The organism is Arthrobacter oryzae (assembly GCF_030718995.1).
GTDB classification, from domain to species: Bacteria; Actinomycetota; Actinomycetes; order Actinomycetales; family Micrococcaceae; genus Arthrobacter; species Arthrobacter oryzae_C.
The window spans coordinates 4,323,018-4,379,592 of sequence record NZ_CP132204.1; the positions used below are offsets into that span (position 1 = coordinate 4,323,018).

The 56,575-nt window shown below is 65.8% G+C and carries 51 protein-coding genes, 2 tRNA genes and 1 riboswitch (2 of these 54 only partly in view); of the genes, 10 read left to right on the plus strand and 43 right to left on the minus strand.

Annotated elements, in window-relative coordinates; genetic code table 11:
• Nucleotides 1-530, minus strand: partial view of an amino acid ABC transporter substrate-binding protein gene (locus Q8Z05_RS19880; protein ID WP_305941259.1) — the 5' portion only. Its footprint begins 292 nt before the window's first position; only the first 530 of its 822 coding nucleotides appear in the window; the start codon lies at nt 528-530; the stop codon falls past the left edge of the window.
• Nucleotides 531-793: 263 nt separating this feature from the next.
• Between Q8Z05_RS19880 and Q8Z05_RS19885 the strand changes: the two genes are divergently transcribed.
• The 5 genes from Q8Z05_RS19885 to Q8Z05_RS19905 all read left to right on the plus strand — a co-directional run bounded on the left by Q8Z05_RS19885 (nt 794) and on the right by Q8Z05_RS19905 (nt 4,075).
• Nucleotides 794-1,090: a hypothetical protein gene (locus Q8Z05_RS19885; protein WP_305941260.1), complete on the plus strand. Its 297-nt coding sequence runs from the start codon at nt 794-796 to the stop codon at nt 1,088-1,090.
• Nucleotides 1,091-1,144: 54 nt separating this feature from the next.
• On the plus strand, nt 1,145-1,291 hold the full coding sequence (locus Q8Z05_RS19890; RefSeq protein WP_305941261.1) for a VOC family protein: 147 nt from the start codon (nt 1,145-1,147) through the stop codon (nt 1,289-1,291).
• Between the two features lie 111 nt (nt 1,292-1,402).
• Nucleotides 1,403-1,801: a nuclear transport factor 2 family protein gene (locus tag Q8Z05_RS19895; protein WP_305941262.1), complete on the plus strand. Its 399-nt coding sequence runs from the start codon at nt 1,403-1,405 to the stop codon at nt 1,799-1,801.
• Nucleotides 1,802-1,906: 105 nt separating this feature from the next.
• Complete coding sequence (locus tag Q8Z05_RS19900; RefSeq protein ID WP_305941263.1) at nt 1,907-2,386, plus strand: DUF2087 domain-containing protein; 480 nt, start codon at nt 1,907-1,909, stop codon at nt 2,384-2,386.
• Nucleotides 2,387-2,464: 78 nt separating this feature from the next.
• Nucleotides 2,465-4,075 (plus strand): HNH endonuclease signature motif containing protein, encoded by a 1,611-nt coding sequence (locus Q8Z05_RS19905; protein ID WP_305941264.1) that lies wholly within the window; start codon nt 2,465-2,467, stop codon nt 4,073-4,075.
• Nucleotides 4,076-4,252: 177 nt separating this feature from the next.
• Here the strand turns inward: Q8Z05_RS19905 and nrdF are convergent, their stop codons facing one another.
• The 8 genes from nrdF to Q8Z05_RS19945 all read right to left on the minus strand — a co-directional run bounded on the left by nrdF (nt 4,253) and on the right by Q8Z05_RS19945 (nt 13,500).
• Nucleotides 4,253-5,227 carry a class 1b ribonucleoside-diphosphate reductase subunit beta gene (gene nrdF, locus Q8Z05_RS19910; RefSeq protein ID WP_305941265.1) on the minus strand — a complete coding sequence of 325 codons (975 nt, stop codon included), beginning with the start codon at nt 5,225-5,227 and terminating at the stop codon, nt 4,253-4,255.
• A 91-nt stretch (nt 5,228-5,318) separates the two neighbouring features.
• Nucleotides 5,319-7,475: a class 1b ribonucleoside-diphosphate reductase subunit alpha gene (gene nrdE / locus Q8Z05_RS19915; RefSeq protein WP_305943641.1), complete on the minus strand. Its 2,157-nt coding sequence runs from the start codon at nt 7,473-7,475 to the stop codon at nt 5,319-5,321.
• A 2-nt stretch (nt 7,476-7,477) separates the two neighbouring features.
• Entirely contained in the window at nt 7,478-7,906 is a 429-nt protein-coding gene (gene nrdI / locus Q8Z05_RS19920) for a class Ib ribonucleoside-diphosphate reductase assembly flavoprotein NrdI (protein ID WP_305943642.1), read from the minus strand.
• 111 nt (nt 7,907-8,017) lie between these two features.
• Nucleotides 8,018-8,263 (minus strand): glutaredoxin-like protein NrdH, encoded by a 246-nt coding sequence (nrdH, locus tag Q8Z05_RS19925; RefSeq protein WP_011692201.1) that lies wholly within the window; start codon nt 8,261-8,263, stop codon nt 8,018-8,020.
• Nucleotides 8,264-8,700: 437 nt separating this feature from the next.
• Nucleotides 8,701-9,969, minus strand: a complete 1,269-nt coding sequence (locus Q8Z05_RS19930; RefSeq protein WP_305941266.1) for an SAM-dependent methyltransferase — start codon at nt 9,967-9,969, stop codon at nt 8,701-8,703.
• The gene (locus Q8Z05_RS19935; RefSeq protein ID WP_371745893.1) at nt 9,966-11,405 is read right to left on the minus strand and encodes a class I SAM-dependent methyltransferase; all 1,440 of its coding nucleotides are present in this window, start codon (nt 11,403-11,405) and stop codon (nt 9,966-9,968) included. The genes Q8Z05_RS19930 and Q8Z05_RS19935 overlap by 4 nt, the downstream gene beginning before the upstream one ends.
• A complete protein-coding gene (locus tag Q8Z05_RS19940) occupies nt 11,402-12,133 on the minus strand; it encodes a DUF1365 domain-containing protein (RefSeq protein WP_305941267.1) in 732 nt (243 codons plus the stop codon). The genes Q8Z05_RS19935 and Q8Z05_RS19940 overlap by 4 nt, the downstream gene beginning before the upstream one ends.
• Nucleotides 12,133-13,500: an NAD(P)/FAD-dependent oxidoreductase gene (locus Q8Z05_RS19945; RefSeq protein ID WP_305941268.1), complete on the minus strand. Its 1,368-nt coding sequence runs from the start codon at nt 13,498-13,500 to the stop codon at nt 12,133-12,135. Before Q8Z05_RS19945 ends, Q8Z05_RS19940 begins: the two co-directional genes overlap by 1 nt.
• Before the next feature lie 210 nt (nt 13,501-13,710).
• On the opposite strand from Q8Z05_RS19945, the gene Q8Z05_RS19950 reads away from it, so the two are divergent.
• Nucleotides 13,711-14,631 (plus strand): LysR family transcriptional regulator, encoded by a 921-nt coding sequence (locus Q8Z05_RS19950; RefSeq protein ID WP_305941269.1) that lies wholly within the window; start codon nt 13,711-13,713, stop codon nt 14,629-14,631.
• Here the strand turns inward: Q8Z05_RS19950 and Q8Z05_RS19955 are convergent.
• A complete protein-coding gene (locus Q8Z05_RS19955; RefSeq protein ID WP_305941270.1) occupies nt 14,628-16,064 on the minus strand; it encodes an aldehyde dehydrogenase family protein in 1,437 nt (478 codons plus the stop codon). The genes Q8Z05_RS19950 and Q8Z05_RS19955 overlap by 4 nt on opposite strands.
• A 100-nt stretch (nt 16,065-16,164) precedes the next feature.
• Between Q8Z05_RS19955 and Q8Z05_RS19960 the strand changes: the two genes are divergently transcribed.
• On the plus strand, nt 16,165-16,671 hold the full coding sequence (locus Q8Z05_RS19960; RefSeq protein WP_305941271.1) for a DUF2004 domain-containing protein: 507 nt from the start codon (nt 16,165-16,167) through the stop codon (nt 16,669-16,671).
• 128 nt (nt 16,672-16,799) lie between these two features.
• On the opposite strand, the gene metE is transcribed toward Q8Z05_RS19960, so the two are convergent.
• The 8 genes from metE to Q8Z05_RS20000 all read right to left on the minus strand — a co-directional run bounded on the left by metE (nt 16,800) and on the right by Q8Z05_RS20000 (nt 25,858).
• The gene (gene metE / locus Q8Z05_RS19965) at nt 16,800-19,145 is read right to left on the minus strand and encodes a 5-methyltetrahydropteroyltriglutamate--homocysteine S-methyltransferase (protein WP_305941272.1); all 2,346 of its coding nucleotides are present in this window, start codon (nt 19,143-19,145) and stop codon (nt 16,800-16,802) included.
• 137 nt (nt 19,146-19,282) lie between these two features.
• Nucleotides 19,283-20,254, minus strand: coding sequence for a methylenetetrahydrofolate reductase (locus tag Q8Z05_RS19970; RefSeq protein ID WP_305941273.1), 972 nt, complete (start codon nt 20,252-20,254; stop codon nt 19,283-19,285).
• A gap of 373 nt (nt 20,255-20,627) precedes the next feature.
• Entirely contained in the window at nt 20,628-21,419 is a 792-nt protein-coding gene (locus Q8Z05_RS19975) for a hypothetical protein (protein ID WP_305941274.1), read from the minus strand.
• Nucleotides 21,416-22,426 (minus strand): VWA domain-containing protein, encoded by a 1,011-nt coding sequence (locus Q8Z05_RS19980; RefSeq protein ID WP_305941275.1) that lies wholly within the window; start codon nt 22,424-22,426, stop codon nt 21,416-21,418. Before Q8Z05_RS19980 ends, Q8Z05_RS19975 begins: the two co-directional genes overlap by 4 nt.
• Nucleotides 22,423-23,436, minus strand: coding sequence for a vWA domain-containing protein (locus tag Q8Z05_RS19985; protein ID WP_305941276.1), 1,014 nt, complete (start codon nt 23,434-23,436; stop codon nt 22,423-22,425). The genes Q8Z05_RS19980 and Q8Z05_RS19985 overlap by 4 nt, the downstream gene beginning before the upstream one ends.
• Nucleotides 23,427-23,957, minus strand: coding sequence for a hypothetical protein (locus Q8Z05_RS19990; RefSeq protein ID WP_305941277.1), 531 nt, complete (start codon nt 23,955-23,957; stop codon nt 23,427-23,429). Before Q8Z05_RS19990 ends, Q8Z05_RS19985 begins: the two co-directional genes overlap by 10 nt.
• Nucleotides 23,947-24,840, minus strand: coding sequence for a DUF58 domain-containing protein (locus Q8Z05_RS19995; RefSeq protein WP_305941278.1), 894 nt, complete (start codon nt 24,838-24,840; stop codon nt 23,947-23,949). The genes Q8Z05_RS19990 and Q8Z05_RS19995 overlap by 11 nt, the downstream gene beginning before the upstream one ends.
• 10 nt (nt 24,841-24,850) lie before the next feature.
• Nucleotides 24,851-25,858: an AAA family ATPase gene (locus Q8Z05_RS20000; RefSeq protein ID WP_305941279.1), complete on the minus strand. Its 1,008-nt coding sequence runs from the start codon at nt 25,856-25,858 to the stop codon at nt 24,851-24,853.
• A gap of 162 nt (nt 25,859-26,020) precedes the next feature.
• Here Q8Z05_RS20000 and Q8Z05_RS20005 point away from each other — a divergent pair, with 162 nt between their 5' ends.
• Nucleotides 26,021-26,224, plus strand: coding sequence for a hypothetical protein (locus Q8Z05_RS20005; protein WP_305941280.1), 204 nt, complete (start codon nt 26,021-26,023; stop codon nt 26,222-26,224).
• 8 nt (nt 26,225-26,232) lie between these two features.
• Here the strand turns inward: Q8Z05_RS20005 and Q8Z05_RS20010 are convergent, their stop codons facing one another.
• The 20 genes from Q8Z05_RS20010 to Q8Z05_RS20105 all read right to left on the minus strand — a co-directional run bounded on the left by Q8Z05_RS20010 (nt 26,233) and on the right by Q8Z05_RS20105 (nt 47,287).
• Nucleotides 26,233-27,063: a carbohydrate ABC transporter permease gene (locus Q8Z05_RS20010; RefSeq protein ID WP_305941281.1), complete on the minus strand. Its 831-nt coding sequence runs from the start codon at nt 27,061-27,063 to the stop codon at nt 26,233-26,235.
• Nucleotides 27,060-27,941 carry a carbohydrate ABC transporter permease gene (locus Q8Z05_RS20015; RefSeq protein WP_305941282.1) on the minus strand — a complete coding sequence of 294 codons (882 nt, stop codon included), beginning with the start codon at nt 27,939-27,941 and terminating at the stop codon, nt 27,060-27,062. Before Q8Z05_RS20015 ends, Q8Z05_RS20010 begins: the two co-directional genes overlap by 4 nt.
• A 3-nt stretch (nt 27,942-27,944) precedes the next feature.
• A complete protein-coding gene (locus tag Q8Z05_RS20020) occupies nt 27,945-29,300 on the minus strand; it encodes an extracellular solute-binding protein (protein ID WP_305941283.1) in 1,356 nt (451 codons plus the stop codon).
• A gap of 116 nt (nt 29,301-29,416) precedes the next feature.
• Nucleotides 29,417-30,619, minus strand: coding sequence for an ROK family transcriptional regulator (locus tag Q8Z05_RS20025; RefSeq protein ID WP_305941284.1), 1,203 nt, complete (start codon nt 30,617-30,619; stop codon nt 29,417-29,419).
• A gap of 138 nt (nt 30,620-30,757) precedes the next feature.
• Nucleotides 30,758-31,906 carry a class I SAM-dependent methyltransferase gene (locus Q8Z05_RS20030; RefSeq protein WP_305941285.1) on the minus strand — a complete coding sequence of 383 codons (1,149 nt, stop codon included), beginning with the start codon at nt 31,904-31,906 and terminating at the stop codon, nt 30,758-30,760.
• A 119-nt stretch (nt 31,907-32,025) separates the two neighbouring features.
• Entirely contained in the window at nt 32,026-33,180 is a 1,155-nt protein-coding gene (locus tag Q8Z05_RS20035) for an NAD(P)-binding domain-containing protein (protein WP_305941286.1), read from the minus strand.
• On the minus strand, nt 33,181-33,531 hold the full coding sequence (locus Q8Z05_RS20040; RefSeq protein WP_305941287.1) for a zinc ribbon domain-containing protein YjdM: 351 nt from the start codon (nt 33,529-33,531) through the stop codon (nt 33,181-33,183). It abuts the gene before it with no gap.
• An 82-nt stretch (nt 33,532-33,613) separates the two neighbouring features.
• Nucleotides 33,614-33,686 (minus strand) — tRNA-Ala (locus Q8Z05_RS20045).
• A 206-nt stretch (nt 33,687-33,892) separates the two neighbouring features.
• A tRNA-Ala gene (locus Q8Z05_RS20050) sits at nt 33,893-33,965 on the minus strand.
• A gap of 138 nt (nt 33,966-34,103) precedes the next feature.
• Nucleotides 34,104-34,505 carry a ribosome silencing factor gene (gene rsfS / locus Q8Z05_RS20055; RefSeq protein ID WP_305941288.1) on the minus strand — a complete coding sequence of 134 codons (402 nt, stop codon included), beginning with the start codon at nt 34,503-34,505 and terminating at the stop codon, nt 34,104-34,106.
• 105 nt (nt 34,506-34,610) lie between these two features.
• On the minus strand, nt 34,611-35,903 hold the full coding sequence (locus tag Q8Z05_RS20060) for a hypothetical protein (protein ID WP_305941289.1): 1,293 nt from the start codon (nt 35,901-35,903) through the stop codon (nt 34,611-34,613).
• Between the two features lie 8 nt (nt 35,904-35,911).
• Nucleotides 35,912-36,529 (minus strand): nicotinate-nucleotide adenylyltransferase, encoded by a 618-nt coding sequence (gene nadD / locus Q8Z05_RS20065; RefSeq protein WP_305941290.1) that lies wholly within the window; start codon nt 36,527-36,529, stop codon nt 35,912-35,914.
• A gap of 55 nt (nt 36,530-36,584) precedes the next feature.
• Nucleotides 36,585-36,809 carry a hypothetical protein gene (locus tag Q8Z05_RS20070; RefSeq protein WP_305941291.1) on the minus strand — a complete coding sequence of 75 codons (225 nt, stop codon included), beginning with the start codon at nt 36,807-36,809 and terminating at the stop codon, nt 36,585-36,587.
• 80 nt (nt 36,810-36,889) lie between these two features.
• Nucleotides 36,890-38,239: a glutamate-5-semialdehyde dehydrogenase gene (locus Q8Z05_RS20075; RefSeq protein WP_305941292.1), complete on the minus strand. Its 1,350-nt coding sequence runs from the start codon at nt 38,237-38,239 to the stop codon at nt 36,890-36,892.
• Nucleotides 38,240-38,265: 26 nt separating this feature from the next.
• Entirely contained in the window at nt 38,266-39,363 is a 1,098-nt protein-coding gene (proB, locus tag Q8Z05_RS20080; protein WP_305943644.1) for a glutamate 5-kinase, read from the minus strand.
• Between the two features lie 64 nt (nt 39,364-39,427).
• A complete protein-coding gene (gene obgE, locus Q8Z05_RS20085) occupies nt 39,428-41,017 on the minus strand; it encodes a GTPase ObgE (RefSeq protein ID WP_305941293.1) in 1,590 nt (529 codons plus the stop codon).
• 116 nt (nt 41,018-41,133) lie between these two features.
• A complete protein-coding gene (gene rpmA, locus Q8Z05_RS20090; protein ID WP_009372867.1) occupies nt 41,134-41,397 on the minus strand; it encodes a 50S ribosomal protein L27 in 264 nt (87 codons plus the stop codon).
• 61 nt (nt 41,398-41,458) lie between these two features.
• Complete coding sequence (gene rplU, locus Q8Z05_RS20095) at nt 41,459-41,767, minus strand: 50S ribosomal protein L21 (protein WP_011692233.1); 309 nt, start codon at nt 41,765-41,767, stop codon at nt 41,459-41,461.
• Between the two features lie 321 nt (nt 41,768-42,088).
• Nucleotides 42,089-43,681 (minus strand): bifunctional hydroxymethylpyrimidine kinase/phosphomethylpyrimidine kinase, encoded by a 1,593-nt coding sequence (locus Q8Z05_RS20100; protein ID WP_305941294.1) that lies wholly within the window; start codon nt 43,679-43,681, stop codon nt 42,089-42,091.
• Nucleotides 43,664-43,761, minus strand: a riboswitch (TPP riboswitch). Its footprint overlaps the gene before it by 18 nt.
• Before the next feature lie 112 nt (nt 43,762-43,873).
• On the minus strand, nt 43,874-47,287 hold the full coding sequence (locus tag Q8Z05_RS20105; RefSeq protein WP_305941295.1) for a ribonuclease E/G: 3,414 nt from the start codon (nt 47,285-47,287) through the stop codon (nt 43,874-43,876).
• A gap of 470 nt (nt 47,288-47,757) precedes the next feature.
• Between Q8Z05_RS20105 and Q8Z05_RS20110 the strand changes: the two genes are divergently transcribed.
• Nucleotides 47,758-48,429 (plus strand): vitamin K epoxide reductase family protein, encoded by a 672-nt coding sequence (locus Q8Z05_RS20110; protein WP_371745894.1) that lies wholly within the window; start codon nt 47,758-47,760, stop codon nt 48,427-48,429.
• A 130-nt stretch (nt 48,430-48,559) separates the two neighbouring features.
• Here Q8Z05_RS20110 and ndk read toward each other — a convergent pair whose 3' ends face one another.
• From ndk to Q8Z05_RS20135, 5 genes are all read right to left on the minus strand, one after another.
• The gene (gene ndk / locus Q8Z05_RS20115) at nt 48,560-48,979 is read right to left on the minus strand and encodes a nucleoside-diphosphate kinase (protein ID WP_305941296.1); all 420 of its coding nucleotides are present in this window, start codon (nt 48,977-48,979) and stop codon (nt 48,560-48,562) included.
• 40 nt (nt 48,980-49,019) lie between these two features.
• Nucleotides 49,020-49,463: a DUF4233 domain-containing protein gene (locus Q8Z05_RS20120; protein WP_305941297.1), complete on the minus strand. Its 444-nt coding sequence runs from the start codon at nt 49,461-49,463 to the stop codon at nt 49,020-49,022.
• Between the two features lie 2 nt (nt 49,464-49,465).
• Entirely contained in the window at nt 49,466-50,824 is a 1,359-nt protein-coding gene (locus tag Q8Z05_RS20125; RefSeq protein ID WP_305941298.1) for a bifunctional folylpolyglutamate synthase/dihydrofolate synthase, read from the minus strand.
• A gap of 3 nt (nt 50,825-50,827) precedes the next feature.
• Nucleotides 50,828-54,199, minus strand: coding sequence for an isoleucine--tRNA ligase (gene ileS / locus Q8Z05_RS20130; protein ID WP_305941299.1), 3,372 nt, complete (start codon nt 54,197-54,199; stop codon nt 50,828-50,830).
• 335 nt (nt 54,200-54,534) lie between these two features.
• On the minus strand, nt 54,535-55,296 hold the full coding sequence (locus Q8Z05_RS20135) for an SDR family oxidoreductase (RefSeq protein ID WP_305941300.1): 762 nt from the start codon (nt 55,294-55,296) through the stop codon (nt 54,535-54,537).
• A gap of 105 nt (nt 55,297-55,401) precedes the next feature.
• Between Q8Z05_RS20135 and valS the strand changes: the two genes are divergently transcribed.
• Nucleotides 55,402-56,575 carry the beginning of a valine--tRNA ligase gene (gene valS, locus Q8Z05_RS20140; protein ID WP_305941301.1) on the plus strand. 1,448 nt of this gene lie beyond the right edge of the window, so the window shows 1,174 of its 2,622 coding nt (coding positions 1-1,174); its start codon is at nt 55,402-55,404; the stop codon falls past the right edge of the window.

Here is a 56,575-nt window from a genome sequence, read left to right on the forward strand (position 1 = left end):
GCTCCGCTCTCCTGCGCCAGCTTGTACCAGTTGCTGGTCAGGGACTGCGCGGTGGTCTTGCCCTTGAGGCCCTCGAAGGAGCTGACGCTGCTGTCGTCAGCCTTGGTGACGATGACGCCGGTGCTCACCGTGTACGGCTCGGAGAATTCGTACTTCGCCTTGCGTTCGTCGGTGATCGAGACCTGGTTGGCCACGACGTCGAACCTCTTGGCCTCCAGGCCGGCGAAGATGGCATCGAACTGGGTTTCCTGGAAGGAGGGTTTCACCCCGAGCTTCCCGGCGACGGCGGTGATGATCTCGACGTCGTATCCGGTCAGTTCGCCGCTGCCGTCGGCGTGGAAGGAGAAGGGTTTGTACGTGCCCTCCGTGCCGATCTTGAGCTCGCCTGCGCTCTTGACGTCGGCGAGGGAGGTGTCGGCTCCTCCGGCCGGCGCCGAACCGGACGGCGTGGTGGACCCGGACCCGCAGCCGGCCAGGGCGAGTGCTGCGGCGGCGATGAGGCCGAATGCGGAAAGACGTGTGCGCTTCATGTTGAACCTTCGTCCTCTAGGCGGAAGGGCTCGCCAGCTGCACCGCACGCCGGCAGTCCACTTCAGACGATAGCAAGTTCCGGCTTCGGGGAATACGGGGAGTGGATTCCTCCCGTCCCGGACATGCGCTGCCGCCAGTTGCCGAATTCATGAATTCCTTAACCTACTTTCCGGTAAGGGTTATGCCTGTACAGCGCAGCGGCTAGCCTGTCATAGACGCCGGGGGGAGGTTCCCGGCTGGAGGCTACAAAGGACCAGCGAAAATGCCAAGCACAGTGACCTTTTCGGTGACAACCATGCCCAGGAGCGGCTCAGAGGGCCGCTTCCGGGAAATCGTCCGGAACCTGCGGACGGACGAACTTGAGGACTGCTTCCTGACGGTCTTCCACGTCGGCGATTCATACGCCCTGCTCAGCGGTGAAGCCATCCACAGCGCGCACACCGCCACCAACGATGCCCTGCGTTCGTACCTCCTGGGCCGCCTCGCGGGCAACGGCGTCGGCCTGGACTTCGACGTGAGGATCGACCGGGACTCAGAAGCGGCCCGCTCCCGTTCGTGACCCGCACGGGACGCCTGGGGCCCGCGGCGCGGGGCATCCCGAAAGAGCTTTGGCGTGGAGCTGTCATTGACCCTGCTGGCCCTTGCCCACGCTGACCGCTGCGTTGAGGCCGGGGCCACGCTTGCGGGGGTGTTCGACGGCGAGGGCGGCTGGCACATCTCGATGCTCGACCCCGAGGGAACCGAGTTCTGCATCCAGTGACAACTCGTCTGCTGTCTCATCCCGAGGTGGATGCCGGGCGGTTCCTGGGCTGAGGTCATGGGACCGCCAATGGGCCCTGTGCAACGCACTGAGCTGGATCCATACTGAAGTATGAGCGAGGCCGATGACTTCATAGGCTGGATAAATTCTTCGCTGCGCCAGGCGGAAGTCGCGCTTCATGACGGCGACTCGGCGCCGCGCCGGGCGCTTTGGTCACGGCAGGAGCCTGTGAGCATCCTGGGCGCGTGGCGGAATGCGTTTGGGCAGCAGGAGGTGGACGACGCCTTCGCCATCCTTGAGAAGGCCTTCTCCAACTGCACGTCCTACACATTCGAACTCCAGGCCTACGACGTCGTCGGTGACATGGCCTATACCGCCGGCCTGGAGCATATCTCGACCTCCGTCGACGGTCAGCCGCGCAGTTACACCCTGCGCGTCACCCAGGTCTATCGCCGCGAAGACGGCGAGTGGAGGGTGGCGCATCGGCACGCCGACACCGTGGCCGAGTGACGCCGACGTGTCTCTTTGCTGCCTTGGACCGCTGCCTGCACACAGGGTGGGGAGAAGGCTGTGACCGGAGGAATGAGGTATAGCGGCCCGCACTGGCGGCGAGTTATGGCTGCCCTCGCCAGCAACGACACGCGGACCGCTTACGCCCGGATAGTGCTCGGTGCCCAACTCCCCGAAGCGGTCGCTGGCCTAAAGGACCACCGACGAAACCGTGCCGTCGACGCCCTACTGGAGTCCGGGCTCGTTGACCGGAACGCCGCCGGCGAACTGGTGGCGTCCGAGGCGGTCTTCCGTGACCTTCTCAGGCAGCAACCCCGGCGGCAGCCGCAGGAGGGCGTGGCCCGGTTCATGCGCTTGGGCAGGATCGAGAGGTATCCGGCCAACAAGACGGAGCGACGGGAGCTCCTGGCCTGGATCGTCAGTGATGCCATCAAAGCCGACGAGGACCTCACGGAAAAGCAGGTCAATGAACGGCTACTCAGCTATACCGACGACGTCGTGTTGCTTCGTCGCTACCTGGTCGACTTCGGCCTGCTGGAACGGACCCGCTCGGGGTCCTCCTATTCCCGGCCGAAAGAGATGTAGTGCCCCTTGCGGCCGGAGGAACCGCCGTTTCCAGCAACTGCATCAAAGAATGTCAGAGCCCCCTGAGATGCTGTGGGTATGGACAGCAGCACAGCTTGGAGTGCGGAGAGCAGGGAGGCCATGGCGGCCCTCTCCGAGTCCGCTGCCGTGCTGGCGGGGTTTCTTGGCGCCGGCCGGCACAAGGCTGAAGTGCCCGACGGCGGCCTGCCGCCGGTTGCCGATCCGCTGCGGGGTCTAGCGGATGACTGCCTGGACGCCCTGGCCGAATTGGCACGGCACGAAGCCCGGACCGCCGCCCTGAAGGTGAGGCTGACTGCCGAATTCGTGGAGGCCAACAGGTCGTTGGCATCACCGGCGGCATCCCCGCAGGACAGCACCGCCCAGGAAATGGCCACCGTTGCCGAGGTCGCCTGCGTCCTGACCGTCAGCGAACGCACCGCCGGTGCCCTCGTGTCCGATTCCCTGGCACTGACAACGAACCTGCCGCTGACGCTGGCGGCACTGCAGGCCGGGACCATCTCCTGGCAGCACGCCCGGATCGTGGTCGATGAAACCGTTGGCCTGGACCGGGCGGGGGCGGCTGCGCTGGAAGCGCACTTCCTGGACCCCGATGCCCCAAACCCTGCCCGCGGGTGCCCTGCCGGGGACCTCGTCCCGGGCCGCTTCCGTGCCAAAGCCCGCACCTGGCGGGAACGCCACCACCCGGTCAGCATCGAAACGCGTCACGCGAACCGCGCCAGGGACCGGCGGGTCGAGTTAACCCCGGACCGTGACGGCATGGCCTGGCTCTCCGCCTACCTCCCGGCCGACACCGCCGCGGGGATCTGGGAACGGGCCACCGCCGCTGCCCGGGCCCTTCAAAGCCCGGACGAAGCCCGGACCCTCACCCAGCTCCGCGCCGACATCGCCGCCACCTGGCTGCTCACCGACACCACCGGCGTCACAGGCACCTCCGGCAGGGCCGGCGGCGGAACAGGCTTAGGCGGGGTTGTGACCGGGGGTGTCCCGACCCCGAGGGCGCAGGTCCTGATCACCGTCCCGGTGCTGTCCCTCCTGGGTGCCACGGATGAACCAGCCATGCTGGACGGCTACGGGCCGATCCCAACATCCATGGCCCGCCGGCTGATCGCCGACGGCGCCGACTCCTTCTACCGCGTCCTGATTGACCCACGTGACGGGGCACCTTTGGAAATCGGACGGACAAGCTACCGCGTCACCAGGGCCCAGCGGCAATGGCTTCGACTCCGCGACGGGAAATGTCCCTTCCCCGGCTGCAACAACCACTCACTGGACAACGAAGCGGACCACCTCCTGGCCTGGGCAGACGGAGGCACCACCGGCATCACCAACCTAGGCCAACCCTGCCCCCGACACCACCGGCTGAAACACAGCTCCGCCTGGACACCAACCGGAGCCAGCAAGGACAACCCGCCAGGGTGGACCTCGCCGTCAAGCCGGCTCTACCCCAGCGAGCACCAGGACTGGGAACCGCCCCGCTGGCCACACGACGTTCTGGCCGCGGAAGAACCGTGCCCGGATTCCGAACCGGAACCGCCCCCGGACCCTTTCCCGGACTGGCACCTTTTCTTACCGGGGCATCGATTTCCCTCCGCGGACGTTGACGGCCCGCCCTGGCCGGCACCCCTGGACGACTTCCTCCCGGAAGCGTTCATGCTTCAAGGAGTCTGATCATTACACAGATGTTCAAAAAGGCTGGGCGCAGGGCAATCAGTATCGCCACCGCAGGGCGAATCGAACGCGGTCCGGGACCATCCCCAGCGCGATCCTGACACGAGAATTAATAAACTCAACCCTCCCGCGCGCGTGCGTGAGAGGGCTGAGTTGACGATGGATGGACTGAGAAGACTAGAAGTCCCAGTCCTCGTCCTCGGTGTTGACGGCCTTGCCGATCACATACGACGAACCCGACCCCGAGAAGAAGTCGTGGTTCTCATCAGCGTTCGGCGACAGGGCCGAGAGGATGGCCGGGTTCACGTCGGTGACGGAAGCCGGGAACATGGCCTCGTAGCCCAGGTTCATCAGCGCCTTGTTGGCGTTGTAGTGCAGGAACTTCTTGACGTCCTCGGCGAGGCCGACGGAGTCGTAGAGGTCATGCGTGTACTGGACTTCGTTCTCGTACAGCTCGAAGAGCAGTTCGAAGGTGTAGTCCTTGATCTCCTGGCGCTTCTCCTCGGAGACCTTCTCCAGGCCCTTCTGGAACTTGTAGCCGATGTAGTAGCCGTGCACGGCCTCATCGCGGATGATCAGGCGGATCAGGTCGGCCGTGTTCGTCAGCTTGGCCCGTGAGGACCAGTACATCGGCAGGTAGAAGCCCGAGTAGAACAGGAAGCTCTCCAGCAGCGTGGATGCCACCTTGCGCTTCAGCGGGTCGTCGCCCTGGTAGTAGTCCATGACGATCTGGGCCTTCTTCTGAAGGTTCTCGTTCTCGGTGGACCAGCGGAACGCCTCGTCGATCTCCTTGGTGGAGGCCAGCGTGGAGAAGATGGAGGAGTAGCTCTTGGCGTGCACGGACTCCATGAACGCAATGTTCGTATAGACGGCTTCCTCGTGCGGGGTGAGGGCGTCCGGAATCAGCGAGACGGCGCCAACGGTGCCCTGGATGGTGTCCAGCAGGGTCAGGCCCGTGAACACGCGCATGGTGAGCTGCTGCTCATCCGGCGTCAGCGTCGCCCACGACTGGACGTCGTTGGACAGCGGCACCTTCTCCGGCAGCCAGAAGTTGTTGACGAGGCGGTTCCAGACATCCACGTCCTTGTCGTCCTGGATGCGGTTCCAGTTGATGGCCTCGACGTGGCTAAGCAGCTTGACCTTTTCGGTCATGTCATCCCCTCAATGTTGGGTTGGTTCTTTAGTTAAAGCGTACGACGGCGGGCGGGCGCCCGCCGTCGTACTGTCACGTTTTAGTTGAAGATCAAAGCATGCAGCTGACGCAGCCCTCTACCTCGGTCCCTTCCAGCGCGAGCTGGCGGAGACGGATGTAGTAGATGGTCTTGATGCCCTTCTTCCAGGCGTAGATCTGGGCCTTGTTGATGTCGCGCGTGGTGGCGGTGTCCTTGAAGAACAGCGTCAGGGACAGGCCCTGGTCCACGTGCTGCGTGGCTGCGGCGTAGGTGTCGATGACCTTCTCGTAGCCGATCTCGTACGCGTCCTGGTAGTACTCCAGGTTGTCGTTCGTCAGGTACGGCGCCGGGTAGTACACGCGGCCCAGCTTGCCTTCCTTGCGGATCTCGATCTTCGACGCCACCGGGTGGATCGAGGAGGTGGAGTTGTTGATGTAGGAGATCGAGCCGGTCGGCGGGACGGCCTGCAGGTTCTGGTTGTAAATGCCGTGCTCCATGACGGAAGCTTTCAGCTCGCGCCAGTCATCCTGGGTGGGGATGTGGATGTTCTTGAACAGCTCCGCAACCTTCTCGGTCTGCGGCACCCACTCCTGCTCCGTGTACTTGTCGAAGAACTCACCCGAGGCGTACTTGGACTTTTCGAAGCCGCCGAACGTCTGGCCGGTCTGGATGGCCAGCTTGTTGGAGGCGCGGACGGCGTGGAACACCACCGAGTAGAAGTAGATGTTGGTGAAGTCCAGGCCCTCTTCGGAACCGTAGTGGACCCGCTCGCGGGCCAGGTAGCCGTGCAGGTTCATCTGGCCGAGGCCGATCGCGTGGCTCTGGTCGTTGCCGCGGGCGATGGACGGCACCGAGGTGATGTTGGACATGTCGGACACAGCCGACAGCGAGCGGATGGCCGTCTCGATGGTCAGGCCGAAGTCCGGCGAGTCCATGGTTTTCGCGATGTTCAGCGAGCCCAGGTTGCAGGAGATGTCCTTGCCGGTCTGGTCGTAGGACAGGTCATCGTGGTACGTGGTGGGCTGCGAAACCTGGAGGATCTCGGAGCACAGGTTGGACATGATGATCTTGCCGTCGATCGGGTTTTCCCGGTTCACGGTGTCCTCGAACATGATGTACGGGTAGCCGGATTCGAACTGGATCTCGGCGAGGGTCTGGAAGAACTCGCGCGCCTTGATCTTGGTCTTCTTGATCCGGGAATCGTCCACCATCTCGTAGTACTTCTCGGTGACCGAGACGTCGGAGAACGGCATGCCGTAGACGCGCTCGACGTCGTACGGGGAGAACAGGTACATGTCCTCGTCCCGCTTGGCCAGCTCGAAGGTGATGTCCGGGATGACGACGCCGAGCGAGAGGGTCTTGATGCGGATCTTCTCGTCCGCGTTCTCGCGCTTGGTGTCCAGGAACCGGTAGATGTCCGGGTGGTGGGCGTGCAGGTACACGGCACCGGCACCCTGGCGGGCACCGAGCTGGTTGGCGTAGGAGAAGCTGTCCTCGAGGAGCTTCATCACGGGGATGACGCCCGAGGACTGGTTCTCGATCTGCTTGATCGGGGCGCCGACTTCGCGGATGTTGGTCAGCGCGAATGCCACACCGCCGCCGCGCTTGGACAGCTGCAGGGCGGAGTTGATGGAACGGCCGATCGACTCCATGTTGTCTTCGATGCGGAGCAGGAAGCAGGAGACCAGCTCGCCGCGCTGCTTCTTGCCGGCGTTCAGGAACGTGGGCGTGGCCGGCTGGAAGCGGCCCTCGATGATCTCATCCACCATCTGCAGGGCCAGCTGCTCGTCGCCGCGGGCCAGGTGCAGGGCAACCATGCACACGCGGTCCTCGTAGCGCTCCAGGAACCGCTTGCCGTCGAACGTCTTCAGCGTGTAGGACGTGTAGAACTTGAAGGCGCCCAGGAAGGTCTCGAAGCGGAACTTCTTCTTGTACGCCCGGTTGAAGAGCTCGCGGATGAAGTTCATCGTGTACTGGTCGAGGGTCTCGCGCTCGTAGTACTGGTTCTTCACCAGGTAGTCGAGCTTCTCTTCCAGGTCGTGGAAGAACACGGTGTTGTTGTTTACGTGCTGCAGGAAGTACTGGTGCGCGGCCTCGCGGTCCGCTTCGAACTGGATTTCACCGTTCGGTCCGTACAGGTTCAGCATGGCGTTCAGCTCGTGGTAGCCCAGCCCCTTGTAGGCGGCGGGCAGTGCGGGCTTCTCTGCGGCCTTCTCGACGGCGGGCATGGTTACTTCTGTGTCTGCGACAGTAGTGTCCAAAACTTGTCCAATCCTTGATTTACCAGGCGGACGTCTTCAGGCGTCCCCATAAGTTCGAAGCGGTAGAGGTGGGGTATCTGGCATTTGAAGGCGATGATGTCACCCGCCATGCAGTAGTTGTCCCCGAAATTCGTGTTTCCTGCGCCGATCACCCCACGGATCAGGGCCCTGTTCTGCGGGTTGTTGAGGAACCGGATCACCTGTTTCGGCACTGATCCCTCGCCGCCGGTCCCCCCGTAGGTGGGAACCACCAGGACGAAGGGCTCTAAGGCCACGAGTTCAGGTTCACGCTGATGCAGGGGTATCCGGGAGGCATCCCGGCCCAGCTTCTCAACGAAGCGCCGGGTGTTCTCGGAGGCCGAGGAAAAATAGATGAGGTGGCTGGAGGTCCGGGTCATGGGCGTCGTGTTCGCAGCGTCTGCTGCGAGCGGCGCATCGGCAAGTGCCGGCGCTGCCATGGGAGTCACCTCATCTACGTAAAGTTCTTTGCCGGAAACGGCGGATGCAGCCTAGGCCACGGAAGCAGCGGCGCTCAGCGCCAGCTCTTCGATCTTGTCCGGGCGGAAGCCTGACCAGTGGTCCTGGTCCGTGACCACAACGGGAGCCTGCATGTAGCCGAGGGCCTTCAGTCGCTCAAGGGCGTCCGCGTCCTGGGAGATGTCGACGCTCTGGTAGGTGATGCCCTTCTTGTCCAGCGCGCGGTACGTTGCGTTGCACTGAACACAGGCCGGCTTCGTGTAAACCGTAACGGTCATGGTTCCTGTCCCCTTTTGTTGAAGTCACTGCTTTGAAGTCTCTGGTACATCGTTGCGGTAGACACTGCCCGGAACTGAAACCCCTCATCCGATACCGGTCCTGCGTCCCGCTCAATCTGTATGTCGATACTACATGTAGTGCACGGCCCCGATGAGGACCCCAACATGATGTATTACAAGTATGTCATTTAATGCACCGTTAATCCACAGGCGGGCAGGTGAAAAATGTCCGTGTTTCAGCTGTTTTCGAGGACGAAATCCACACCCTGTGGAGTAGTTAGCCACAATTAATCGCCCCGCGTGTCGCCCGGCAGACGGCGTGTCGCACCAACGCGGCAGGCGTGTCGGACGGCACACAAAAGGGCCCTGAACGAAGTTTCAGGGCCCCCGATGTGATGAACGGAACGTCGTGTCGAGGCGGAGTTGCGGTCTCCGGGTCAGCTGCGGGCAGGCGGCCTGCTGCAGAGGATCTGTTCCACGCCCATCCTGCCCTCGGCGAAGCTGCGCAGGGCACCAACGAGGTACAGCCTCCAGACCCGGGCTATCTCCTCCCCCATCATGTCGACGGCGGCTTCCTGGTTTTGCTCGAAGTTGGCGTACCAGGCTTCAAGGGTCCGCACGTAGTCCTTCCGCAACGCCTCCACACCCTCGACTTCCAACCCCGCGTCCTCCAGGAACCCCAGGGTCTCGCCGACCGGACGCATGTGCATGTCCGGGGCGATGAAGGATTCGATGAACGGCCCGCCGCCGGGGTGCTTTCCGCGCCGGGACATCTGCTGAACCAGCACCCGGCCGCCGGGAACCACATTGTTGAACAGCGCCGCGGCGTACACCGGGTAGTTTCGCTGGCCCACGTGTTCGCCCATTTCCAAGGAAGCAACGGCATCAAACGGGCCGTCCGGAATCTCGCGGTAGTCCTGGACCCGGACCTCCACTGTTCCCTGTGACCCGCGGCCGGCGAACCCGGTCTTCTCCAGGCCGCGATCTCGGATCCGGGCGTCGATGAACGCCTTCTGTTCCCTGGACAGGGTCACGCCCACGACGTCGGCGCCGTAGTGTTGCGCAGCATGCAAGCTCAGGGATCCCCACCCGCAGCCGACATCCAGCAGGCGCATCCCGGGTTTGAGGCCGATCTTCCGGCAGACGAGGTCCAGCTTGTCCCGCTGGGCGTCCTCGAGGCCGTAGGTCTCTGTGGAGTCAGTCCAGTACGCGCTGGAGTACGCCATCTGCGGATCCAGGATCAGGCCGTAGAACTCATTGCTGAGATCGTAGTGGTGGCTGATGGCGGCACGGTCACGCAGGAGGCTGTGCAGTTTTCCCTTGACCCGGGCCTGGCTGGCCGGCGGCTCCGGCGGAGTGCCGAGGCCACCGGCGGCCCTGGCAATCCTGCCCATGCCTGCCAGGACGGCGGGGGTGGGCCTGATGCCGGAAAGTTCGCGGTCCCGCACCACCTTCCAGAGGTGCTCGAGCGCTGCGTTGAGGTCGCCGTCGACGTCCAGTTCTCCGGTGACATAGGCCTGTGCTGCACCGAGCTCGCCCGGCGCCCACAACAGCCTCCGGATGGCGTCCGGGGAATTCAGCCGGACCACCGGTGCGCCGAAAGGGCCCGCCTCGCTGCCGTCCCACACCTTGAGCCGGACAGGTAGTTCCCCGCCGACCACGGGGTGCAGGACCTCGGCAATGGTGCTCGCGAGCGGCGGGGTCATACTGCGGCTCCGCCGGCCGCACGCTTGGCAGCCGCATGGTCCAGGACAATCTGCTGGACGTCAAGGTAGCCCGTCTCGAAGCCCGCCCTGGAGTAGCAGAGGTAGAACAGCCACATCCGCTGGAAGACCGCGTCGAAGCCCATGGCCGCAACCTCGTCGGCGCGCGACATGAAGCGCTCCTCCCAGAGGCGCAGTGTCTGCGCATAATGTTCGCCCATCGCGAGGCGTTCGCGGACCCGGAGACCGGTCTGCTTCTCGGTGATTTCCTCGATGGCCCGGACGGATGGAATGACGCCGCCGGGGAAGATGTACTTGTGCACCCAGGTGTAGCTGGTCCGGGTGGCGATCAGCCGGTCGTGGGCGATGGTGATGGCCTGGATGGCTACCTTGCCGCCGGGAGCCAGGACGCGCTCGATCGTCTGGAAATACGTGGCCCAGTATTCGTAACCGACGGCCTCGATCATTTCCACCGAGACGACGGCGTCGTACTCCCCTTCCACGGCCCGGTAGTCCTTGAGCTCAATGGTGACGGCGTCGGCGTAGCCGGCCTCGGCCACACGCTGGCGGGCCAGTTCCTGCTGTTCGCTGGACAGCGTGACCGAATAGACGGTGGCACCCCTGGCAGCGGCACGCAGGGCAAGTTCGCCCCAGCCGGTTCCGATTTCCAGCACGCGCGTTCCCTCGCTGACACCGGCCTTGTCCAGCAGACGGTCGATCTTTGCCTGCTGCGCGGCAGCGAATCCGTCCCAGGCAACGGTCCGCAGCGCCTCGCCCCTCTCCGGGAAAAGCGCACTGGAGTAGGTCATGGTGCTGTCCAGGAAGGAGGAAAAGAGCTCATTGGAGAGGTCGTAGTGCCGGGAGATGTTGGAACGCGTGTTCTGCTCGGTGTTGCGTTCCCTGCGCGGCTGGCGCGGGAGGTACAGGGCCCGCAGTTTCTGCAGCGGCTCGGGCACGAGGGTTCCCACCCTGGCCGCAAAGACTTCCATGACCGCGGTGAGGTCGTCCGCGTCCCAGTCTCCGGCCATGTAGGACTCGCCCAGGCCGATTAGTCCGCCGTCGCCGAGCCGGGAGGCGAAAGCCTCCGGCCGGTTCAGGGTCATGACCGGGTAGGGAGCCCCGGGTTCGGATGCCGGGCCGGCCGCTGCCTTTCCAAGGACGGTGCCGTCCGGGTAGCGGACTTCGAGGGGAAGCGTGCGGACGGCGGCCTTGAAGATTGCATCCGCAACCCGTCCCGCCACCCGGGCTTTGAGGCTGTCCGGCGTGGTGGCGATGCTGGGCCAGATGGCGGCGTCAATCACGGCAGGGGGCTGCGGAACGCTGTAGGGCACGGTGCTGCCGGCAACTGTGCTGCCGAGGCCGCGGCCGGTCCGGGCCGGGGCGGGACGCGGGTTCGCAGGCTGGCCCGCAGCGGATCCGGTTGCTTCGGTGATGGTCACTGTACTGCCTCCTGTGAGGGGTGGTGTGGTCTTTTGATGACGGGCAGCCTGCGTGCCCACAGCTTGATTCCCTGCCAGCGGATCTGAGCGGAGACACGCAGCGGCGCCAGCGGGACCGCGAGCGCGGCGGAGAGGACGGCCGGCAGGGACGCCTCGCGGCGTTCGCCGTCGACGGTTGCGATGAAGGGCTTCTGCCCTTCGCGCTCCAGCACGATCGATACCGCCAGCCGCTCCCCCGGTTCCGGGAGTTTCATCCGGTACTGGCCTTCGACGTCGTTGAACGGGGAAACGTAGAACGCTTTGGGAACACTGGCCCGGCCGGCGTGATCCGTTTCGAGTAGATAGCAGTGGCGTTCACCGTACGTGTTGTGAACTTCAGCGACGACGCAGCGCAGGTCCCCGTCGGCGCCATGGCACCAGAAGAGGGTGAGCGGGTTGAACACGTGGCCAAACACCCGGGCGCTGGCCAGCATGGTGATCCTGCCGCCGTCGAGCTCTATCCCGCGGGTCCGCAGGAACCGTTCCACGTTGCCGCGGAGCGTGCCTTCCGGGTCGCCGAGGTGGTCCGAGGCGCGAAAGTCCGCGAGCGGCCGGAGCGGCCAGGGCAGGGAAGGCAACCGGTCGACGTCGACGTACCAGCTGTAGCTGCGGTACGTGAACGCGTTGTGCAGCGGAGTACGCCGTACGTGTGCGATGGAGGTGCGGTAGATGGCAGCCCGGGTTTTCATCAGGCGCCCTCCGCGGCAACGCCTTGGAGGAGGGCACCGGCTGCTGCGCCCCGCTGCTCCCAGTCCCGGCCAAGCCGGGCGGCCGCTTTGACCCCGGAGAGTGCGCCGTCCTCGTGGAAGCCCCAGCCGTGGTAAGCGCCGGCAAAGGCGAGGCGCCCGTCCCCCAGGGCAAGGATCTGCTGCTGCGCCCGGAGCGAATCCGGCGTGTACTGCGGATGTTCGTAAACCATCCGGTCCAGCACGGTTCCATCGGAAATGAGTTCGGACTCCCCCAGGCTCACGATGTACCGTCCGCCGTCGGCAGGCTCGAGGCGCTGGAGCCTCGTCATGTCGTAGCTGACCAGCACTTTGTCCGGGCGTGCGTCGCAGGTCGGCAGCCGGTAGTTCCAGGACGCCTGGGCATTGGCGCTGCGCGGCAGGACAGCGTCGTCGCGGTGGAACAGTGTCTGGTTGACCGAGTAGGGCATCCCGCCGAGCGCCTCGCGTTCCTCCGGGGAGGCATCGGCGAGCAGGCGCAGCGCCTGCGCAGGGTGCGTGGCAATAACGACGGCGTCGAAGGCCTCCGTTCCGTGCGGTGTGGTCAGTTCCACGCCCTCCGCACGGCGGCGCACCGACGTGACCGGGCTGGACAGCCGGACGTCCGGCAGCGTCGCGGCAAGCTTGTCCACGTACGTGCGGGAACCGCCCTTGACCGTCCGCCATTGCGGCGATCCGGACACTCCAAGCAGGCCGTGGTGGGCCAGGAAGGTGAACAGGTAGCGGGCAGGGTAGGCCAGCGCCGTGGTGGGGTCGCAGGACCACACCGCGCTCACGACGGGGGTCATGAAGTGCGAGATGAAGTAGCCGCTGAATTTCTCACGGGCGAGGAACTCCCCCAGCGTCAGCTCCGGCTCCCCGCCGCCGGCAGCAGTCTTCGACGCCCCGGCCAGCAGGGCGCGGGCCCGGCGGTGGAAGCGCGTCACTTCCAGAAGCATCAGAAGGTACCGGCCGCGCAGCAGGGTGGAGGGCCGTGGAATGATGCCGCGCCCCCTGGCACGGGCACCGGCATATTCGAGGCCGCAGCCGTCGCAGCGGACCGACATGCTCATTTCGGAGTCCTGCGTCTCGACGCCCAGCTCCGCAAAGAGCCGCAGGAGCGTCGGGTAGGTGCGTTCGTTGTGCACGATGAAACCCGTGTCCACGCCCAGGACCGGGCCGTCCGCCTGCGGTACATCATGGGTGTGCGCATGGCCGCCCAGCCGGGAGTCGGCCTCGAAGAGGGTGACGTTGTCCCGCTGGTTCAGGACATAGGCTGCGGTCAGCCCTGCCACGCCGCTGCCAATGACGGCTACCCGCCTGCCGTCCGGAATCGTTGCTGCTTGCGACACTGATCTGCTCCTGTTGGCTTCGCCTGAATCGTCCTGATGAATCGTCTTATGGGCAATTCGTCACCGAAGGGCGCCCGGATGACTACGAATTACAGCCGGGCGCCTTGACGCGATTCTTCCCCATGAGCGGGACCGGTCCGTGGCGACATTCCGGGGCCGCGGGGCGATATGCCACAATGAAGCGGGATTTTCCACGGCGAAGGGCAACCATTGATCAACCCTGTTCATCTGCGGACGCTCGTGGAGGTCACCCGCCTCGGTTCATTCGCCGCGGCCGCCAACCGGCTGGGCTATACGGCCTCCGCCGTTTCGCAGCAGATGTCCGCTTTGGAGCGGGACACCGGCGTGGATCTCTTCCAGCGCTCGGCCCGAAGCATCCAGCCCACCGAAGCCGCCCTGGTGATGACACGGCATGCGGCCAAGGTCCTCACGGACATCGAGGCCCTGATGGCCGCTGCCTCCAGGACACACAACGCCACGCACCAGGAACTGAGGCTGGGAATTTTCCCCAGCCTGGCCACGTATGTGCTGCCCCGGATCCTGCAGAACCCGAAGTGGAAAGACCTCGGCATCGACCTCAGGGTGTCCGTGGCGGAGCCCTCGCAGACCATCCAGGGGCTGCGCACCGGCGGCGAACTCGATGTGGCGCTCGTCTATCAGGTGGGACAGTCCGGCCTGGCCTGGCCCCACACTGTTAACCGGCAATGGATCGGCGACGACGAATTCCGCGTGGTGCTGCCAGCGGCCTGGGGTTTCCGTGCCGACGCCAAAGTCGCTGCGGACCACCTCTCCGACATGCCCTGGATCGTCCATCACCCGGGCACCAGCGATGCGACGGTTATCGAACGGCTGTTCGCCAGCTGCAACCTGCACCCCCGGGTGGTGGCCTACAGCGACGACTTCCACGCCAGCCTCGAAATGGCCGCGGCGGGGCTGGGCGCCGCCCTGGTCCCCGAGCTTGCCCTGCGGCACCGTCCTGCCGGCGTGGTGGTCCTCGATGTGCCGGAAATCAGGCTTGCCAGGAACGTATTCGCCTTGCTCATCAATGACAAGCAGACGGCACGGGTCCAGCTGTTCGTCGAGCTCCTGGCGGACACGCTCCACAGCCTGGGGACCACCCGCAAGAATTAGCGGGTCTGGGAACCACGGGCCTTCGCGCGCCGGGCCTTGGAACGTCCGGGCGCCCGCGCCGCCAATGACAGTAGGGCGGTCACCAGCGCGTCCTTCGCCGTTCCGTAGGGCGGATAGGCCAGGCGCAGGGTGTCCGGCCACATCGGTTTATCCATGCAGGCCCGTTCGTGCGAAAACGTCCGCACGGAATGTTCGCCGTGATAGGCACCCATGCCGCTGCCGCCGACCCCGCCGAACGGGAGGCCCGGGACCGCGAGGTGCGCCGCCGGCGCTCCATACACCAGGGCCCCGGACGACGTCTCCGCCGCAAAGGATCCACGGACGCCGTCGTCCGCACTGAAAACGTACACAGCCAGCGGCTTGCCGCCCGCGTTGACCATCCGGATCGCTTCGTCCACTCCGGACACGGGCACCAGCGGGAGCAACGGGCCGAAGATTTCCTCATCCAGGACGGCGTCACCCGGTGCGGGCCGCAGCAGGGTCGGGGCAAAGTACCGGCTTTCGGGATCCCGCTGGCCGCCATGGACCACTGCGGTGCCGTCCGCCAGTTCTGCGAGCCGTTCGAAGTGCCGGTCATCGACGATCCGGCCGTAGGAAGCACTGCCTGCCGGGTCCTTGCCGAACATGCCGGTAATGGCGTCTATGAGCAGCGGTTCCAGCGCGTCCAGAATTTCCGGGGCGGCCAGCACATAGTCAGGCGCCACGCAGGTCTGCCCGGCGTTCATGAACCGGCCCCATGCAATGCGCCCGGCCGTGGCGGACAGGTCCGCGGTGGCGTCCACGTAGGCCGGGCACCTGCCTCCCAGTTCGAGGGTCACGGGTGTGAGGTGTTCGGCCGCAGCCCGCATGACCACGCGCGCGGCGTCTTGCCCGCCGGTAAAGAAGATGTGGTCGAAGCGTTCCGCCAGCAGCGCCGTGGTTGCCGGGATGCCCCCGGGCACCACCTCGGCGGCTCCGCCCAAGTACTCCGGCACCCAGCGGACCAGGGCGGCTGATGTGGCGGGCGCGTGCTCGCTCGGCTTGATGACCACGGTGTTTCCGGCTGCAAGGGCTCCGGCAAGCGGCGCGAGGGTCAGCTGCAGCGGATAGTTCCACGTACCGATCACCAGCACCACTCCCAGCGGAGTCAGCTCGGTCCAGGCCCGGGCCGGCTGCGCCGGAAGCGGCACGTCCACCCGCCGGGGCCTAAGCCAGGCCGCCAGATGCCGCTCCAGGTGGGCCAACTCCGCAGTCACAAAGCCGATCTCGGTCAGCTGGGCCTCGCTGCGGTGCTTGCCGAGGTCGCTGAGGAGGGCCTCGGCAAAATCGCCGCCGTGATCCGTGAGCATCCTGCGCAGATTGCCCAGCTGTTCGAGGCGCCACGCCAGCGGGCGGCTCACCCCGCTGTCGAACAGCTCACGGGATCGGGCAACGGCGGCAGCGGCAGTATGCATCCGATCAATGTACCCGTGCCGGGACGCAGCCGGGACAAAGGGCCCCAGATAAAAATCCCTGATGCTGGAATGCTCCGCTTTTCGGGTCTATGTTGAAGATATGAACAAGGTAGCGAGCCGGCTCTTTGGTGAGATCGAGCTTAACCACGGCCGGGACCACAACGTCGCAGCGAAGCATGAAGTGGACGGGCAGCCGGTTGAGCTGGACCTCATCATCAATGCGCACGACCATTTCGACGAAGCGGCCATGCACAAGGTGGACTACCGGCTGCGGTACCTGCCTGAGCTCGTGGACCAGGTGCGGGACATGATCGCCGAGGAGCTGGAGCAGGAGGGCACCAGCCCCCAGGAGTACCGGCACTTCCACTGCAACGCCATCAAGGATGAGCACCTCAAGAAGGTGTTCGGCGTCGAGGACAAGAGCCAGCTGACGAATGCCGTCTTCCTAAAGGCCCTGAAACTTGGCCACGTGGGAATCTTCCCGGGCCAGCCCGAACGCTACTTCGTCCTGGACTTCACCCTGGGCGAACACTTCACCGACGAAGTCCTGGTGGCGTCCGCGGACGAGGACGGCGTGGTGGACGACGAAATCGTCTGGGAGTCCTGAATCGATTGCTCCGTAGGCGCCCTTTTGAGCGTTGAAAAGGGAGGTTGCTCAGCAACCGAAGTTAAAGTCCGACGGCGCCCGGTCACCGAAAAGGTGACCGGGCGCCGTCGTGCTTCAGGCAGTTGTGGTTACTTTGCAGCTTCCAGCAGTTCAGCGCGGACCGTCTTCGTGGCCGCGACCAGGTTGCGCAGGGACTCTTCGGTCTCGGCGTAGCCGCGGGTCTTCAGGCCGCAGTCCGGGTTGACCCAGAGCTGGCGGGACGGGACGTGCTTCACTGCGGTGCTGAGCAGCTCGGTGACTTCCTGCTCGCCCGGGACGCGCGGCGAGTGGATGTCGTAGACGCCCGGTCCGACGCCGCGGCCGAAGCCGTGGGACTCAAGGTCGTGGACAACCTCCATGCGTGAACGCGCGGCCTCGATCGAGGTGACGTCGGCGTCCAGTCCGTCGATGGCGTCGATGATGGCGCCGAACTCGGAGTAGCACAGGTGCGTGTGGATCTGGGTGGAGTCGGCGGCACCGGCGGTGGCCAGGCGGAACGAGTTCACGGACCAGTCCAGGTAGGCTGCCTGGTCGGCCTTGCGCAGGGGAAGGAGTTCGCGCAGGGCGGGCTCGTCAACCTGGATGACCTTGATGCCGGCTGCTTCCAGGTCGGCGATTTCGTCGCGGAGGGCCAGGCCCACCTGGTTGGCGGTCTCGCCCAGCGGCTGGTCGTCGCGGACGAAGGACCAAGCCAGGATGGTGACCGGACCGGTGAGCATGCCCTTCATCGGCTTGTTGGTGAGGGACTGTGCGTACTCGGCCCACTTCACCGTGATGGGGGCGCTGCGGGTGACGTCGCCCCACAGGATGGAGGGACGGGTGCAGCGTGAGCCGTAGGACTGGACCCAGCCGTGGACCGTGACGTCGAAGCCTTCCAGGTTCTCGGCGAAGTACTGGACCATGTCGTTGCGCTCGGGCTCGCCGTGGACCAGGACGTCGTAGCCGAGTTCCTCCTGCAGCTCCACAACGCGCTTGATCTCGTCCTTCATGAGCTGCTCGTACTGCTCGTTGGTCAGGTCGCCCTTGTTGTTGCGGGCGCGGGCCGAACGGATTTCGGAGGTCTGCGGGAAGGATCCGATGGTGGTGGTGGGCAGCGGCGGCAGGTGCAGGGCTTCTTCCTGGGCGGCTTCGCGGACCGAGTACTCGGAGCGGTTGAAGTCCGCCGGGGTCAGGGCGGCGGTGCGTGCCCGGACGTCGGCGCGCTGGACGCCCTCGGCTGCGGCGCGGGAGGCGATGATCCGGGTGGCCTCGTCGATGGCCGGCTGCACGGCGGCGGCATCGGTCAGCAGGCCGGCAAGGGTAACAACCTCAACGGCCTTCTGGTCGGCGAATGCCAGCCAGCTGCGGAGCTGCTCGGACAGCTGGGTCTCTTCCTCGACGTCGTGTGGGACGTGCTGGGTGGAGGTGGACGTGCTGACGGCCAGATTGGCCACGGACTTCTTCAGTTCGGCGATCTTCTCCGCGGATGCGGCGAGGTCGTTGCGCCAGATGTTGTGGCCGTCCACGACGCCGGCAACCAGGGTCTTGTTTCCGAGTGCGGCGAGTGCCGCTGCGGACGGAACTGCACCCTTGAAGACGTCGACGTGCAGGGCGTCGATGTTGGTGGCGGCGAGCGTGCCGAGCTGGCCGTTCAGTGCACCGTACGGGGTGGAGACGAACAGCTGCGGGCGCCGGGCGGCAGCGGAAAGGACCTCGTAGGAGCGGGCGACCGCGGCCTGGATCTCCTCTGCGGAGGTGTCCTGGTCGACCACCAGGGCGGGCTCGTCCAGCTGGACCCAGCTTGCGCCGGCAGCGGCGAGCTTCTCCAGCAGCGCGGTGTAGACCGGCAGGACGTCCTCGAGGCGGGACAGCGGGCTGAAGCCGGCCGGAGCGCCGTCGGAAGGCTTGCTCAGCAGCAGGAAGGTGACCGGGCCGACGATGTACGGGCGGGTCTCCACGCCGTTGGCGAGGGCGTATTCGAATTCTTCGACGATGCGGTTGGAGGTCAGCGCGAAGTTGGTCTCCGGGCCGATTTCCGGAACGAGGTAGTGGTAGTTGGTGTCAAACCACTTGGTCATCTCCAGCGGCTGCTCGTCCTTGTTGCCGCGGGCCAGCGTGAAGTAGCCGTCGATGTCCAGCTGTCCCTCGGCGTTGAGGAGGTTGCCGAAACGGGCCGGCACGGCACCGAGGTGGGCGGCAGCGTCGAGCACCTGGTCGTAGAAGGAGAAGGTGCCCGGAACGGCCGCTGCTTCCGTCAGGCCCAGTCCCTGCAGGCGCTTGGCGGTGCCCAGTTGGATCTCCTTCGCAGCGGCGTCAAGCGCTGCGGCACCGATCTTGCCGGCCCAGTATGCCTCGACGGCCTTCTTCAGTTCGCGGCGGCGGCCGATGCGCGGGTAACCCAGGATCGAGGCGGACGGGAAGGGAGTGGTCACGGCCGGGGTGTTCTGCTCAGTCATGTGGAATTCCTTGGAAGTGTTGGTGAAATCAGGGGTAATTGCTGTTCGAAGGCGAAGGTGCCGACGCCAAAGGCACGCGCGCTAAACAGTGCGGCGGCGTCGGGCGGTAACGAAGCGGGCGGAGCGGAAGCGGCGTTTCAGCTCGCCATTTCCTTGTGGCGGCGGGCAATGGCGTTGAGCCTGCTCGCCGGACGCGCGGGGCGTGGCAGGGCCAGCTTGTCCAGGACCTCGAGCGCACAGGCGTGTTCGTTGAAGGTGTACAGGTGGATTCCGGGTGCCCCGGCGTCCAAAGCTGCGTTGGCCAGGTCCACTGTTGCCCGGACGCCGATCAGCCGGCGTTCGGTGTCAGTGTCCGCAGCGGCCAGGCGCGCCATCAGTTCCGGAGAAGGTTCGACGCCGGTCAGCTCACCCAGGCGGTTCAGCCTGCGCACGCTTGTCAGCGGCATCACTCCCGGGATGATGGGGATCGTGACACCCGCCCGGCGTGCCCTGGTGATGAGGTCGGCGTACTGCTCGGTGTGGAAGAACACCTGCGTGATGGCGAAGTCCGCACCGGAGCGCTGCTTGGCCAGCAGCACCTCGACGTCGTGGGCCTCGGTCGGTGATTCCGGGTGCCTGGTGGGGTAGGCTGCCACGCCGACCGCCACCTTGCCCGCGCACAACAGGGCCGAACGGCGCTGCTCCACGCGGCGGATCAGTTCAATGAGGTCCTGGGCGTACCGCAGGGAACCGCTGGCCGGTGCCCCGCCGTCCTTGGGCTGGTCACCGCGAAGGGCCAGGATGCCGCGGACGCCGACGTCGAGCAGCTCACCGATGATGCCGGACAATTCCTCGGGCGTGTTGCCCACGCAGGTCAGGTGGGCCAGCGGGCGGAGCGTGGTCTCCAGCAGCAGCCGGTTGATGAGTTCGACAGCGGTGTCCCGGTTGGAGCCGCTGGCGCCGTACGTCACGGAAACGTAGTCCGGGTCCGTGGCTTCCAGCTCGCCGATGGTGGTCCAGAGCGACTCGGCGGCGGCCGGGGAACGCGGCGGGAACAGCTCATAGGAGAGCGCCACCGGAGCGGTGTCGGAGAGATTCGGATGTGTGTCGATAAGGCTAGGTGGAGACATTTGCGTCCTTGGCTTTGGGCCATCGCCGGCAGCTGAACCGCAGTCCATGGGACCGTGGAGACGCTGAACCGGCAATGAATTTGAGTTTGGGGAACACGGAGAGAACTTCGGCAGGGCGCAGCCGCGACTGTTACGCCTGACAAGAAGTTGTCCGTGAGCAAATGTCAGGCCCACATGGGGGCACCCACACCCTCCTGACGGAGGATCGCTGACACGTTACGTCGGTAACTTGTATACGACTCTAGGGCCCGCTTCCGGGGCGTTCAAGCTGGCCGCCGAATTAAGACGCACCTTTACGCTCTGTTGCGTCGCCGGGCAGAACATTGTTCGCCCAACGGGCCCGGATTTACCGGTTCCCTGCCAGCAGGCCCTGCTACCAGGGCTTATCGGTGCCGAGCTCGGCGTCGGCGTTGTTCAAGTACTCGTCCCGCTGCATGCCGCCGTTCCGCTCCCGCTGCGCGGACTTGGCTGACTCCTCCAGCTTGTCGAGCTGGCTCTGCCGCAGTTCCGGATCGGGCTGCGGCTGTTGGTCGCCGTCCTTTCCGGATTCACCATCAGCCCCGCCGTTTCCGAGTTGCTCCGACTTGGAGTGCAGCCGTCCTTCGGCTTCCCGGAGGCGTTGGCCCTCGCCGTCTGCCCCGTTGGGCCTGTACTGGCTGTCTTCCGGGCTGAAGCACCCGGGCGGAGCGGCGTTGACCGCGGCGAGGCCGTCGTCGTACAGCCTGGCTGCTTCGGCGGCGGAGTCCCCCGGGTTCCCGGATTGCGCGGCGTCGGCGGCCTCATCCGCCAGCCTTTCAATCGTGAGCACCAGGTTGACTCGCACCTTGCACTCATCAGCCGGCGGGGCGTCGGCGAGCGATGCCTCAAAGAGGGACCGGGCGCCGGCAAAGTCCCCCCGGAGGACCAGGGCGTCGGCGGCGGCATAGGGCGCCTTGTGCCGTTCCACGATGTTGGCCATGCCCAGGCCGGACGCCGCCGACGAGAGGCCCGCCTGGTCGCCACGGCTGAATGACCGGGCCGCTTCGCCGCCCAGGTAGCCGACGCTGAGCAGCTTGACGGCGAGCGCCGCGGCAAGCAGCACGGGCGCTCCGGACACCAGCAGCAACCGGCGCCTCCGCTGCCTGTGATGAGCGGCCGCGGGTGACAGGGCCTGCTGCCGGCTCATGGGCGGGCCTCCGGTTTTCCGGGGCGGAGCTGCCTCAGCTGGCGGAACACCCGCAGGCTCTCCCACAGGGCGAGGATGAACGCGCCCAGGGCCGGCGCCCAGTAGAGTTCCGCCCTGCCCTCAAGTGAGTCGGGCGTTTCCTTCAGCGCCCCTGGCATGGCTGACTGCATCATCGGTCCTGTCGCGTCCCCGGCAGCGCGGTGGACGTAGGGCACGCCGAGTTGCGCCGCGATCCCGCGCAGTCTCTCTTCGTCGATTCGGGACACGGCATCGCCGGCGCTTCCGCCGCTGCGGTCCTGGATGTATGCAGCGGCTTCATCGGACGAATAGCTGGATTTCTCCTTCATCCGCCCGCCTTGCGAGGAGCCGTAACCGAGAACGGCACCGCCGTTGACCAGCGACGCATCCAGCCGCATGGGTTCCGGTGCCTTGCCGCTGGTCTGCTCGCCGTCGCCGAGGTAGTACACAATCCGTGCCCGCTGAGGGTGGCTGTCCCGGGCCGCCCTCAGCCGGTCGTTGAGCACAGCCCTGGCCGCGGTCACGCTGCTGCCCGTCGAGTACTGGGTGATCTGGGGTTCCAAAACATCGGTCAGTGTGCCGAGGGCCGAAGTGTCCGTAGTCAGCGGCATCCGGACCACAGTTTGGGAGTCGAACGTAATCATGGAAAACCTCGCCCCGGCCAGCTCCGCAGCTATGGCCATGATGTCCTGGCGGACGCCGTCGAGCCTGGGACTGCCGTTCCCGTAATCCTCGGCCGCGATGCTGCTGGTGGTATCCACGACGAAGAAGACGTTCATGTCGGCCGTTGCCGCCCGGACGCTGCCGCCCGGCACACCCGGCCGGAGTGCCGCCAGCAGGAGCAGGAGCACGAGGCCGGCGGGCACCAGCCAGGCTCCCGGTTCAGCGCCGCGGCGCCGGCTTCCTACGGACGTCCACGCCAGGAAACCGAGGGCGGCAACAGCGACGGGGACCATGATCCACCACGGCCAGATGGGATGGAAGGTCATGACCTCAGCCTCCAGGTCGCGCCCACCAGCACCAGTCCGGACGCTAAAGCGACGCCCAGCGGGATCTCGGCGCGGTCTGCGACGGTGGCCTGCGGGGCGGCTTTGAAGGCGGTGGCCTCCGTGGACTCCACCTTGCGGATGATGTCGGGTACCGCGTCCGGGTTGTCCAGCGGGTAGTACGCGCCGCCCGTCCCTTCCGCCGCCGACCGCAGCTGGGCACCCGGTTGTCCGGGGTCTGTCCCGTAGTCGAAATCTCCGGGGTTGAGGGCAAAGACGCGGACGTCCTTCGTCGTGGCCAGCGCCGCAGCTTCCGGCAGTGTGAAGATGGGTTCGCCTGAGACGAAGTTATCGGTGGCCAGGATGACCGACCGTGACCGTTCCTCTGTACCGCTGCCTCCCCCGGGAGCTCCGGCACCGGTTGCCGGGAAACCCTGCACGCAGGAGGCCAGTCCGTCGCCGATCAGGGAGGAACCAGCGCCGTTCCAGGTGCCGTCCAGGAAGCCGGCACTGCCGGGCGCGCCGTCAAACGCTTCCCTGGCCACCTCAAGCTGTTCCTGCACGAAGTTGTAGTCGTCCGTCAGCGGAAAGACCTGCACGGCGCTGCTGTCGAAGACCGTCAGCCCCAGCCGTTCGCCGTCGAACCCCTCCGCCAGCCGGGCGAAGACGTCCACTACCGCCGCATCGGCGCTGCTCATGGATCCGGAGGCATCGAGGCACAGGATGATGTCGCGGTTGCGCTGTTCCGGGCTGACGGTGCTTCGTTCGGCGGGCCGGGCTGCTGCCGCCACGGACGCTGCCATCAGAACCGCCCCGGCGACGGCGGCTACGGTGAGCCAGCGGCGGTGCCGCCGCAACGCTGCCTGGTACTCCGGCAAGTCGGTGAGCCGGTGGCCGTGGGCGACGGGCAGCCGGGTGGCATTCTCGCCCCGCCCCCGTTTCCGGACCATCCAGTAGGTCCCGGTGCCAAGGATGAGGGCGGCCGGAATCATCCACCAGAAGATCAGTTCCATGTCCGGACCACCTCCCGGGCCGTCTCCGCCGCGGCCTCGACAGAGGAGCGGGGCTCAGTGTCCCGGTGTTCGGTCTCGTGAGGTCCAGTGTCCCGGGGTCCAGTCTCCCGGGGTTCAGGGCCGAATGCCGCCGGGTAGAAGCTGCCGACGGCCAGGGCGGCTGACGGAATGTCCTGCTCGCGGAGCTCGGCGAGGGTCATCCGCGGAGCATCGATCCCGGCCATGTCCCGGACAAAACTCCTGATGAGCAGGCTGAGCTCCTGGTGCGAAACCCGTTCTGACAACCGGCCGGCCGAGGCGTCGGCCGCCACGGCATCGATGCGGCGCAAGTAATCGTTTTTCAGGCCGAACGGATCCGACGGCGGGCCGGCGGGCAATGCGGGCGAGGGTTCCTTCCGCTGCCGGGTGCTCAGCAAGACGTAGGCCAGCCAGGCGGCGATGAGCAGCAGCAGGCCCAGGCCGGCCCACGGCAACCAGGCACTGTACTCCAGGGGTGCGTAGAACCCTGTGTCATTTTCCACGGCGGTGCCGTTCCAGCAGGGTGAACACCGCGGACATCACATCATGGCTGCTGCCGGCGTGGACGTGGGCGATGCCCAGCCGCCGCAGCACGGCCTCCCGTGCGGCGTCGCGCTGCTCCTGCGCCGCGGCATAGGCACGCATGACGGCTTCCGATGCTGCGAGGCTGCGGGGAAGGAAGCGGGAGTCCGCAACGTCGTAGCGGTCGCCGGGCCGGGCAGCGGCTGAGTGCGGCCCGGCCAGCTGCGCGTCACGGACGGTCAGCCAGAGGACCTCATGCTGGGCGCGCAAACGGCGAAGCAGCCGCTCCATGCCTGCATCCGGCACCAGTTCGTCAGCCACTACGAAGAGCAGCATGCGCTGGCTGAAGTTGCGAGCCACAAAGGAGAGCTGCTCGCCGATGCCGCTCGCGGGCGATTCCAGCCCAGTGCGGTCGTTGACTTCACGGAGAAGCCGTTCCAGGTGCGCTTCGCCCGCCTTTGCGGGCACCGACCGCGACGTCGTCCCGTCACCGCAGACGAGTCCCACCGCATCGCCGTGGCGGTGGGCCAGGTAGCCCACCACGCCCAGGGCCATCACGGCAATGTCCTTCTTTTCTTCACCCCCCAGCGAAGCAGCAGCCATGTTGCGTCCGGTGTCCGTCACCAGCAGCACAGTCTGCCGCCGCACGGCAACGTAACGCTTGATGAGCGGCGAACCGTGCCGGGCGGAGGCTTTCCAGTCGATGTCACGGACTTCGTCCCCGGGGACGTAGGCCCGGAGGTCGTCGAAGTCCAGGCTGCGGCCCTTGAAGACGGAGCCGTATTCGCCGTCGAGCATTCCCCGGGCCTTGCGGTGGGCGTAGATCGACATCTTCGATTTCACCCGTGTCAGGAGGCTGGACATGCCGGCGCGCTCAGGGTGTCTGGACGGATGCCACAACGGCATCGATGACCGCTTCGACCGGAACCTGTTCCGCCACCGCTTCGAAGCCGAGGATGATCCGGTGCCGGAGCACGCGGTGGGCCAGCGCCTTCACGTCCTCGGGAATCACGTGGTCCCGGCCGTTGAGCAGCGCAACCGCGCGGGCGGCCTGGCTGAAGGCGATGCTGGCACGCGGGCTGGCCCCGAATTCGATGAAGCCCGCCAGTCGGGCGTCGATGTACTGTGCCGCGTTCCGGGTGACAAACACCAGGCCCACGATGTACCTGACGATCGCAGGATCGATGTAGACGCGCTTAACCAGTTCCTGCACCTCCGTGACCGCGTCCAGCGACGCGGCGGCGGCGGGGCGCTGCTCGTCGGTGAAGACGCCGGAGTCGATCCTGCGGATGATCTCAGCCTCTTCGGCCGGCGTCGGGTAGTCCAGGACGTCTTTGAGCATAAAGCGGTCCATCTGCGCCTCGGGCAGCAGGTAGGTGCCCTCCTGCTCGATGGGGTTTTGCGTCGCCAGCACAAGGAACGGGGCAGGCAGCCGGTGCACCACTCCCCCGATGGAGGTCTGCCTCTCCTGCATCGCTTCCAGCATGGCGCTCTGCGTTTTCGCACTGGACCGGTTGATCTCGTCCAGGAGCACGATATTGGCGTGGACCGGTCCCAGCTGGGTGACGAACGTGCCTTTTGCGGCATCATAGATCTGCGTGCCCACGATGTCGCTGGGCAGCAGGTCCGGGGTGCACTGAATCCGCCGGAATTCCGCACTGACAGTCTCTGCTACGGTCTGCGCGGCGGTGGTCTTCGCCAGGCCGGGGACGCTTTCGAGCAGGATGTGGCCGCCGGTCATGAGCCCGACCAGCAGCGATTCCCGCAGCCGCGCCTGCCCCACCACCTTCGCGTCGAAGCTGCGCGAGATGCCCGTCATGACCTGCAGCGCCCGTGCCAGTTCCGCCGCTTCGATCCGGACCGAGCCCGTCGTCTGAAGCACTCGAAATCCCCCTGGTTTCTGTTCCTGGCCGGCGGCTGCTGCTGCCGGTTGGCCGGCGGGCATAACATGTCCGCCACGGGCCATACTATCCAAGCCGTGCCCCGAAGATTCCACAATGGGGAGCCCTCCCCATTGTGGGCCGTGCAGGTCTATCCTGATGGCATGATTCAGCTTCCAGCCAGTTACCAGGAGTATCTCGCCGGCAAGAGCGAGAGTTTCATCAACACCGTCCGGCCGATCCTCATGCAGTCAGCGGCCGACAAGTTGCACGGCGTCAGGGTCCTGTACAACCCCGGCCCCACCGGCCACCAGGCCCACCTGGACGACACCATCCCGTTCGGAACCGTGGTCGAAGACATCGACTGAAGGCCGGCTTAGCCCTTCACCGCTCCGGACAGCGCAAAGGATCCGCCGGCCCCCCGTGCCACCAGGACGTAGAGGACCAGGACCGGAACCGAATAGAGGATGGAGAACGCGGCCAGCTGGCCGTAGGCAATAGCGCCGTGCTGTCCGAAGAAGCTGAAGATCGAGACTGATGCAGGCTGCTTTGACGGCGACAGCAACAGGATGAACGGGACGAAGAAGTTCCCCCAGGTCTGGATGAAAACGAAGATGAACACCACCCCCAGGCCTTGGCGCATGAGCGGCAGCACCACGGCACGCAGGGCGGTGAGCCCGGAAGCTCCGTCCACCCACGCCGCCTCCTCCAGCGAAACGGGAACCGCGTCCATGAAATTCTTGGTCATCCAGATGGCCATGGGCAACGCTGTCGCTGCCATGAAGAGGACCGTGGCCGGCAGCGAGTCGAGCAGCCGCAGCTGGACGAACAGGCCGTAGACGGGCACCATGATGGCCGTGACCGGCAGGCAGGTTCCGCAGAGGATCGAATACATGAACGGCCGGTTGAACCTGGACTGGAAACGGGACAGCGGGTAGGCAGCCAGTACGGCAGCCGCCACGGTCAGCGTCGCCGTCCCGCCGGAAAGCAGGAGGCTGTTCCAGAGCGGCCTGAGCAACAGCTCCGGCGTGAGGACGGCGGAGAAATTTGTCAGCGACGCGCTGGCCGGCAGCCGGGTCTGGTACCCCGCCTCTGCGTCCAGCGAACCAAACACGAGCCACAGCAGCGGCAGGATGAAGCAGGCGCCGATCAGCAGCAGCGCCGCATCTGCGGGACCCCGTGCCCGGCGGCGGCCCGCCGTCGTCATCGTTTGTCGCCTTTCAGCAGCCGCACATAGGCAATGCCGAACACGAGTCCCAGCACAATGAGCACCGTGGCAATGGCGGTGCCGTAGCCGATGTCGCCAAACTTGAAGGCCTCCTGGTAGGCCAGGACAGGCAAGGTGGTGCTTGCGTTGGACGGTCCGCCGGCCGTCATCACCCAGATCAGGGTAAAGACTGCCAGGGTCTGCAGCGTCACCAGCATCAGGTTGGTGGCGATGCTGGACCTGATCAGCGGGAGGGTGATGAACACCAGGCGCTGCCAGCCCGCGGCGCCGTCCATGAGGGCGGCTTCGGAGATGTCCTGTGGCACGTCGGCGAGGGCCGCCCGGTACACGAGCATGGAGAACGCGGTGCCGCGCCAGATGTTGGCCAGCACCACGGCCACCATGGGGTAGGCATAGAGCCAGTCGGCACCCGCAACCCCTGCCCCGCCGAGCAGTTGGTTGAGCGTCCCGTCCTTGCTGAAATAGGCGTAGGCGGCGAACGCGGCAACAATCTCGGGGAGCACCCAGGCCGCCACCACCGCGGTGCCCACGGCAGCTGAGACGGGCTTCCGGGCGCGGGTCATGAGACCGGCGATCAGAAGTCCCAGCAGGTTCTGGCCCACCACCGCGGATGCCACAACAAAGACGATTGTCAGGACGACTGACGCCGGGAAGGCGGAGTCACTGAGCAGCCGTGCGTAATTCTCGACGCCGATCCAGGCCGGGTTCCTGGCGTTGCGTCCGGTGAGAGCCGCATTGGTGAAGGAGGCGTGGAATGACCACAGAACGGGCGCCGCCAGGAATAGGAGGATCAGCAGGACCGACGGCACAACCGGCAGCAGCCGGAGCTGCTGCCGGACCGTTTTTCGTTCACCCATGCGTTATTTCTGCAGGACCTTGGCGTCACCCACCTGGTCCCTGACGGTCTTGTCGTACTGCTCCGCGGCCTCCTGTGGCGAGAGGGCACCGGTGATCACGGCTTCCGTGGCAACCTGCACCGCGACGGAGATCCGTGGATAGTCCGCTGTGGCAGGGCGGTAGTGGGTGACGGAGACGAGCTCGGATACGTCCTTGACGAACGGGTTGGCCGCCAAATATTCGGGTTCGGCCGCGACGTCGGTCCGGACCGCGATCTGGGAACCCGACACCGTGAATGCCAGAGAGTTTTTCTTACTCAGGGCCTCGGTAAGGAACTTGAACGCCAGGTCCGGGTTCTTCGAGTCCGCCCCGACGGCCAGCGTCCAGCCGCCGGACATGCTGACGCCGCCGGGTTCCTGGCCCCGCTGGGTGGGGAACCTCGCCACGCCCATGTCCTCCCCGTAGCCGGCCCACTCGTAGTTGCCGCCCTTCTGCCAGAACGACGGGGTATAGGAACCCTCCACTGTTGCCCCCATTTTGCCTTGCGGCAGCCACTCGCCGAAAACCTTCTTCCAGACGTTGGCGTCGAGCGCTTCGGCAGGAGTGACGGCAAGTCCTTCGTCGTAGAGGGTTTTCAGGAAGGTCAGTGAATCCTTGAACCCCTGCGAGCCAATGACCCACTTCTTCTCCTGCTGGTCATACAGTTCACTGTCCGTACCGTAGAGCAGTTCGTAGAAGCTCTGCATCACGGTGCCCTCGCCGGTGGCCTTGCCGGCATACATGTGGAACGGGACCAGTGAAGGGTCCGCGGCCTTCATCTTGCGGGCGGCGTCGAGGATTTCGTCCCAGCTCCGGGGCTGCCACGGAACGGCAATACCTGCCTTTTCCAGGACCTTCTTGTTGTACCAGATGGCGCGGGTGTCGGTTCCCAGCGGCACCGCGTAGATGCCGCCGTCGTCCCCGGTGCCGGCAGCCTTGGCGGCCTCGTTGTACAGCTTCCAGTCGTCCCATTTTTCGAGGTAGCTGTCCAGTTTCAGGAGGTACCCGGCGTCGACGTCGGACCGTACTTTGAACGTGTCCTCGTAGAAGACGTCCGGGGCTGTCTCGGGCGACCTGAGGGCCAGCGCCAGCTTGGTGCCGTAATCGTCGTCGTTGGCCTCGATGGGCTGCAGTTCCACCGTGGTGCCCTGGTTGGCGGCTTCGAAGTCCTTCTTGGCGTCCTTGAACAGGGTGTCAAGGGCAGTGAACGAATCGGTCTTTTGGTAGACGATCTTCAGGGTCCGGTTTTCGGCGGCGGGCTGTTCCGCGGAACAGGCTGCTGTGGCCAGCAGCGCTGCCGCCGACAAAAGCGCTACAAGGATTCTGGCAGGGCGGTGCATGACGCTCCAATCTTCGAGCGGCTGCAGCCCCCAATGTCCTCCAGCTGGCCCCAGCCTTTAGCCGATATGCAATTTCAGGTTAGTGCTTAGTGCAGGCAACGTGGCGGGGCGCGGCTTCAGCCTTCCAGCAGCAGCCGCTGGGCGCGTGGAGCCAGCGTATGCTCGAGCACAAGGCAGGCAGCCCCGATGGCACCCACGTCCTCCCCCACGCCGGTCCCCACAACTTCTACATCGTGGATCTGGCGGGCCGCACTGTTCTCCTCCACCAGCCGGGGAACGCGGTCCAGGTACCTCCGTGAGAGGAGCGTCCAGAAGGGGCCGCCGAAGACCACCCGCTCGACGTCGAGGGTGTTCGTGACCACGGCTACCGCCCGGGCCACCAGGGCTGCGGAGTGATCAAGGATCTCCGCCGCCTTGCCGTTGCCGGCGTCCGCTTCGTCGCAGAGCCTCGCAAAGCTTGCCTGGATATCCGGGGCTCCGGAGGGATGACGGACAACGTCGAGCACGCCGGCGGCTTCAGCCTGCGCCACGAGGACCTGCGGGATGGCGGTTGATTTCACGCATCCCCGGAGTCCGCAGTCGCAGGGCGCACCGTCCGGGTCCACGATGATGTGCCCGATTTCACCGGCGTTGCCCGAGGTTCCGCGGACCACTTCGTCGTTGAGGACGATGCCGCAGCCGATGCCGGTGCCCATGTACATAAAGACGAAACTTCCGGAGCCGCTGGGACCGCCCGCCCAGGTTTCTGCCACCGCGGCGCTGGTGACGTCCTTGTCCACCAGGGTGGACAGCCCGGTGGCCTCCGCGAGGGCGTCTCGCAGGGGCACACGATCCCAGCCGAGCAGGAGGGGCGGATCTACGACGGTGCCCTCTTCCAGGTTGATGGGGCCGGGTGCGGCCACGCCAAGTCCGGCAATCTTGTCCGGGTCCACTCCGGAGACAGCCACGAGGTCCTTGATTTCGGCGGCAATGGTCGCGATGATCCCCTCAGGGTCGCTCCCGCCGGGAGTGTTGATCCGTGAGTGCCGGACAACGGACCCCACGAGGTCAAGGACCACGAACGTGGTGACGGCAGGATCCAGATGCACACCAACGGCGTACATTCCGGCGGGGTTCAGCCTGAGGATGGTGCGGGGCTTCCCTGGCCCGCTCCCTTCCTTCCCGGCTTCGACAATGAGGTTTTGGTCCAGCAGGCGGCGCGAGATGTTGGAGATGGTCTGCGGGGAAAGTCCGACGATCTGGGCGAGTTCCACCCGGCTGAGTCCCCCAGAAGAACGCCTGATGGCGTCCAGAATCACCGTGAGATTGAAGTCCCCCATACGGGGCAAATTTGTTCCGCGCCTCGGCGATGGCGTGCGGATCTCAGTCACGGATTCCCCTAAACATCTTCGGTTATGCACTGCTGATGGTTGAATCGTACGTTACCTGCGGGCGCGGCGGTACGCCCACACGCGGACTTAAGCCACACCAGGTCCCGTGCGTCCCGTGCTGACCGCGACCGTGAACTTGGCGTTCCTGCCCGCGACACGGGTGGGACCGACAAAGCGTTCCAGTGCCGGGAGGTATTGCAGGTGGCTGTTGTACACGGTCCAGAGCTCTCCGCCCGGCGCCAGCACCCTTCCGGCAGCCCGGAACATCTTGAGCCCCGCCCCGGCATGGACGCTGGCTCCGAGGTGAAAGGGCGGATTCAGCAGGATGAGGTCGGCGCTTCCGTCCGGCAGGGAGCCCATGGCATCGTCCTGGAGGACGGTGATCCGGCCGGCAAGTCCGTTGGCCTCCGAGGTGGCCCGTGCAGAGTCGACGGCGGCCGCTGACTGGTCCGTGGCCGTCACCTTCGATTCCGGATGGCTCCTGGCATACATGGCGGCCAGGATGCCGGTCCCGCATCCGAGGTCCACCACGTTCCCGGCCGCCGGCATGTCCGGCAGGTACCTCAAGAGGAACCTGGTCCCGATATCGAGTTTGGTGCCGGCGAACACTGCCCCGCGGGCGCAGACTGTCAGGTCCAGTTCGCTGTTGCGGTCGGCCACCGGGAACGGTGGCAGGCCCGTGACGGGCCGGGCGTTCCGGGCCAGCAGGACCCTGGACTTCTGCCGGGCCAGCTGCGGCTGGACGTCGGCGAAATACCGTTGCAGCACGCTGTTCATGCCCAGGCTCATGTGCTTGACCCTGCCCCCGGCCAGCAGAACCGTGCCCGGAGCCGCGTAGCGGGCTACTGCATCGGCCGTTTCCTCCAGTTCGGCGAGCGTCTTGGGCAGCTGCAGCAGCACCACATCGACGTCGTCGAACAAGGCCGCACCGAGCGGCAGCTGGTCAAAGCCGGAAGCTATGTTGAGGTTTGCGGCGTTGTTGCGGAGTGCCCGCTCCCCCGTGATGAGGTCTTGGTGGACCTTCACGTTCCGGACCCCGTAAGCGGTAAGCGCACCCAGCGTCAGTGCCCCGTAGCGGTCCCCGATGACCGCTACGCGGCTGTCCGGCGAGAGCAGGTCGGACGCCGTTTCGAGCAGCAGCTTGTCAGTAGCATCCCAGGCCTGAAGGTTGGAGGCTTCAACATCCGGGAACCGGCGCAGGCCGGAGAGGATGGTGTCCAAGCTGTTGTCCGCCACGTGCAAGCTGCCGCCTTCTTTGTCCGAATTATTCCGCTGGCCGGGAGGGTCCTCCGGGCGAAAAGTTACCCAGCAAACCTACCGTGAAACGGCACCACCCGGGGCCGGGCGGCACCCCTTCAGGCCGACGGTGCTCCGTCGGGTCCGTGGCGCGCCAGCATCCGCACGATGCGGGCGACTGCAGCCCTGCCCGCCCGGTTGGCGCCGATGGTGGACGACGACGGCCCGTAACCCACCAGGTGCACCCGTTCCTCCGCTGCCACCTGGGTCCCGTCCATGGCGATGCCCCCTCCGCTGCCGCGCAAGTGCAACGGGGCAAGATGCTCCAGCTCCGCCCGGAAGCCGGTGGCCCAGAGGATCACGCCTGCAGCCAGGAAGCGTCCGTCAGCCAGCCGGACCCCGCCGGGTTCTATCGCCGTAAACATCTCCCGACGGTCCAGGGCGCCGCGCGCGGCGGCTGCACGCAGCGACGGGGTCCAGATCAGTCCCGTCACCGACACCACGCTCTGTGGAGGGAGCCCCTGCCGCACCCGCTCTTCAACGAGGGCGACGGCGTCATGCCCCGCTTTCTGGTCAAAACCGGCCTCGCGCCACACAGGTTCCCTGCGTGTGAACCAGCTTGTGGCGGTGACCTGGGAGATTTCATCGAGCAGGCCAACCGCCGATATGCCGCCGCCCACCACAATGACGTGCTGACCCCGGAAATCCTCTGCCGCCTCGTAGTCGGCCACATGCAGCTGACGGCCCCGGAACGTGGACTGGCCCGGGTAGATGGGCCAGAACGGCCTGGTCCAGGTGCCGGTGGCGTTGATGACCGCCCGTGCAGACCAGCTGCCCGCAGAAGATTCGATCCTGAGGCGTCCAAGGGGTTTGTTGTCTTCACGGGAGACCGAGCGGACCTTCACGGGCCGCAGGATGTTCAGCCCGAGCCCCTCCTCATAGTCCCCGAAGTAGCGTGAAAGGAATCTTGCACTTGGCTCGGCCGGGTCGACGTCCGGCTTGGGAATGCCGGGGAGGTCGCTGATGCCGTTGACTGTGGCCATCCGGAGGCTTTTCCAGCGGTGCCGCCACGCGCCGCCGGGTCCGGCTTCGCCGTCAAGGACAACGTAGGAGCCCGGTGCGTCCTGCACAACCGCGTCCGCGGCTTCTCCTGCGGGGCGGAAGCCGCGGCGCTGCAAATGGTACGCCGCGGACAAGCCGGCCTGGCCCGCGCCGATCACGACTACATCCGAGGCACGCAGTACCGCCGCCCGGGCGTCAGTGATTTCCGCCACCTAGACTTTTTTGACCACGCTGGACTTGAGCTGCATGGGACCGACGCCGTCCACCTTGCAGTCGATGTCATGGTCTCCCACGCCGTCCATGAGCCGGATGCCCCGGACTTTCGTCCCCACCTTGATGACCGTGGAACTTCCCTTGATCTTGAGGTCCTTAATGACCGTGACCGTGTCACCATCCGAGAGGAGGTTTCCCACCGCGTCCTTGACGACAGCTGCCGCCGCTTCGGAAGTTTCCGCGGCATCGGCGGACCACTCGTGGGCGCACTCCGGGCAGACCAGCAGTGCTCCCATCTCGTAGGTGTACTCGCTGGCGCACTCGGGGCAAGGGGGAAGGGATTCGTTCACGGTCCCATATTAGTCGAGCGTTAACAGCAGAAGCCGCGCTGGCCCGTCCTGGGGTGCGCGGCTTCTGCTGTTGAGATATGGGTGGAGCTGAGGGGACTCGAACCCCTGACCCCCTGCATGCCATGCAGGTGCGCTACCAGCTGCGCCACAGCCCCAAACTCGTGTTTCTTTCGGAGCGATGTCCGTAAGCAACTTGATTATCTTAAACCACAATCGTGTAAGACGCCAATTCGGCCCCGGTGTGCGGCAGCCCGCCGCCGTCGACCGCCACGACTGCACACGAAAAGCGCCGGAACGCCGCTTAATCAGCGTGGAATTAAAAAAGTCCGCCGGAATCTTTCGATTCCGGCGGACTATTCGGTGGAGCTGAGGGGACTCGAACCCCTGACCCCCTGCATGCCATGCAGGTGCGCTACCAGCTGCGCCACAGCCCCGAATTTTCATTGCTCCGGCACCTTCAGTTTTCACTGTAGGGCCCGGTTCTGCGTCCGGATCTCTCCGAAGCAACTCAAATATCTTAGAACAGCCGTTCCGAAAATTCCAAATCGGGCATATTCGGTGGCGTCTTCCCGCTATTCGCTTTCGGAAGAGACGGCTGCCTTGGCCGACGCGTCATCCCCGAGCTGCAGGTCTACCACGGGGCAGTCCTTCCAGAGACGCTCAAGCGCGTAGAACACGCGGTCTTCCTCGTGCTGGACGTGGATAACGACGTCGGAGTAGTCCAGCAGCACCCAGCGTCCGCCGGAGCGGCCCTCACGGCGGACCGGACGGAGATCCTGCTTGCCAAGTTCCTCTTCGATGCCGTCAACAATGGCATTGACCTGGCGCTCACTGGGCGCCGAAGCGATCAGGAACACATCGGCCAGTGCCAGCCGCTCGCTGACATCCAGGCCGACGATATCCTGGGCTATTTTGTCTGCAGCGGCACGCGCGGCGACGCGGGCTATGGCGATGGATGAATCTGTTGCAGTCACGGGACTCCTTGTAGTGTTTTAAAGCTATGTTTGTCCGGCACTGAGGGAATCAGCGCCGTAATATCGGAAGGGCAGCCGCGCATTGTGATGCGCCGGTGCGTGTGATCAGGGGGCCAGGCCGCTGATAATCATGGTGACCCCGGCAATCAGCGCCACGATCCCCAGTGCGAGGACTGCCAGCTGCAGCAGCCGGATACGATGCGCCCGGCCCAGCCCGGCGGTGACGGCGTCCAGCGGTTCGAGTCCGTAGGCCGTATTTGCGGCCACGCGCGGCCGGTCAACGAAATTCTCGCTGGCTTCGGCCGACCAGGAATCAGCAGGCTCGGCGGCAGCGGCCTTGGCTGCCGTGGGATCGGCCGCGGCTTTGGCTGCCGCCTCAGCCCGGGCAAGGACGCCTGCACGGCCTGTCGCCGGTCCGGGAGTCCGCCTCGTCGGCCCGGATTTGCGTGAACCCTTGGGGCCGGACGGCTGCAAGCGCGGGCCGGGATTGGTCACCACGGGTACATACGATGTAGCCGGTTTCTTCATGACCGGCCGGTCAATCCCCGGAACCTTCTCGAACTCCAGCGGCGTGACCATCGCAAGGTTGCTGACGGCCGACGGCTCCGTCTTTGGGTTCGCAGGCTGGCTGGCCTGTTCGGCCAGCTTTTGCTTGGCCATGGCTCGCTTGTTCAGGATGGCAGCGCGCTCGGCCAGAGCGATCTGCTCCGCGAGGATTTCCGGGTCCACCGCTTCGGGATCCGTCGCCGCGATGTGCTCCATCTTGGCAATCTGATTCCTGGCCTGTTCGGCGATGAGAGAACGCGCCGCGAGGGCCTGTTCGACGGTCATACCATCAGGAAGGTTGCTGTCCGCGTTTACCTGAGGGGTACCGGCCCCGGGCGCTTCCGACTGATGAACGGCCGACTGCGGCGCCGATTGACCCGGACGGGCCTGCGGGGCCGGCTGTCCCGGACGGGCCTGCGGCACGGTGCGCTGGGCGGCGGTGCGCGCCGGCGGAACAATCGGGTTCGCGGCAGTGGCCGGTGCGGCCTCGGCCTGAAGCTGCTGGAGGCGGAGCTGGCGTCGCGTGGGCGGACCGCCGCCGGACAGCCGCTCTTCCTTTTGGGCCAGTTCCTTGATGGTGCGCAGGGCTGCGCGGTCCCTCGCCCGGCTCTGCGAGGAACGTTCGGATCCGGAGGGAGTCCGAACGGAGTCCACCGGCCCTGGAGCTACACGGCGGATGCGGCCTGTGCCGTCCTCGCGGATGCGGGCCGGCGTCCCGTCGCCGGGCAGTTTGGAGGCAGGGGGAACGGGACCCGGCGCCGAGGGACCCGTATCCTGCGGTGATTCCACGCGCTCATCTCGGGCCTGCCGCAATTCGCGACGGCTACGGAGGGGAGGCTGTTCCTGGCTCATCTAACAACTCACTCGGTACTGGCTGGTTCGTGTAACTCGGTAGGTGCGGCCTTGTTGTCCGGGTCGGACTGCCCGGCATAGAGGCCGTATTTCGCAATGTACTGGACCACCCCGTCAGGGACGAGGTACCACACGGGGTTGCCGGCCGCGACCCTCGTCCGGCAATCAGTGGACGAGATTGCCATGGCGGGCACTTCCAGGAGGCTGACGTCTTTCCTGCCCATCCCATCAAGGACGTGACCCGGCCGGGTCACACCGACGAAATGCGCCAGCGACCACAGTTCATCGATGTTCTTCCACGACAGGATCTGTGCCATGGCGTCCGCGCCGGTGATGAAGAACAGATCAGCATCCGGCCGCTGCGTACGAAGGTCACGCAGGGTGTCGATCGTGTACGTGGGCCCGGGACGGTCAACGTCAACCCTGCTGACGGTGAACCTGGGGTTTGATGCCGTGGCAATGACCGTCATGAGATACCGGTGCTCCGGTTCGCTGACCTGTTTGTGCGTCTTTTGCCACGGCTGCCCGGTGGGTACAAACACCACTTCGTCGAGGCCGAACTTCGCCGCAACTTCGCTGGCCGCGACAAGGTGGCCGTGATGGATGGGATCGAATGTCCCGCCCATCACACCCAAACGCAGGCGGCGCTTGGCGCCGCGCCGCTTCAGGACCGCAGTGATGTTAGTGGCCTTGACCGTGATCGTGCTTGTTCGGGTGCTGGCGGTGGGGATCCGAGTGTTCCTCAACGGCTTCGTGCCGGTTGCCGAGGTTGCTGTAGGACAGCGTCACAAACATCATGACGAGCATGATCGCAAAAATGGCCACGCCGAAAACCCACGGTTCGGCCCACAGCGGAGCCAGTTCTTCATGTTCGGCGACGGACGCGCCAACCTGCTGCAGCAGCATTTTCTCCCCTAAAGAGTTCACACAATGACGACGGCGGGCATTCCCGCCGTTCCGGACTTCTGTTCCATGTTACAGCGTTGCTAGCTGCGGATCTGGCCCTCGCCCTGCACTATCCACTTGGTGGTAGTGAGTTCGGTCAGGCCCATGGGACCGCGGGCGTGGAGCTTCTGGGTGGAAATGCCAACCTCTGCGCCCAGGCCCAGTTCCCCGCCGTCCGTGAACCTTGTGGAGGCGTTGACGATGACCGCTGCCGAGTCAATTTCGGAAATGAAGCGTTCGGCGTTCGCGAGGTCGTTGGTGATGATGGCCTCAGTGTGCCCCGTCGACCAGCGGCGGATGTGCTTCACTGCCTCATCGAGGTTGTCCACCATGGCCACCGCCAGATCCAGGTCCATGTACTCGGTGGCCCAGTCCTCGTCGGTGGCCGGCACTGATTCCACCGAGGCAGGCAACGCGGCGCGGACCCTCGTGTCGGCGTGCAACGTGACTCCTGCTTTGCGCAAGGCCTCGGCGACTGCGGGCAGGACGGTGGATTTGGAATGCACCAGGAGGGTCTCCACCGTATTGCAGACGCTGGGCCGCTGGGTCTTGGCGTTGAGGAGGATGTCCACTGCCATGTCTTCACTGGCAGATTCGTCAATAAAGATATGGACATTACCCTCGCCGGTCTCGATCACCGGAACGGACGAGTTGTTCACGACGGTCTGGATCAGGTCCCGGCCGCCGCGGGGAATCAGGACGTCCACCCGGCCGCGCGCCCGCATGAGGACGTTGGCGCCTTCACGGCCGAACTGGTCCACGCTCTGGACGGCGTCCGCCGGCAGCCCGACCGACTCGAGGGCTTCACGGAGGGCACGGATGAGTGCCTCGTTGGTGGAGGCAGCGGCAGTGCCGCCGCGCAGGATGACCGCATTGCCGCTTTTCAGTGCCAGACCGGCGATGTCCACCGTCACGTTGGGACGGGCCTCGTAGATGGCTGCAACCACGCCCATGGGGACGTTGATCTGGCGCAGGCGCAGGCCGTTGGGCAGGGTCTGGCCGCGGACCACGTTGCCCACCGGGTCAGGCAGGCCCGCAAGGTTCTCCAGCGCGGCTGCGAGGGCATCGATCCGTGCGTCGTTCAGCGTCAGGCGGTCCAGCAGGGCCGCGGACGTTCCGTTCGCGCGGCCGGCCTCCACATCCTTGGCGTTGGCGGCCAGGATGCGGGCCTTGCTCGCGAGCAGGGCAGCGCCGATGGCGCGCAGGCCTTTGTCCTTCCAGGCGCGGTTTGCGCGTGCCATGCTGCGCGAAGCCTGGCGGGACCGGTCAGCGATGGCGTGCACGGCAGCCTCGACCTCAGCCGGGGACAGCTGGGCATTTTCCGGCGCGACGGATACGTCCGTGGAGTCGCTGGATTTCTCGGCGGCTTGGTGAATCAGTGCCTCAGTCATCATTCAAGTCTAGGCGAATCAGTCCGCTAGACCAGAACCAGGTCATCAACGTGAACAACCTCACGGTCGAAGCCACGGCCCAGCGACTCCCCCAGTTCCACTGTGGAACGCCCCAGCATCTGCGGCAGTTCATCCGAGGAATAGTTGACCAGGCCCCTGGCGATGACCGTGCCGTTCGGCGAAATCATTTCGACGGCGTCGCCGGATTCAAAGGTGCCTTCAACTGCCGTGATACCGGCCGGGAGCAGCGAAAAGCGGTGGTCCCGGACAGCCGTGACGGCGCCGTCGTCGAGGATCAGCCGGCCCTGCACGTGCGCCAGGTGCGCCAGCCACATCATGCGCACCGATTTGCGGCCGCTGTTGACGGAGAACCAGGTTCCCACGTCCTCGCCGTTCAGGGCGGCGGCGGCGTTCGCGGTGGACGTGACCAGAGCGGGGATGCCCGAATCGGCGGCCATCGTGGCGGCCTCCACCTTCGTCTGCATGCCGCCGGTTCCGACACCGGCCTGGCCGGGTTTGCCGATGTTGACGCCCTCGAGGTCCTGGGGGCCGTCAACCTGCGGAATCCGCTTGGCACCCTTCGAGGGAGGCCCGTCATAGAGCGAGTCGACGTCGGAGAGCAGCACCAGGGCATCGGCCCGGACCAGGTGCGCCACCAGGGCGGACAGCCGGTCGTTGTCGCCGAAGCGGATCTTGTGCGTTGCCACGGTGTCGTTTTCGTTGACCACCGGCACGACGCCGAGGTTCAGGAGACGGTTCAGGGCACGGAAAGCGTTCATGTGGTGGCTGCGCCGCATGAGGTCGTCCGCGGTCAGCAGGACTTGGCTGACCGTCACGCCGTGCGCTGCGAAGGCGTGCGTGTAACGGGCCATGAGGAGTCCCTGGCCGACGCTGGCGGCTGCCTGCTGGGTGGCGAGGTCGCGCGGGCGCTTCACCAGGCCCAGCGGGGCCAGGCCTGCGGAGATGGCGCCGGAGGAGACGAGGATGATCTCGGTGCCGTCGTTGTGCTTGGCAGCCAGCGCATCGGACAGCTCGATCAGTGCCTCTTCGGAGATTCCACCCTTGAGGCTGGTGAGCGACGACGATCCGACCTTGACGACGATGCGGCGCGCCCTGGCGAGCATGCTGCGGTCGTCGGTGCGGGGTTCCTCGATGACAATTGCGGAATTATCGGTCACGTGTGCGGGTTCACTCCTCATTTTCGGTGGTCAGTCCGCTCTCCTTGAGCGGCCGTGCGGCACGCCGCCCGCTGACTGATTCGGTCCAGATCCCGGCCTTGCGCTCGGCTTCCAGCTCGGCCCGGGCCGCAGCCTTGGCGTCGCGGCGCTCCTGCTGCTCGTCGCGCTTCTGCCCGCGGGTGGGGCGGTCGCCGATGTCGGCGAAGCGGACGTCCGTGCCACGGGGCGAGGCGAGCAGTTCGGCGCCCGCCATCATGGTGGGTTCCCAGTCGAACACCACGCCGTCGTCTTCACCGATCACTACGGTGTCGCCGGGCTTGGCGCCCTGCTTGAACAGCTCGTTTTCCACGCCCAGTTTGGCCAGGCGGTCGGCGAGGTAGCCGATGGCTTCTTCATTGGTGAAGTCGGTTTGCTTGACCCAGCGCACGGGCTTGTCGCCCAGGACCCGGAACAGCGGCTCCAGGTTCTTTTCCTCACGGCGGATCTTGAAGCCTGACTCGTTGACTGCCCTCGGGCGCAGCACTGGTGCGTGCACCTTCGGCGGCGTGGCAGCCACCGAGTCACGGGCAGCCTTGACGATCTCCGCCATGGCGAAGCCGAGCTGGCGGAGGCCTTCGTGGCTCGTGGCAGAGATCTCGAATACGCGGTAGCCGCGGGACTCAAGTTCGGGCCGGACGAACTCGGCCATGTCCTTGCCGTCAGGCAGGTCGACCTTGTTCAGGGCCACCAGCCGGGGCCGGTGGTTCAGCGGGACAACCTCGCCGTCGGAGCCGGCGTAGCTCATGTCAACCGCGTATTTTTCAAGCTCGGCTTCAATGATGGCGAGGTCTGAGAGCGGATCGCGGTCAGCTTCGAGCGTACCGCAGTCCAAAACGTGAACCAAAGCTGCGCAGCGCTCGACGTGCCGCAGGAAGTGGTGGCCAAGGCCCTTGCCTTCGCTGGCTCCTTCGATGAGTCCGGGGACGTCGGCGATGGTGAAGCGTACGTCGCCGGCCTGGACGACGCCCAGGTTGGGGATCAGCGTGGTGAAGGGGTAATCGGCGATCTTGGGGCGTGCCGCGGACATGGCGGCGATGAGGCTGGACTTGCCGGCGGACGGGAATCCCACCAGGGCGATGTCCGCGATGGACTTCAGTTCCAGGACAATGTCGCTGGACTCGCCTTCGATGCCGAGGAGGGCGAAGCCGGGAGCACGGCGCTTCTGGGAGGACAGTGCGGCGTTGCCCAATCCGCCCGGTCCGCCGGCGGCCGCGACGAACTCGGCGCCTTCGCCGACGAGGTCAGCCAGGACCCGGCCGTCCTTGGTCTTGACGACGGTGCCTTCCGGAACGGGAAGGATCAGGGTTTCGCCGTTTTTGCCGCCGCGCCAGTCGCCCATGCCGGGCCCGCCGTTGGTGGCGTGGCGGTGGGGCGCGTGGTGATAGTCCAGCAGCGTGGTGGTCTGGGGGTCAACGCGCAGGATGACGTCGCCGCCGTCGCCGCCGTTGCCGCCGTCGGGACCGCCCAGGGGCTTGAACTTTTCGCGGTGGACGGAGACACAGCCGTGACCGCCGCTACCGCCGGATACGTGCAGTACTACCCGGTCTACAAAGCTCGCCACGTGAATCTCCTCTGTGCTTAACCTGACCGTCTTGGACGCCCAAATTGATTGTAATGCGGTTAAAAGAACAGTGGAGCGGGCCATCATGGCCCGCTCCACCGGTTTAGATCTTGGTATTACTCTGCAGCTGCAGCAGCAACAATGTTCACGACTCGACGTCCGCGGCGGGTGCCGAATTCGACGGCGCCGGGGGTCAGTGCGAACAGGGTGTCGTCGCCGCCGCGGCCTACGCCGGCACCCGGGTGGAAGTGGGTGCCACGCTGGCGAACGATGATTTCGCCTGCGGAAACTACCTGGCCGCCGAAGCGCTTGACGCCGAGGTACTGGGCGTTGGAGTCACGACCGTTGCGAGTGGAGCTCGCGCCTTTTTTATGTGCCATTTGAAATGCCTGCCTTAAAAATTCTGGGGAATCTGCTGAAAACCTGAAAAGTAACGGAAGGTTACTTGATACCGGTGATCTTGACCTTGGTCAGTTCCTGACGGTGACCCTGGCGCTTCTTGTACCCGGTCTTGTTCTTGAACTTCTGGATGACGATCTTCGGACCACGAAGGTCCTGAAGGATCTCAGCCGTAACCGTTACCTTGGCCAGGTCCGCAGCGGCAGACGTGACTTTGTCACCGTCTACCAGGAGCAGTGCGGGCAACTCAATGGTGCTGCCGGCTCCACCGGGGACGCGGTTCAGGGTAACGAAGTCTCCAACGGAAACCTTCTCTTGGCGGCCGCCTGCGCGGACAATCGCGTACACCACTGGGGAACTCACTTCTCTCGACGTTTATTACTAGATTTGCGTGCGGAACCTGGGTCCAAATTGTTTGGCCTGGTTCACGCTGTGCCTCAACGCCGGTGGATTCCCCGGGGGAACCCATGAGTTATCCACGGACAATGCGTTTGGAATCCAAACGGACCGTCCTGAGGTTATAACCCAAGTGTTGGCGTAAGCACCGAAGATCTAGAATACGCTAATTTTGCCTTCGGCCGCAAATGAGGCTGGCTCCGGTGGCAGTACGTGATAGGCGCCACTCTGCGTAATACAGGCTGGTGCTGCAACGACTTCCGGAACCGTGCCCCACTATCCTACCGGCTGCGGAACCCTCTGCGGTGCAGCATGCAGCCTCGGCGCGTCGAAAAAGTCCACCTCGTAGCGGCACGATTGGCGGAAGGCTGTCCGCATGGCCTGCCGTTCCGCCTCAGACGCCGCCCGGGCCGCGGCGTCAGCGATGCGGACCGCCTCCCTGGTGGCCGCGGCGAACTCCTCGTCCGCGTAGGTACGGAGCCACTCGGCGTAAGGGTGGCTGGCCGGCGAGCCGGCCGCCAGGAACTGTCCATGAAGCGTGGCACCTACCTCGGCGTACAGCCAGAAGCACGGAAGCACGGCGGCTACGAGCACTCCGTAGCTGCCGGAAACTGACGAAGCCAGGAGGTGGTCCACGTAGGACTTGGTCACGGGCCCCAGGCCGTCGTCCACCTTCCGGGTGCTGAGCCACGTCCGGTGCAGTTCGGACTCGACTTCGAGGCATTGCTGGGCCGCGCGCGCCCAGAAAAGCTGTTCGGCCTCAGTGGGGGCTATGGCGGCGGCACGGGACAGCACCCTGGAATAGCCGTTCAGGTAAATGGCGTCCTGGGCAAGGTAATACGCAAAGTGCTGCTCGGTGAGGGTGCCGTCGGCCAGGGCACGGATGAAGTCCAGCCCATAGATGTCGTCCAGGTCCGGCCTGGCGTCCTGCCGGAGCACCGCAGCGAACTGCCCTTCGGCCGGCGCGTCCGCGCCTTTGGGCGCGAGATGGTGGAAATGGTGGACCGGGCCGTTGCCTGTTCCCACTTCCAGTGCTTCGGCTTCCCGGAGCGCTCCCTGCAGCCACGGCTTCACTTCCCGCAGCGATGCTTCCCAGTCCCCCAGCCGTGCCTGCGCAGTTGCCATCGCCGAGGACAGCGAACAGCCCGTGCCGTGGCTGTTCCTGGTGGTGATCCGCTCGCCGGGGACTACCACAACGTCCTGGCCGAGCAGCCCTTCGGTGTTGACGAGCGCGTCGGGGCAGGAACCGCCGTCGAGATGTCCGCCCTTGACCAGGACGGTGGTGCCCGCCTGGGCAGCGAGGCGCTTGCCCTGGGCCAGTGCCGCTTCCCAGTCGCCGGCGAGGGGTTCGTTGAGGAGCATCGCCAGTTCGGCCAGGTTCGGCGTAACAAGGTCGGCAAGGGGCAGGAGTTCACGCAGTTCCGCCTCGGCCGCCTCCTGCAGGAGCCGGTCCCCGCTGGTGGCGACCATCACGGGATCAAGAACGACGACGGCGGGACGGGCCTTCTGCAGCCAGCCGCGGACGGCGGCAATCACCGCAGAGTCACCCAGCATGCCGATCTTGACGGCGTCAATGCTGATGTCATCGCTGATGGCCTCAAGCTGGGCGGTCAGGAATTCGGCCGGGGGCACGTGGACGGCACGGACGCCGCGGGTGTTTTGCGCCGTCAAGGCGGTGATGGCAGCCATGCCGTATCCGCCGTTGGCGGCAATGCTCTTGAGGTCCGCCTGGATCCCGGCCCCGCCGGACGGATCGGAGCCGGCGATGGCCAGCACCCTCGGTGTACGGCGAAGGAGGGCGCCGCCGGACGCTGAGGGGGTTGCCGTGGAGGCAGGCGTGGGCAGGAATGATATTGCCAAAGGAGACATCCCTTCGCCGGTGCTAACCGGACAGGTTCAACGGGTGTGGATCTCAGCCGGCCCTGTGCGCGGCACCCCGTGTCAGTCCCCTAGCCTACTGTTTCCCCGCAACGAACTCGCGGGTGCGGCCCGAAACCGGCGTATTGCTACGCCTGCCTCGGACCGCACCCGCGATGTCAGTTCGTGGAACCTGCCCTGAGATCAGAGCTCGGAGGCCGGTACACCTACGCCGAGGATGATCGGTTCGTTGGCGGGTGCCTTGGCAGGCGCGTCCTTCTGGGCCGGCTCGGGTGCCTTTGCTTCGTGGGTGTGACCTGACGCAGCTACCGGAGCAGTCTCGTGGTGTTCCACGGACGTCTCGTTCGCTGCGCCCTGGGCACGGCTGGCGCTCCGGTTGCGGCGGGGACGGCGCGCCCGGCCCTGCACCGCAGTGTGATCGGTGTAGTCCGCTTCAGCCGCACGCGCTGCCGGCGCCTGGGCGGCCGGCACGTGGGCAGGTGCCTGAACCGCAGGCTGAGCCGCAACCTGCGGTTCGGCAGGTGCCGCCGGAGTTTCAGCCACTACAGGCTCGCCAAGGTGCGCGAAGGCTTCAGCCAGCCGGTCAAGCGTCAGGGAAGCTCCCGGGGAAGGCGCTTCTCCGCCATGCTCAACGAACGGCAACGCCACCTTTTCGCCGCCGAAGGTCAGGACCGCCGCGGGACGTCCAGCAGCAGCCACCTCAGTTTCCGATGCCTTGGACGGGCGTACTGCGGCAGGAGCTGCCTGCGTGGCAGCGGGCTGCGCCGGCGCGGATCCGGGCCTGGCCGGAGTCCCGGCCTGCCCGGAGGGTGCCTGGCCGGAGGATGCCTGGGCTGCCAGTGCCTGGCCTACTGCCTGTGCCGCGGCTGCTGCGGCCGGGGCCGCATGGCCCGCTTCGGCGTCGTGCAGGTGGGCTGCGTGCGCGGCCGCGGCGATGTTCGCCAGCGCCACGCGGGTGGCCTCAGCCTTTGCATGGCGTTCGGCTTCTGTGGGCTCGTGATGCGCCGGAGCGGGCGTCGACGGAGCTGCCTCGGAAACCGGCTGGCCACCCTTGCCGCGGCGACGGCTCTTGCGCTCCGTCCGGGGCTGCTGCTGCTGCTGGATCTCGGTCCGCTGCACGTGGTGCTCGGCGGCAACAGTGTTGGCGCGGCGGTGCTCCACAGGCTCGTCGTGGGTGACGATGCCGCGGCCGGCACAGGCCTCGCACTGCTCGCCGAAGACTTCCAGCAGCCCGGTGCCCATGCGCTTTCGGGTCATCTGGACCAGGCCCAGCGAGGTCACTTCGGCAACCTGGTGCTTGGTCCGGTCGCGGCCGAGGCACTCCACCATGCGGCGCAGCACCAGGTCGCGGTTCGATTCCAGCACCATGTCGATGAAGTCGATCACGATGATGCCGCCGATGTCGCGGAGGCGCAGCTGGCGCACCACTTCCTCGGCAGCTTCCAGGTTGTTCTTGGTGACGGTTTCCTCGAGGTTGCCGCCGCTGCCGGTGAACTTTCCGGTGTTGACGTCCACCACGGTCATGGCTTCGGTGCGGTCGATCACGAGGGAGCCGCCGGAGGGCAGGAAGACCTTGCGGTCCAGTGCCTTGTGGATCTGCTCATCGATCCGCCAGGCGGCGAAGATGTCCGTATCCTTGGTCCACTTTTCGAGCCGGCCCACCAGGTCCGGAGCCACGTACGTCACGTACGCCTCGATGGTGTCCCAGGCTTCCTCGCCGGAGACGATCAGCTTGGAGAAGTCCTCGTTGAAGACGTCACGGACCACCTTGATGGTGAGGTCCGGTTCGCCGTAGAGGAGCTCCGGGGCAAGGATCTTGGTGGACGTGGCCTGGCCTTCGATGCCTTCCCACTGGGCGCGCAGGCGGTTGATGTCGTGCGTCAGCTCTTCCTCGGACGCGCCCTCGGCTGCGGTACGGACAATCACGCCGGCGTCTTCCGGCAGGCGGTCCTTGAGGATCCGCTTGAGGCGGTTGCGTTCGACGTCGGGCAGCTTGCGCGAGATGCCGGTCATGGAGCCGCCGGGAACGTACACGAGGTAGCGTCCGGGCAGGGAGATCTGGCTGGTCAGGCGGGCGCCCTTGTGGCCGACGGGGTCCTTGGTGACCTGGACCAGCACGGAGTCGCCGGACTTCAGTGCGTTCTCGATCCGGCGCTGCTTGCCCTCGAGATTGACGGCGTCCCAGTTGACTTCACCGGCGTAAAGGACTGCGTTGCGGCCGCGCCCGATGTCGACGAAGGCAGCTTCCATTGAGGGCAGCACATTCTGGACCTTGCCGAGGTACACGTTGCCGATCAGCGAGTCCTGCTGCGTCTTGGAAACGAAGTGCTCCGCCAGGACACCGTCTTCCAGGACACCGATCTGGATTCTGTCGTCGCGCTGGCGGACGATCATCTGGCGGTCCACGGATTCACGGCGCGCCAGGAACTCAGCCTCGGTGATGACTGTGCGGCGGCGGCCGGTGTCGCGGGACTCGCGGCGGCGCTGCTTCTTGGCTTCGAGCCTTGTGGAGCCCTTGACGGAGGTGACGCGGTTGTTGACCGGCGCTTCGCTGATGGCTCGCGGCGCGCGAACGCGGGTCACCGTGTTGGGCGGGTCGTCATCTCCCCCGCCGGTCAGCTCAAGGTCCTGGTCGCCGCGGCGGCGGCGGCGGCGACGGCGGGAGGTCACGCCGTCGTCCGTGGTCCGGGTGGACTCCTCATCGGTGTCCTCGTCATCGGCAGCACCTTCAGCAGGTTCGGCTTCGCCAGCAGCTTCCCGGTCAGTCACGCGGCTGCGTCCGCGGCGTCCGCGGCTACGACGGCGGCGGGAGCCACCGGCCTCGCCTTCCTCGCCGTCGTCTTCTGTGTCTTCCTCGTCGATATCCTTGGCTACGGCTGGCGTGGCCGCCGGCCGTAGCACGGTGCTCAGGTCCGGCGCCTGGAAGATCATGGAAGTGACCGAGCCGGGCTCAAGGAAGAGCGCACCGACGGGGCTGGCGGTTTCGGACTTTGCAGTCTCATCAGGCTCGGTATCTGCCGCCACACCGGGCGCCTGGGCCGTGGATGAATCCTGGACAGGAGCTTCCCGGGGTGCAGATTCCTGGCCCGTCGCGGCCACTTCTTCCTCGGCTGTTGAGGCTTCGGCAACGGGCGCTGCGTTCTGCGCGGCAGGCTCGACCGGCGCGGCTTCGGCTGCCTTAGCGGGAGCCTTGGCACGAGAGGCGCGGCGACGGACCGGCTTTTCAACGGCGGCGGCTTCGGCCGGCGCCGAGGGTCCGGGCTCCCCTGCTTGGCCCGCCTCAGCCAGGGCATCACCGTGCGCGGCGGCGTCTTCTGCGAAGACCGGAAGCGGCTCGGCAGGCTCCACCTTCTTGCGTGAGCGGCTGCGCCGGGCCGGGGCCTTCTCCTCCACAGCCTCCGGCGCACCGGCTTCGGCCGCCGGGGTCTCGACCGCCGGGGCTCCGTCAGCGTCCGCGGATGCGCCGGCTTCGACTGCCTCCGCCTTCGGAACGGCCTTGCGCCTTGTCCGGATGGCCCTCCTGGGCGGCTGGGGCGCTGCTGCCTCTTCGCTAGCAGCGGATTCTTCGTTAACGGCTAGGACCTGGTCATTATCCATATGTAGCGACACTCCTGCCCCTGACGCACCGCCACATCCGGCACCCTTGGGGGCACATATTGTCAAAACCCGCAGGCGTTGACAGAAGTCAATTGGATACCCTCAGGTTCGCACCGGCAGTGGGGTGCGGCAGCCCTGGAGGGCCGGCAGCGTTGTTCTGAAACCCGTTGTTCCTGAAAGCCACAACCAGGTGCCGTCCAATGGCATTGCGGGGAGGCCGGGATCTGTCGTGGATCCGGAGCGTGCCCTGCTCATCATTGGCGGTCTTGCAAACAAGCCACCGGACCGGAATTCGAATGTGGATCGACTTCCAGCCAGCTTCATTCTCTCATACGGACACTCAAACACGGTGGAAGCGGGGAGATCCGGCGCACAATCAGGGCGCCGCCGGCCGGAGTCTGTGCCCGCCTTCCAGCCTCCGGCGTTACAATCAGGGCGAGGAGCCCTCGAGAAAAAGGACGCAACATCCCATGCCCAGCATCTCCAATTCCATGCAGAACAACGTGGCGGACGGCGACCTCCGCGAGCGTGAAGCGGCCAGGGAGAGCCTGCCTCCCATGACCAGGGACACACAGTTCGGCTGGCTGCTGGTCATCACCGGCGTTATCGGCTGGCTCGCCTCGGGCGCCCTGGTCCTGGAAAAGCTTGCGGTGCTCAAGGATCCGAACCATGTCACCGCCTGCGACGTCAACCCGTGGGTTTCCTGCGGTGCCGTGATGCAGACCTGGCAAAGTTCCCTTTTCGGCTTCCCCAACATGTTCATCGGCATCGTGGCGTTCGCCGTCGTGATCACCACCGGCATGGCGGTGCTCTCCGGCGCCAAGTTTGCCCGCTGGTACTGGCTTGGCCTGCAGGCCGGTGTGACCCTCGGGTTTGCCTTCGTGGTGTGGCTGTGGTCGCAGGCGCTGTACTCCATCCACATCCTGTGCCCGTTCTGCATGGTGGTCTGGGCCGCGATGATTCCGCTCTTTGTGTGGGTCACGGTCCGGAACATCACGCACGGAGTGATCAAGGTTCCGGCCGGCGCGGCGAAAATCGCCGGCGACTCCGGCTGGATTGTCACCGCCCTGCTCTACGTGGCCGTCATCGCCACGATCTTCTTTGCCTTCATCCAGGTCTTCATCGGAACGTCCGGCTACTAGGGCGGCTACTAGGGCAAAGAAAAAGCGCGAGCGTACAGTTGAGGCCCCCGTTTCTTCGGAAACGGGGGCCTCAACTGTACGCTCGCGCTGGGGGCAGGGTGCTTAAGTGCCCGCTCGCGCTGGGGCCTTGTTAGTCCTGGAACCAGATCTTGATCTCCCGCTCGGCGGACTCGACGGAATCGGAACCGTGGACCAGGTTCTGCTGTACCTTCAGGCCCCAGTCGCGGCCGAAGTCGCCGCGGATGGTGCCGGGCGCCGCCGTCGTGGGGTCGGTGGTGCCGGCGAGGGAACGGAAGCCTTCGATCACGCGGTGGCCCTCGAAGATTGCCGCGACGACCGGTCCGCTGAGCATGAACTCGACGAGCGGCTCGTAGAACGGCTTGCCCACGTGCTCCTCGTAGTGCTGCTCCAGCAGTTCGCGGCTGGCGTCGACCTTCTTGAGCTCGGTGAGGGTGTAGCCCTTGGCTTCAACCCGGCCAAGGATGGCGCCGGTCAGGTTGCGGGTCACGCCGTCGGGCTTGATCAGGACGAGGGTGCGCTCAATGCTCACAACTGCTCCAATGTGTTTGGGGTGGGATTCGGAAACAAGTCTAGTTGCTTTGGTCTTCAGGGTGCGCGGCTTCCCATTCGGCCTGTTCCCGTTCGCGCTGCCCGGCCTCCCGGTCAATCCGGATTCCGGTCCTGATGCCGTACCACCAGGCAACGGCAAAGAGGAACCCCACCACGAACATCATGGGTTCGATGAATCCTGCGAAGATCAGGACGAGCTGCAGGATCCAGCCGAGGCCGACACCCCACGGCTTGGAAAGTACCGCGCAGGTGAGCACCAGCACCAGGCTCAGCCCGATGCCCACCGAGAGGATGAGAGCCGGGGGGAAGTCGTCGCGCCGGAGTCCGAAGACCGCCAGCGTGGCGAAGAACGCGACGAACCCTTCGAGCACCAGGACCGTGGAGGCGAACATGACTTTGGTGGAGCGCCGCTTCTTGGGCATGCCCGGCCGCCACTCCCGCTGCGCCTTAGTGAGTCGAGCCATGGTCAGGCGTCCGCCTTTCCGAGCAGGATCCGGGCTTCCGCCACGAGCGTGATGGAGCCGGTCACCAGGACGCCGCCTGCGAGGTCTTCGTTGGATTCGGCATGCTCCACAGCCCATTCCAGGGCGTCGTCGAGCTTCTCAGCCACATGGATGTTGTCCTCGCCGAAGCCGAGGTCCAGCGCAATTTCCGCGAGGTCCTCGGCCGGGACCGCCCGCGGCGAGTTGGACTGGGTGAAGCAGTATTCAGCGGCGAGATCGCCCAGGGACTCCTTGAGCTGGCGGAGGATCTCCTCGGCGTCCTTCTCCTTCAGGACACCCACCACCACCACCAGCTTGGTGAAGCTGAAAGCCTCGTGGATCGCCTCGGCGGAGACGCGGATGCCTTCGGGGTTGTGGGCGGCATCCACGATGATCGTCGGGGCCGTCCGGAGCACCTCCAGCCGGCCGGGGGACGTCACCGTGGCAAACGCCTCCTGGAGGACGTCGGCGTCGAGCGCCTTCTCCCCGCCGAAGAAGGCCTCCAGCGCAGCGACGGCGACGGCGGCATTCTCCGCCTGGTGCGCTCCGTGCAGCGGCACCAGCAGTTCTTCATACCGGCCGGCCAGGCCCTGGATGGTTACCACTTGGCCGCCAACGGCGACGGTCCGGGATTCCACGCCGAATTCCACGCCTTCGAAGCGGTACGGCGCCTGGACTTCGCGGGCCTTTTCAAGCAACACCTGGGCTGCGCCGACCGGCTGTGCGGCACTGACCAGGAAGCCGCCCGGTTTGATGATGCCGGCCTTTTCGTAGGCGATGTCCTCCGTGGTGTCGCCGAGGAGGTCGGTGTGGTCCAGCGAAATGGGAGTCACTACCGCAACCTGGCCGTCACCGACGTTGGTCGCATCGGTGATGCCGCCCAGGCCCACCTCCATGACGGCCACGTTGACCGGCTGGTCGGCGAAGACGGCGAAGGCAAGGATGGTGAGGCATTCGAAGTAGGTCAGCCGGGGCTGGCCCTCGGCTTCAAGCTCACTGTCCACGATCTGCAGGTAGGGCCGGATCTCATCCCAGATCCGGACGAAGGTCTCATCCGGCACGGGGGCGCCGTCGATGCTGATCCGTTCGGTCACCTTGGACAGGTGCGGGCTGGTGTAGCGGCCGGTGCTGAGGCCGTGGGCGCGGAGCCCGGCTTCGATCATCCGGGCCGTGGACGTCTTGCCGTTGGTTCCGGTCACGTGGATGATCGGGAACGCCTTGTTGGGCTCCCCCAGCACATCCATAGCACGGAACAGCGGTGCGAGGCGCGGCTCCATCTTGTTCTCCGGCGCCCGGCCCAGCAGTTCGGCGTAGACGCTCTCCACGGAAAATTCGTCGGTCATGTCCTAGGCCTCAATCTTCTCGACGGCGACCTGCAGCTCGGTGCCGTCTCCATCGGAGTACAGGCCAAGCTCCAGGGTCAGGGTTTCGGTGACCACAAGGTTTTCGTGTGCCTTCACCGCGTCCACAACATCCATCGGGGCTGTCACGCTTGTCCGGATCCGGTCACTCACGTTTAGTCCGGCATCCTTGCGGGCCTGCTGGATGGCGCGGACCATGTCGCGCGCAATGCCTTCAGCCTCGAGCTCCGGCGTGACTTCGGTGTTGAGCACCACGAAGCCGCCGCCGGGCAGCACGGCAGCCGCGCGTGAGCCGACGCCCTCCGCGGCTTCGGCCACGACGGTTTCCAGGGTGTATTCCTGCGGTTCCAGCTCCAGCCCACCCGCGGTGACCACGCCGGCGTCGGAAACCGACCAGTCGCCGGACTTGGAGCCCTTGATGGCCTGCTGGACGTTCTTCCCCAGGCGCGGGCCCGCGGCCCGGGCGTTCACCACGAGCTTCTGCTCGATGCCGAACTCCTCCGGGGAGGCGCTCTCGGCGTCGAGCAGGCGGACCGAACGGATGTTCAGTTCATCGGCGACGACGGCGGCGAACCCTCCCAGCGCATCCGCGCCGGGTGCCACGACGGTGAGTTCCTGCAGCGGCAGCCGGACGCGGAGGTTCGCGGCCTTGCGCAGCGAGGATCCGGTGGAGCAGATCTGCTGGACACGGTCCATGGCTTCCACCAGGGCAGGGTTGGCCGGGAACAGGTCCGCGTCCGGCCAGTCAGCCAGGTGCACGGAGCGGCCGCCGGTGAGGCCGCGCCAGATCTCCTCGGAGACCAGCGGCAGCAGGGACGCGGCCACGCGGGAGACGGTTTCCAGTGCAGTGTAGAGCGCGTCGAAGGCGTCCACGTTCTCGTCGAAGAAGCGCTGGCGGCTGCGGCGGACGTACCAGTTGGTGAGCATGTCCAGGTAGCTGCGCAGTTCGTCGCAGGCGCCGGAGATGTCGTAGCTGTCCAGCTGGACGGTTACGTTGCGGACCAGGTCGCCGGTGTTGGCCATGAGGTACTGGTCCAGGGTGTCGGCGTAGCCGTCGTAGCGGAGCTTCGCGTCATAGCCGGCACCGCCGGCAGCCGCGTTCGTGTACAAGGTGAAGAAGCTGTACACGTTCCACAGGGGCAGGATGACCTGGCGGACGCCGTCGCGGATTCCCTGTTCGGTGACCACGAGGTTGCCGCCGCGCAGGATGGGGCTGGACATCAGGAACCAGCGCATGGCGTCGGAGCCGTCGCGGTCCAGCACCTCGGAGACGTCGGGGTAGTTGCGCAGGCTCTTGGACATCTTCTGCCCGTCCGAGCCGAGCACGATGCCGTGGCTGATGACGTTGCGGAAGGCCGGGCGGTCAAACAGTGCCGTGGACAGGATGTGCAGCATGTAGAACCAGCCGCGGGTCTGGCCGATGTACTCGACGATGAAGTCCGCCGGGTTGTGCGTGTCGAACCATTCCTCGTTCTGGAACGGGTAGTGGACCTGGCCGTAGGGCATGGACCCGGAGTCGAACCAGACATCCAGGACGTCCTCGACGCGGCGCATCACGGACTGGCCCTCTTCAGGGGTGCGGGGGTCGTCCGGGTTGGGCCGGGTCAGCTCGTCGATGAACGGCCGGTGCAGGTCAACCTCGCCGTCCTTGTTCAGCGGGAGCCGGCCGAAGTCGGCCTCGATCTCGGCAAGCGAGCCGTAGACGTCGGTGCGAGGGTATTCGGGGTCGCTGGACTGCCACACCGGGATGGGGCTGCCCCAGTAGCGGTTGCGGCTGATGGACCAGTCGCGGGCGTTGGCGAGCCACTTGCCGAACTGGCCGTCCTTGACGTTGCCGGGGATCCAGTTGATGTCCTGATTCAGCTCGGACATGCGGTCCTTGAACTTCGTGACTTCCACGTACCAGGAGGACACGGCGCGGTAGATCAGCGGGTTGCGGCAGCGCCAGCAGTGCGGGTAGCTGTGCTCGTAGCTGGCCTGGCGGACCAGGCGGCCCTGGGCGCGCAGCACCTGCGTGATGGGCTTGTTGGCCTCGAACACCTGCAGGCCCACGATGTCGTGCAGGTCGCCGTGCGAGAACAGCGGCAGGAACTTGGCGCCTTCGTCCACGGACAGGACCACGGGGATGCCGGCCTCTTCACAGACTTTCTGGTCATCTTCACCGTAGGCGGGTGCCTGGTGGACAATGCCCGTGCCGTCGGTGGTGGTGACGTAGTCGGCTACGAGGAAGCGCCAGGCGTTCTCCGTGCCGTACTTTTCGGCGTCGCTGAAGTCATTCCAGAGCGGCTGGTACTGCAGGCCGGCCAGTTCGGCGCCGGTGTAGGTGGCGGTGACCGCGGCCTCGGCGGCTTCGACGCCGGCCGTGCCGTCACCGTAGCCCAGGTCCTTGGCGTAGGCGCCCAGCAGGTCCGCCGCGAGCAGGAAGCTGCCCGCGACCGGGGCCTCCGCGGACGCGGCCTTGATGCCGTTGGGTCCGGCCGGCAGCACAGCATAGGTGATGGAAGGCCCGACGGCGAGCGCCAGGTTGGTGGGCAGGGTCCAGGGGGTGGTGGTCCAGGCGAGGGCCTGCACGCCGGCCAGTTGTTTGGACAGCTCGGACTCCCCGGCCGTGATGGGGAAGGTGACGGTGACGGTCTGGTCCTGGCGGTTTTTGTAGACGTCGTCGTCCATGCGCAGTTCATGGTTGGACAGCGGCGTCTCGTCCTTCCAGCAGTACGGCAGGACGCGGTAGCCGTTGTAGGTCAGGCCCTTTTCGTGCAGCTGCTTAAAGGCCCAGAGCACGGACTCCATGTATTCGACGTTGAGTGTCTTGTAGTCGTTGTCGAAGTCCACCCAGCGGGCCTGGCGGGTGACGTAGCTCTTCCACTCGTCGGCGTACTTCATGACGGAGGCGCGGCAGGCGTCGTTGAACTTGTCGATGCCCATGGCTTCAATCTGGGTCTTGTCCGTCATGCCCAGCTGCTTCATGGCTTCCAGCTCCGCGGGCAGGCCGTGGGTGTCCCAGCCGAAGCGGCGCTCCACGCGGCGGCCGCGCTGGGTCTGGTAGCGGCCCACCAGGTCCTTGGCGTAGCCGGTCAGGAGGTGACCGTAGTGCGGCAGTCCGTTGGCGAAGGGCGGGCCGTCGTAGAAGACAAACTCGTTGCTGCCGGGCGCACCGCCGGGCGCGTCCGCGCTGCGCTGGTCGATGCTCGCCTGGAAGGTGCCGTCCTGGTCCCAGTACTTGAGGATGCGCTCTTCGATCTCCGGGAACTTCACGGAGGCCGATACAGCGGAGGTGTTGGAAGCAGTGGTGTTGGAAGGAGAGGTGGTGGAACCGGTGCCTGACGCTGCGGCAGAGGCCTTGGGGTAATAGGTCATCTCGACATCCTGGGTTGAGCTAGTGAACAAGTGGATCATTCAGGATGCGAGGACGGCCCGTGCGCTGTTTTGCAACAGCACCGCACCGCGGTACCACCTCACTTACCGCCGCCGGACCCCGTGACAGGGAGAGCACCGGCGTCGGCCGCTCATTTGCTGCTGTGACGGGCTTACCCGTCCGGTTCTACTGCTCCGGTTTCCTGCGGGGCAGGAGTCCGAAGGTTCTTCCGGAAGCTCACCGGTGATGGCCGGGTCAAAGCTGATACTCGATTGTACCCAGAGTTGCAGTGTTCTCCAGCAAAACGGCCCATGCCTGGACCCGGCCCCGGCCCGGCTCAGCCCTGCTTGCGGATCAGCTTGTAGTTGGCGGCCTGCGCCACGGGTCGGATCACAATCTGGTCCAGGTTGACGTGGTGCGGCGCCGTCACCGCGTAACGGACCACATCTGCCACGTCCCCCGCCGTGAGGGGTTTCTCCACGCCTTGGTACACCTTCCCCGCCGCCTCCTGGTCACCCAGCCTGTTGAGGGCGAACTCCTCCGTCTGCACCAGGCCGGGGGCAACTTCAATGACCCGGAGGTTGTTTTCCACTTCTTCCAACCGGAGAGCGCCGGTCAGGGCGTGCTGGGCGAACTTGGCCGCATTGTAGCCGGCACCGCCCTCGTAGGCGGCGAGTCCCGCCGTCGAGGTCAGGTTCAGGACTGTGCCCTCCCCGCAGGCGCGCAGCATCGGCAGGAAGGCGCGGGTCAGTTTCATCGTGCCCAAGACGTTGACGTCGAACATCCACTCCCAGTCCTCGGTCTTGGCCTCCGCAATCCGGTCGGCGCCCCGGGCACCGCCGGCGATGTTGATGAGGGTGTCAATTCCACCGGCGTTTGTCACCTCGGCCAGGAGCCTCTCCACGTCTTCGTCGTCGACGATGTCCGCCGCAATCGCCGTGGCCCCGGTGGCGTCGGCGAGCGTTGCAAGCCGGTCCGCCCGGCGCGCGACGGCGAAAACAGTCCACCCTTCGGCCCTCAACGCCCGGACCGTGGCTTCGCCGATGCCTGTGCTTGCTCCCGTTACTACGGCTGCCTTTGTGCGCTTTTCCTCAGTCATGGCACCACCCTAGCGTCGGAGGAACTCCGGCAGCATACGGGCGTAACGGAATGCCACGGCAGACGGCCGCGCAGGCGGGGGAAGAGATCATGAAACAATTGCTCCATGGCTGAAGACACGCAGGGTACAGACACGCCCACCACCGCCCCCATCAATGTTCCGGACAAGCCCGCCCTTGAGGGGCTGGAAGACGCCCTCACCCGGCGCTGGCTTGACGAAGGGACCTACAAGTTCAACCCGGACACAACACGGGAGCAGGTCTACTCGATCGACACTCCCCCGCCCACTGCGTCGGGATCCCTGCACGTGGGACACATGTTCTCCTACACCCAGACCGACGTCCTGGCGCGCTACCAGCGCATGACCGGCAAGAACGTCTTCTACCCGATGGGCTGGGACGACAACGGCCTGCCCACCGAACGCCGCGTCCAGAACTACTACGGTGTGCGCTGCGATCCGGCCATCCATTACGACGCCGGCTACCGGCCGCCGGCAGAGCCCGCCAAGAACCAGCGCGACTTTGATGTCATCTCGCGCCGGAACTTCATCGAGCTGTGCGAGGAACTCGCCGTCGAGGATGAGAAGGTCTTCGAGAACCTCTTCCAGACGCTCGGCCTGTCCGTCGACTGGGACCTGACCTACCGGACCATCGACGACAAGTCCCGTGCCATCTCCCAGCGCGCCTTCCTGGCGAACCTCGCCGCCGGCGACGCCTACATGGCAGAAGCCCCCACGTTGTGGGACGTGACTTTCCGCACCGCGGTGGCCCAGGCCGAGCTCGAGGACCGCGAGGTTGCCGGCGCCTACTACCGTTACCCGTTCTTCACCGAGGACGGCGAGAAGCTCTACATCGAGACGACGCGCCCTGAGCTGCTGGCCGCGTGCGCCGCCCTGGTGGCAAACCCCGACGACGAACGGTACCAGCCGCTGTTCGGCAAGAAGGTCACCTCTCCCCTGTTCGGCGTCGAGGTGGAGGTGAAGGCGCACCACCTCGCCAAGGCGGACAAGGGCTCCGGCATCGCCATGGTCTGCACCTTCGGCGACCTCACCGACGTGACCTGGTGGCGCGAGCTGCAGCTGCCCACCCGCGCGATCGTGGGCCGCGACGGCCGCATCGTCGGCGAGACCCCGGACTGGATAACCACCGAGGAAGGCCGCGCGGCCTTTGCCGCGATCGCCGGCAAGACGGTGTTCAGCGCCAAGGAGGCTGTCGTCGAGCAGCTGACGGCCGCTGAACTCCTCGACGGTGAGCCCAAGAAGATCATGCACCCGGTCAACT

What these genes read in the sequence shown, in the direction of transcription:
- Q8Z05_RS19885 (WP_305941260.1), top strand. Translation starts at nt 794, where the DNA reads ATGCCAAGCACAGTGACCTTTTCGGTGACAACCATGCCCAGGAGCGGC.
- Q8Z05_RS19895 (WP_305941262.1), top strand. Translation starts at nt 1,403, where the DNA reads ATGAGCGAGGCCGATGACTTCATAGGCTGGATAAATTCTTCGCTGCGC.
- Q8Z05_RS19900 (WP_305941263.1), top strand. Translation starts at nt 1,907, where the DNA reads ATGGCTGCCCTCGCCAGCAACGACACGCGGACCGCTTACGCCCGGATA.
- Q8Z05_RS19905 (WP_305941264.1), top strand. Translation starts at nt 2,465, where the DNA reads ATGGACAGCAGCACAGCTTGGAGTGCGGAGAGCAGGGAGGCCATGGCG.
- nrdF (WP_305941265.1), bottom strand. Translation starts at nt 5,227, where the DNA reads ATGACCGAAAAGGTCAAGCTGCTTAGCCACGTCGAGGCCATCAACTGG.
- nrdE (WP_305943641.1), bottom strand. Translation starts at nt 7,475, where the DNA reads ATGCCCGCCGTCGAGAAGGCCGCAGAGAAGCCCGCACTGCCCGCCGCC.
- nrdI (WP_305943642.1), bottom strand. Translation starts at nt 7,906, where the DNA reads ATGACCCGGACCTCCAGCCACCTCATCTATTTTTCCTCGGCCTCCGAG.
- nrdH (WP_011692201.1), bottom strand. Translation starts at nt 8,263, where the DNA reads ATGACCGTTACGGTTTACACGAAGCCGGCCTGTGTTCAGTGCAACGCA.
- Q8Z05_RS19930 (WP_305941266.1), bottom strand. Translation starts at nt 9,969, where the DNA reads ATGACCCCGCCGCTCGCGAGCACCATTGCCGAGGTCCTGCACCCCGTG.
- Q8Z05_RS19940 (WP_305941267.1), bottom strand. Translation starts at nt 12,133, where the DNA reads ATGAAAACCCGGGCTGCCATCTACCGCACCTCCATCGCACACGTACGG.
- Q8Z05_RS19955 (WP_305941270.1), bottom strand. Translation starts at nt 16,064, where the DNA reads ATGCATACTGCCGCTGCCGCCGTTGCCCGATCCCGTGAGCTGTTCGAC.
- Q8Z05_RS19960 (WP_305941271.1), top strand. Translation starts at nt 16,165, where the DNA reads ATGAACAAGGTAGCGAGCCGGCTCTTTGGTGAGATCGAGCTTAACCAC.
- metE (WP_305941272.1), bottom strand. Translation starts at nt 19,145, where the DNA reads ATGACTGAGCAGAACACCCCGGCCGTGACCACTCCCTTCCCGTCCGCC.
- Q8Z05_RS19970 (WP_305941273.1), bottom strand. Translation starts at nt 20,254, where the DNA reads ATGTCTCCACCTAGCCTTATCGACACACATCCGAATCTCTCCGACACC.
- Q8Z05_RS19975 (WP_305941274.1), bottom strand. Translation starts at nt 21,419, where the DNA reads ATGAGCCGGCAGCAGGCCCTGTCACCCGCGGCCGCTCATCACAGGCAG.
- Q8Z05_RS19980 (WP_305941275.1), bottom strand. Translation starts at nt 22,426, where the DNA reads ATGACCTTCCATCCCATCTGGCCGTGGTGGATCATGGTCCCCGTCGCT.
- Q8Z05_RS19985 (WP_305941276.1), bottom strand. Translation starts at nt 23,436, where the DNA reads ATGGAACTGATCTTCTGGTGGATGATTCCGGCCGCCCTCATCCTTGGC.
- Q8Z05_RS19995 (WP_305941278.1), bottom strand. Translation starts at nt 24,840, where the DNA reads ATGTCCAGCCTCCTGACACGGGTGAAATCGAAGATGTCGATCTACGCC.
- Q8Z05_RS20005 (WP_305941280.1), top strand. Translation starts at nt 26,021, where the DNA reads ATGATTCAGCTTCCAGCCAGTTACCAGGAGTATCTCGCCGGCAAGAGC.
- Q8Z05_RS20010 (WP_305941281.1), bottom strand. Translation starts at nt 27,063, where the DNA reads ATGACGACGGCGGGCCGCCGCCGGGCACGGGGTCCCGCAGATGCGGCG.
- Q8Z05_RS20015 (WP_305941282.1), bottom strand. Translation starts at nt 27,941, where the DNA reads ATGGGTGAACGAAAAACGGTCCGGCAGCAGCTCCGGCTGCTGCCGGTT.
- Q8Z05_RS20020 (WP_305941283.1), bottom strand. Translation starts at nt 29,300, where the DNA reads ATGCACCGCCCTGCCAGAATCCTTGTAGCGCTTTTGTCGGCGGCAGCG.
- Q8Z05_RS20025 (WP_305941284.1), bottom strand. Translation starts at nt 30,619, where the DNA reads ATGGGGGACTTCAATCTCACGGTGATTCTGGACGCCATCAGGCGTTCT.
- Q8Z05_RS20060 (WP_305941289.1), bottom strand. Translation starts at nt 35,903, where the DNA reads ATGAGCCAGGAACAGCCTCCCCTCCGTAGCCGTCGCGAATTGCGGCAG.
- nadD (WP_305941290.1), bottom strand. Translation starts at nt 36,529, where the DNA reads ATGGGCGGGACATTCGATCCCATCCATCACGGCCACCTTGTCGCGGCC.
- Q8Z05_RS20070 (WP_305941291.1), bottom strand. Translation starts at nt 36,809, where the DNA reads ATGCTGCTGCAGCAGGTTGGCGCGTCCGTCGCCGAACATGAAGAACTG.
- Q8Z05_RS20075 (WP_305941292.1), bottom strand. Translation starts at nt 38,239, where the DNA reads ATGACTGAGGCACTGATTCACCAAGCCGCCGAGAAATCCAGCGACTCC.
- proB (WP_305943644.1), bottom strand. Translation starts at nt 39,363, where the DNA reads ATGCTCGCCAGGGCGCGCCGCATCGTCGTCAAGGTCGGATCGTCGTCG.
- rpmA (WP_009372867.1), bottom strand. Translation starts at nt 41,397, where the DNA reads ATGGCACATAAAAAAGGCGCGAGCTCCACTCGCAACGGTCGTGACTCC.
- Q8Z05_RS20100 (WP_305941294.1), bottom strand. Translation starts at nt 43,681, where the DNA reads ATGTCTCCTTTGGCAATATCATTCCTGCCCACGCCTGCCTCCACGGCA.
- Q8Z05_RS20105 (WP_305941295.1), bottom strand. Translation starts at nt 47,287, where the DNA reads ATGGATAATGACCAGGTCCTAGCCGTTAACGAAGAATCCGCTGCTAGC.
- Q8Z05_RS20110 (WP_371745894.1), top strand. Translation starts at nt 47,758, where the DNA reads ATGCCCAGCATCTCCAATTCCATGCAGAACAACGTGGCGGACGGCGAC.
- Q8Z05_RS20120 (WP_305941297.1), bottom strand. Translation starts at nt 49,463, where the DNA reads ATGGCTCGACTCACTAAGGCGCAGCGGGAGTGGCGGCCGGGCATGCCC.
- Q8Z05_RS20125 (WP_305941298.1), bottom strand. Translation starts at nt 50,824, where the DNA reads ATGACCGACGAATTTTCCGTGGAGAGCGTCTACGCCGAACTGCTGGGC.
- ileS (WP_305941299.1), bottom strand. Translation starts at nt 54,199, where the DNA reads ATGACCTATTACCCCAAGGCCTCTGCCGCAGCGTCAGGCACCGGTTCC.
- Q8Z05_RS20135 (WP_305941300.1), bottom strand. Translation starts at nt 55,296, where the DNA reads ATGACTGAGGAAAAGCGCACAAAGGCAGCCGTAGTAACGGGAGCAAGC.